The 56,548-nt window shown below is 62.8% G+C and carries 52 protein-coding genes and 6 tRNA genes (1 of these 58 only partly in view); 52 read left to right on the top strand and 6 right to left on the bottom strand.

From position 1 onward, the window contains the following. The 51 genes from glmM to ACVOLO_RS06285 form a co-directional block, all read left to right on the top strand. Nucleotides 1-381, top strand: partial view of a phosphoglucosamine mutase gene (gene glmM, locus ACVOLO_RS06535; RefSeq protein ID WP_481569434.1) — the 3' portion only. Its footprint begins 975 nt before the window's first position; only the last 381 of its 1,356 coding nucleotides appear in the window; its start codon lies off the left edge, out of view; the stop codon is at nt 379-381. Between the two features lie 73 nt (nt 382-454). Continuing rightward, the gene (locus ACVOLO_RS06530) at nt 455-1,393 is read left to right on the top strand and encodes an isopenicillin N synthase family dioxygenase (RefSeq protein ID WP_481569433.1); all 939 of its coding nucleotides are present in this window, start codon (nt 455-457) and stop codon (nt 1,391-1,393) included. A 163-nt stretch (nt 1,394-1,556) separates the two neighbouring features. Continuing rightward, nucleotides 1,557-2,312, top strand: a complete 756-nt coding sequence (gene tpiA / locus ACVOLO_RS06525) for a triose-phosphate isomerase (protein WP_481569432.1) — start codon at nt 1,557-1,559, stop codon at nt 2,310-2,312. A 27-nt stretch (nt 2,313-2,339) separates the two neighbouring features. Further along, the gene (gene secG / locus ACVOLO_RS06520) at nt 2,340-2,771 is read left to right on the top strand and encodes a preprotein translocase subunit SecG (RefSeq protein WP_481569431.1); all 432 of its coding nucleotides are present in this window, start codon (nt 2,340-2,342) and stop codon (nt 2,769-2,771) included. Between the two features lie 49 nt (nt 2,772-2,820). Next, a tRNA-Leu gene (locus tag ACVOLO_RS06515) sits at nt 2,821-2,905 on the top strand. A gap of 111 nt (nt 2,906-3,016) precedes the next feature. Beyond that, a complete protein-coding gene (locus ACVOLO_RS06510) occupies nt 3,017-3,373 on the top strand; it encodes an NADH-quinone oxidoreductase subunit A (RefSeq protein ID WP_481569430.1) in 357 nt (118 codons plus the stop codon). Continuing rightward, entirely contained in the window at nt 3,364-3,918 is a 555-nt protein-coding gene (locus tag ACVOLO_RS06505) for a NuoB/complex I 20 kDa subunit family protein (protein ID WP_017354657.1), read from the top strand. Before ACVOLO_RS06510 ends, ACVOLO_RS06505 begins: the two co-directional genes overlap by 10 nt. A gap of 33 nt (nt 3,919-3,951) precedes the next feature. After that, nucleotides 3,952-4,704 carry an NADH-quinone oxidoreductase subunit C gene (locus ACVOLO_RS06500; RefSeq protein WP_481569429.1) on the top strand — a complete coding sequence of 251 codons (753 nt, stop codon included), beginning with the start codon at nt 3,952-3,954 and terminating at the stop codon, nt 4,702-4,704. An 89-nt stretch (nt 4,705-4,793) separates the two neighbouring features. After that, nucleotides 4,794-6,023 carry an NADH-quinone oxidoreductase subunit D gene (locus ACVOLO_RS06495; RefSeq protein ID WP_481569456.1) on the top strand — a complete coding sequence of 410 codons (1,230 nt, stop codon included), beginning with the start codon at nt 4,794-4,796 and terminating at the stop codon, nt 6,021-6,023. A 91-nt stretch (nt 6,024-6,114) separates the two neighbouring features. Further along, nucleotides 6,115-6,642, top strand: a complete 528-nt coding sequence (gene nuoE / locus ACVOLO_RS06490) for an NADH-quinone oxidoreductase subunit NuoE (protein ID WP_481569428.1) — start codon at nt 6,115-6,117, stop codon at nt 6,640-6,642. A gap of 3 nt (nt 6,643-6,645) precedes the next feature. Then, nucleotides 6,646-7,983 carry an NADH-quinone oxidoreductase subunit NuoF gene (gene nuoF / locus ACVOLO_RS06485; RefSeq protein WP_481569427.1) on the top strand — a complete coding sequence of 446 codons (1,338 nt, stop codon included), beginning with the start codon at nt 6,646-6,648 and terminating at the stop codon, nt 7,981-7,983. Beyond that, nucleotides 7,980-10,214, top strand: a complete 2,235-nt coding sequence (gene nuoG, locus ACVOLO_RS06480; RefSeq protein WP_481569426.1) for an NADH-quinone oxidoreductase subunit NuoG — start codon at nt 7,980-7,982, stop codon at nt 10,212-10,214. Before nuoF ends, nuoG begins: the two co-directional genes overlap by 4 nt. After that, complete coding sequence (gene nuoH, locus ACVOLO_RS06475) at nt 10,211-11,305, top strand: NADH-quinone oxidoreductase subunit NuoH (protein ID WP_481569425.1); 1,095 nt, start codon at nt 10,211-10,213, stop codon at nt 11,303-11,305. The genes nuoG and nuoH overlap by 4 nt, the downstream gene beginning before the upstream one ends. Nucleotides 11,306-11,308: 3 nt before the next feature. Beyond that, nucleotides 11,309-11,797 (top strand): NADH-quinone oxidoreductase subunit NuoI, encoded by a 489-nt coding sequence (nuoI, locus tag ACVOLO_RS06470; protein ID WP_057633763.1) that lies wholly within the window; start codon nt 11,309-11,311, stop codon nt 11,795-11,797. 9 nt (nt 11,798-11,806) lie between these two features. Then, nucleotides 11,807-12,460, top strand: coding sequence for an NADH-quinone oxidoreductase subunit J (locus ACVOLO_RS06465; RefSeq protein WP_481569424.1), 654 nt, complete (start codon nt 11,807-11,809; stop codon nt 12,458-12,460). Then, nucleotides 12,457-12,762 (top strand): NADH-quinone oxidoreductase subunit NuoK, encoded by a 306-nt coding sequence (gene nuoK / locus ACVOLO_RS06460; RefSeq protein WP_057633757.1) that lies wholly within the window; start codon nt 12,457-12,459, stop codon nt 12,760-12,762. Before ACVOLO_RS06465 ends, nuoK begins: the two co-directional genes overlap by 4 nt. Before the next feature lie 6 nt (nt 12,763-12,768). Then, a complete protein-coding gene (nuoL, locus tag ACVOLO_RS06455; protein WP_481569423.1) occupies nt 12,769-14,880 on the top strand; it encodes an NADH-quinone oxidoreductase subunit L in 2,112 nt (703 codons plus the stop codon). Nucleotides 14,881-14,899: 19 nt separating this feature from the next. Continuing rightward, entirely contained in the window at nt 14,900-16,411 is a 1,512-nt protein-coding gene (locus ACVOLO_RS06450) for an NADH-quinone oxidoreductase subunit M (protein ID WP_481569422.1), read from the top strand. Between the two features lie 36 nt (nt 16,412-16,447). After that, a complete protein-coding gene (gene nuoN / locus ACVOLO_RS06445) occupies nt 16,448-17,908 on the top strand; it encodes an NADH-quinone oxidoreductase subunit NuoN (RefSeq protein ID WP_481569421.1) in 1,461 nt (486 codons plus the stop codon). A gap of 201 nt (nt 17,909-18,109) precedes the next feature. Further along, nucleotides 18,110-18,186 (top strand) — tRNA-Met (locus ACVOLO_RS06440). A gap of 201 nt (nt 18,187-18,387) precedes the next feature. Next, complete coding sequence (rimP, locus tag ACVOLO_RS06435; RefSeq protein ID WP_481569420.1) at nt 18,388-18,978, top strand: ribosome maturation factor RimP; 591 nt, start codon at nt 18,388-18,390, stop codon at nt 18,976-18,978. 4 nt (nt 18,979-18,982) lie between these two features. Then, nucleotides 18,983-20,494: a transcription termination factor NusA gene (gene nusA, locus ACVOLO_RS06430; protein ID WP_481569419.1), complete on the top strand. Its 1,512-nt coding sequence runs from the start codon at nt 18,983-18,985 to the stop codon at nt 20,492-20,494. A gap of 95 nt (nt 20,495-20,589) precedes the next feature. Beyond that, nucleotides 20,590-23,229, top strand: a complete 2,640-nt coding sequence (gene infB, locus ACVOLO_RS06425; protein ID WP_481569418.1) for a translation initiation factor IF-2 — start codon at nt 20,590-20,592, stop codon at nt 23,227-23,229. 169 nt (nt 23,230-23,398) lie between these two features. Beyond that, nucleotides 23,399-23,776 (top strand): 30S ribosome-binding factor RbfA, encoded by a 378-nt coding sequence (rbfA, locus tag ACVOLO_RS06420; protein WP_481569417.1) that lies wholly within the window; start codon nt 23,399-23,401, stop codon nt 23,774-23,776. A 111-nt stretch (nt 23,777-23,887) separates the two neighbouring features. Beyond that, on the top strand, nt 23,888-24,799 hold the full coding sequence (gene truB / locus ACVOLO_RS06415) for a tRNA pseudouridine(55) synthase TruB (protein ID WP_481569416.1): 912 nt from the start codon (nt 23,888-23,890) through the stop codon (nt 24,797-24,799). Between the two features lie 172 nt (nt 24,800-24,971). Next, nucleotides 24,972-25,232 (top strand): 30S ribosomal protein S15, encoded by a 261-nt coding sequence (gene rpsO, locus ACVOLO_RS06410; RefSeq protein WP_481569415.1) that lies wholly within the window; start codon nt 24,972-24,974, stop codon nt 25,230-25,232. A 146-nt stretch (nt 25,233-25,378) separates the two neighbouring features. After that, nucleotides 25,379-27,487, top strand: a complete 2,109-nt coding sequence (gene pnp / locus ACVOLO_RS06405; protein WP_481569414.1) for a polyribonucleotide nucleotidyltransferase — start codon at nt 25,379-25,381, stop codon at nt 27,485-27,487. A gap of 312 nt (nt 27,488-27,799) precedes the next feature. After that, on the top strand, nt 27,800-30,268 hold the full coding sequence (locus tag ACVOLO_RS06400; protein ID WP_481569455.1) for a DNA internalization-related competence protein ComEC/Rec2: 2,469 nt from the start codon (nt 27,800-27,802) through the stop codon (nt 30,266-30,268). Beyond that, nucleotides 30,195-30,827 (top strand): MotA/TolQ/ExbB proton channel family protein, encoded by a 633-nt coding sequence (locus tag ACVOLO_RS06395; protein ID WP_481569454.1) that lies wholly within the window; start codon nt 30,195-30,197, stop codon nt 30,825-30,827. Before ACVOLO_RS06400 ends, ACVOLO_RS06395 begins: the two co-directional genes overlap by 74 nt. A gap of 6 nt (nt 30,828-30,833) precedes the next feature. Then, nucleotides 30,834-31,256, top strand: a complete 423-nt coding sequence (locus ACVOLO_RS06390) for an ExbD/TolR family protein (protein WP_481569413.1) — start codon at nt 30,834-30,836, stop codon at nt 31,254-31,256. Then, nucleotides 31,253-33,001 (top strand): lipid A export permease/ATP-binding protein MsbA, encoded by a 1,749-nt coding sequence (msbA, locus tag ACVOLO_RS06385; protein WP_481569412.1) that lies wholly within the window; start codon nt 31,253-31,255, stop codon nt 32,999-33,001. The genes ACVOLO_RS06390 and msbA overlap by 4 nt, the downstream gene beginning before the upstream one ends. Next, entirely contained in the window at nt 33,001-34,023 is a 1,023-nt protein-coding gene (gene lpxK / locus ACVOLO_RS06380) for a tetraacyldisaccharide 4'-kinase (protein ID WP_481569411.1), read from the top strand. The genes msbA and lpxK overlap by 1 nt, the downstream gene beginning before the upstream one ends. A gap of 68 nt (nt 34,024-34,091) precedes the next feature. Then, on the top strand, nt 34,092-34,859 hold the full coding sequence (kdsB, locus tag ACVOLO_RS06375; RefSeq protein ID WP_481569453.1) for a 3-deoxy-manno-octulosonate cytidylyltransferase: 768 nt from the start codon (nt 34,092-34,094) through the stop codon (nt 34,857-34,859). Further along, nucleotides 34,856-35,317, top strand: a complete 462-nt coding sequence (locus ACVOLO_RS06370) for a low molecular weight protein-tyrosine-phosphatase (RefSeq protein ID WP_481569410.1) — start codon at nt 34,856-34,858, stop codon at nt 35,315-35,317. Before kdsB ends, ACVOLO_RS06370 begins: the two co-directional genes overlap by 4 nt. 23 nt (nt 35,318-35,340) lie before the next feature. After that, nucleotides 35,341-36,756 carry a hypothetical protein gene (locus ACVOLO_RS06365; RefSeq protein ID WP_481569409.1) on the top strand — a complete coding sequence of 472 codons (1,416 nt, stop codon included), beginning with the start codon at nt 35,341-35,343 and terminating at the stop codon, nt 36,754-36,756. Continuing rightward, on the top strand, nt 36,753-38,600 hold the full coding sequence (uvrC, locus tag ACVOLO_RS06360; protein ID WP_481569408.1) for an excinuclease ABC subunit UvrC: 1,848 nt from the start codon (nt 36,753-36,755) through the stop codon (nt 38,598-38,600). Before ACVOLO_RS06365 ends, uvrC begins: the two co-directional genes overlap by 4 nt. An 8-nt stretch (nt 38,601-38,608) precedes the next feature. Further along, the gene (pgsA, locus tag ACVOLO_RS06355) at nt 38,609-39,223 is read left to right on the top strand and encodes a CDP-diacylglycerol--glycerol-3-phosphate 3-phosphatidyltransferase (protein WP_481569407.1); all 615 of its coding nucleotides are present in this window, start codon (nt 38,609-38,611) and stop codon (nt 39,221-39,223) included. Between the two features lie 48 nt (nt 39,224-39,271). Next, nucleotides 39,272-39,347 (top strand) — tRNA-Gly (locus tag ACVOLO_RS06350). A 179-nt stretch (nt 39,348-39,526) separates the two neighbouring features. Beyond that, nucleotides 39,527-39,602: transfer RNA gene (locus tag ACVOLO_RS06345), tRNA-Gly, on the top strand. A 75-nt stretch (nt 39,603-39,677) separates the two neighbouring features. After that, a tRNA-Cys gene (locus ACVOLO_RS06340) sits at nt 39,678-39,751 on the top strand. A gap of 304 nt (nt 39,752-40,055) precedes the next feature. Further along, a complete protein-coding gene (gene thrS / locus ACVOLO_RS06335; RefSeq protein WP_481569406.1) occupies nt 40,056-41,960 on the top strand; it encodes a threonine--tRNA ligase in 1,905 nt (634 codons plus the stop codon). 49 nt (nt 41,961-42,009) lie between these two features. Continuing rightward, complete coding sequence (gene infC, locus ACVOLO_RS06330; protein ID WP_172448083.1) at nt 42,010-42,549, top strand: translation initiation factor IF-3; 540 nt, start codon at nt 42,010-42,012, stop codon at nt 42,547-42,549. 281 nt (nt 42,550-42,830) lie between these two features. Beyond that, nucleotides 42,831-43,028, top strand: coding sequence for a 50S ribosomal protein L35 (gene rpmI / locus ACVOLO_RS06325; RefSeq protein ID WP_002811096.1), 198 nt, complete (start codon nt 42,831-42,833; stop codon nt 43,026-43,028). 10 nt (nt 43,029-43,038) lie between these two features. Further along, on the top strand, nt 43,039-43,398 hold the full coding sequence (rplT, locus tag ACVOLO_RS06320) for a 50S ribosomal protein L20 (protein WP_054657697.1): 360 nt from the start codon (nt 43,039-43,041) through the stop codon (nt 43,396-43,398). A gap of 201 nt (nt 43,399-43,599) precedes the next feature. Continuing rightward, the gene (pheS, locus tag ACVOLO_RS06315) at nt 43,600-44,595 is read left to right on the top strand and encodes a phenylalanine--tRNA ligase subunit alpha (protein WP_481569405.1); all 996 of its coding nucleotides are present in this window, start codon (nt 43,600-43,602) and stop codon (nt 44,593-44,595) included. Nucleotides 44,596-44,718: 123 nt separating this feature from the next. Then, nucleotides 44,719-47,100: a phenylalanine--tRNA ligase subunit beta gene (pheT, locus tag ACVOLO_RS06310; protein ID WP_481569404.1), complete on the top strand. Its 2,382-nt coding sequence runs from the start codon at nt 44,719-44,721 to the stop codon at nt 47,098-47,100. A gap of 21 nt (nt 47,101-47,121) precedes the next feature. Then, the gene (locus ACVOLO_RS06305; RefSeq protein ID WP_232147785.1) at nt 47,122-47,421 is read left to right on the top strand and encodes an integration host factor subunit alpha; all 300 of its coding nucleotides are present in this window, start codon (nt 47,122-47,124) and stop codon (nt 47,419-47,421) included. Next, entirely contained in the window at nt 47,402-47,758 is a 357-nt protein-coding gene (locus tag ACVOLO_RS06300) for a MerR family transcriptional regulator (RefSeq protein WP_481569403.1), read from the top strand. Before ACVOLO_RS06305 ends, ACVOLO_RS06300 begins: the two co-directional genes overlap by 20 nt. A gap of 62 nt (nt 47,759-47,820) precedes the next feature. Continuing rightward, nucleotides 47,821-47,897, top strand: a tRNA-Pro gene (locus tag ACVOLO_RS06295). A 419-nt stretch (nt 47,898-48,316) separates the two neighbouring features. After that, nucleotides 48,317-48,850 carry a hypothetical protein gene (locus ACVOLO_RS06290; RefSeq protein WP_481569402.1) on the top strand — a complete coding sequence of 178 codons (534 nt, stop codon included), beginning with the start codon at nt 48,317-48,319 and terminating at the stop codon, nt 48,848-48,850. Between the two features lie 258 nt (nt 48,851-49,108). Then, complete coding sequence (locus ACVOLO_RS06285; protein WP_481569401.1) at nt 49,109-49,846, top strand: N-acetylmuramoyl-L-alanine amidase family protein; 738 nt, start codon at nt 49,109-49,111, stop codon at nt 49,844-49,846. A gap of 1,387 nt (nt 49,847-51,233) precedes the next feature. On the opposite strand, the gene ACVOLO_RS06280 is transcribed toward ACVOLO_RS06285, so the two are convergent. Beyond that, nucleotides 51,234-51,491, bottom strand: coding sequence for a hypothetical protein (locus tag ACVOLO_RS06280; protein ID WP_481569400.1), 258 nt, complete (start codon nt 51,489-51,491; stop codon nt 51,234-51,236). Between the two features lie 484 nt (nt 51,492-51,975). Here ACVOLO_RS06280 and ACVOLO_RS06275 point away from each other — a divergent pair, with 484 nt between their 5' ends. Continuing rightward, complete coding sequence (locus ACVOLO_RS06275) at nt 51,976-52,242, top strand: putative hemolysin (protein WP_481569399.1); 267 nt, start codon at nt 51,976-51,978, stop codon at nt 52,240-52,242. 176 nt (nt 52,243-52,418) lie between these two features. Here the strand turns inward: ACVOLO_RS06275 and ACVOLO_RS06270 are convergent, their stop codons facing one another. From ACVOLO_RS06270 to ACVOLO_RS06250, 5 genes are read right to left on the bottom strand one after another with little or no spacing between them, the layout of a single operon-like run. Then, nucleotides 52,419-53,348, bottom strand: a complete 930-nt coding sequence (locus ACVOLO_RS06270; protein ID WP_481569398.1) for a DMT family transporter — start codon at nt 53,346-53,348, stop codon at nt 52,419-52,421. Continuing rightward, nucleotides 53,342-54,388: a UDP-N-acetylmuramate dehydrogenase gene (gene murB, locus ACVOLO_RS06265; RefSeq protein ID WP_481569397.1), complete on the bottom strand. Its 1,047-nt coding sequence runs from the start codon at nt 54,386-54,388 to the stop codon at nt 53,342-53,344. Before murB ends, ACVOLO_RS06270 begins: the two co-directional genes overlap by 7 nt. After that, nucleotides 54,385-55,440: a quinone-dependent dihydroorotate dehydrogenase gene (locus ACVOLO_RS06260; protein WP_481569396.1), complete on the bottom strand. Its 1,056-nt coding sequence runs from the start codon at nt 55,438-55,440 to the stop codon at nt 54,385-54,387. The genes murB and ACVOLO_RS06260 overlap by 4 nt, the downstream gene beginning before the upstream one ends. A 4-nt stretch (nt 55,441-55,444) precedes the next feature. Further along, a complete protein-coding gene (locus tag ACVOLO_RS06255; protein WP_481569395.1) occupies nt 55,445-56,215 on the bottom strand; it encodes a class I SAM-dependent methyltransferase in 771 nt (256 codons plus the stop codon). Nucleotides 56,216-56,222: 7 nt separating this feature from the next. Then, a complete protein-coding gene (locus tag ACVOLO_RS06250; RefSeq protein ID WP_481569394.1) occupies nt 56,223-56,510 on the bottom strand; it encodes a DUF4190 domain-containing protein in 288 nt (95 codons plus the stop codon). Nucleotides 56,511-56,548: the final 38 nt, after the last annotated feature.

Below are 56,548 nucleotides of genomic sequence, written 5' to 3'. Positions count from 1 at the left end.
GGTGAGGCTTCAGGGCACATTCTGTGCCTGGATCGCGCCACCACCGGCGATGCCATCGTCAGTGCGCTGCAGGTGCTGGAAGTGCTGGGCAATGCCGGCCAGAACCTGCGTCAGGCGGGCGAGGGTCTGGCCATGGTGCCGCAGAAAACCATCAACGTGCGGCTGGAGTCGGGCGCGCGTGAAGTGGTGAAGAGTGCGCCGGTGCAGGAGGCCTTGGCGGCCGCGCAGGCTGCGGTTGCCGGCCGGGGCAGGGCGTTCCTGCGCCCTTCCGGTACCGAGCCGGTGGTGCGTGTCACGGTCGAGGCTGATGATGCCGGGCTGATGGCCTCCACCCTCGATGCCCTGGCCGATGCGGTGCGTTCGGCTGCCGCACAGGTTTGAGCTGGATCATAGGTTGTTGCCGGGGCGTCGGTTTCAATGGCCGGCGCCCCGTTCCCTTCTCTGGAGTAGTTGCATGAGTTCCCGTATTCCCACCCTCGACATCACCCGCTTCGATACCGACCGTGACGCCTTCGTGGCTGAACTGGGTGCCGCGTATCGTCAGTGGGGGTTCGCGGGCATCCGCAACCACGGCATCCCGCAGGCCGACATCGACGCCGCGTATGACGTCTTCAAGGCATTCTTTGCATTGCCGGATGAGGTGAAGAAGCAGTACCACGTGGCGGGCGGTGGTGGTGCTCGTGGCTATACGCCGTTTGGCGTGGAAACCGCCAAGGGCTCCAAGCACTTCGACCTGAAGGAGTTCTGGCATATCGGCCGTGAAATCGCCGATGACTCCAAGTACCGCGAGGTGATGCCGCCGAACCTGTGGCCGAGCGAAGTGCCGGGCTTCAAGGAGCATGGTTACGGCCTGTACCAGAAGCTGGACCGGCTGGGCTCGCGCGTGCTGTCGGCGCTGGCCCTGCACATCGGCCTGCCGCAGGAGTTCTTTGCCGACAAGACCAACAACGGCAACTCGATCCTGCGCCCCATCCATTACCCGCCGATCACCACTGACGACATTCCCAATGTCCGTGCCGGTGCCCATGGCGACATCAACTTCATCACCCTGCTGGTGGGTGCCAGTGCCGCCGGCCTGGAAGTGCAGTCGCATGAAGGTGAGTGGGTACCGTTCACCTCCGATGCCGACACCATCGTGGTCAACATCGGCGACATGCTGCAGCGCCTGACCAACCACGTATACCCGTCCACCATCCATCGCGTGGTCAATCCTCCGGGTGAGCTGGCGCGCCAGCCGCGTTACTCGGTGCCGTTCTTCCTGCACCCGAACCCGGATTTCCTGATCGACGTGCTGCCCTCGTGCATCACCGCGGAAAACCCGAGCCGCTACCCGGAGGCGATCACTGCCCACGGCTTCCTGGAAGAGCGCCTGCGCGAGATCAAGTTGAAGTAAGTGAACGCCCGCCGGGATCTGCCGGCCGGCTGACAAGCGCGCCGTCACGGCCTGGGCTGTGGCGGCGTTTTTGCGTCTTGTCCCGCTATGTCCGTCGATTGTCCTGCTGGTGTCGTCATTTCAGCTATCCTTTGCCCACATTTTTTATTGGGAGTGGCCCTGGATGCGCCGCAAGATCGTTGCTGGTAACTGGAAGCTGCATGGCAGCCGTCAATTCGCCACTGAACTGGTGGGGCAGGTGGCCGCCGGCTTGCCGCTGGAGGGGGTGGATCTGGTGATCCTGCCGCCGTTGCCTTACCTGGGGGATCTGGTCGAGGACTTCGAGGCGACCGCGCTGGCCTTTGGCGCCCAGGATGTCAGCTGCAACGAGAAGGGGGCTTACACCGGGGAGGTGTCGGCGACGATGCTGGTCGATGTCGGCGCGACCTACGGGCTGGTGGGGCATTCCGAGCGGCGGCAGTACCACCACGAAAGCAGCGAGTTGGTGGCGCGCAAGTTTGTGGCGGCGATTCACGCGGGGCTGGTTCCAGTCTTGTGTGTCGGTGAGACGCTGGAGCAGCGCGAAGCCGGCCAGACCGAGCAGGTCATCGCCTCGCAACTGGGTCCGGTGCTGGAGCTGGCTGGCGTTGCGGCCTTCGCCAAGGCCGTGGTGGCCTATGAGCCGGTATGGGCAATTGGTACCGGCCGGACTGCCAGCCCGGAGCAGGCCCAGGCCGTGCACGCCTTCATTCGTGGCGTAGTCGCCGAGCGCGATGCTAGAATCGCTGATTCGTTGCCGCTCCTCTATGGTGGCAGCGTCAAGCCCGACAATGCAGCAGAGCTGTTCTCGCAGCCTGACGTGGATGGCGGGCTGGTAGGTGGCGCTTCACTGGTGGCGGCCGATTTCCTGGCCATCGCGAGGGCAGCCGCCGGTCGCTAACGGGAACTGTCCGGGACGGATTTCAAAATGCTGATGTTGATCCTCAATGTGGTCTATGTGCTGGTGGCGATCGCGATGATTGCGCTGATCCTGATGCAGCGCGGTTCTGGTGCCGCTGCCGGCTCGGGCTTCGGTGCCGGTGCCTCGGGTACGGTGTTTGGCGCGCGCGGTGCCTCCAACTTCCTGTCCAAGTCCACCAAGTGGCTGGCGGTGGTGTTCTTCGGCATCAGTCTGTTCATGGCCTGGTATGCCACGCACGGCGCCCGTCCGTCCGGCGAAGGTCTGGGTGTGATGTCGCAGGCCGTCGCCCCGGTCGCTGCGCCGGCCGTGCCGGCAGGTGAGCTGCAGGCCGCGCCGCCGGCCGCTGCGGTGGGTGAAGTACCGCAGGCAACGGCGCCGGCAGAAAATATTCCTTCGGGAAGTGAAGAAAAGCCCGTCGAAGGCTCGCATAAAAACTGAAGACGGTTACAATACGCGGCGCACTGTTGAAACAGCGGTGCTGACGTAGGCCCAGGTGGCGGAATTGGTAGACGCACTACCTTGAGGTGGTAGCGACGAGAGTCGTAGGGGTTCGAGTCCCCTCTTGGGCACCATGGTTTGTAAGCGGGTACGGGGGCGCAGCAGCGTCCCTCGTGGCAAGTCCCGTCAATCCCCCATGTCCTGTCATCGTCAGGTGTTCAGGGCAGAGGCAAGAGAGAATCGCTGTGCTGGCCGAATATTTGCCGTCCCTGCTGTTTCTGATCGTCGCCACCGGCATCGGCGTGACGCTGATGCTCATCGGTCGGTTCCTCGCTCCCCGTTCGCCGGACTCCGAGAAACTCTCCGCCTACGAGTGTGGCTTCGAGGCGTTCGAAAACGCGCGCATGAAGTTCGACGTGCGTTACTACCTGATCGCCATCCAGTTCATCGTCTTTGACCTGGAAATCATTTTCATCGTGCCTTGGACCCAGGTGTTCATGGAGCTCGGCGCTCGCTCGCTGGTCACCATGGGCCTGTTCGTGGGCATGCTGTTCCTCGGCTTTATCTACGTGTGGAAGAAGGGAGCGCTGGAATGGGAGTGATCCAAACTCTCGACGGCCTGATGAACAATCCGGTCCCGGAAGGGCGGGTTGACGACATTCTCCGTCCCGAAGGCGACAACCCCCTGCTCGAGAAGGGTTATGTGACCACCAGCGTCGATGCGCTGTTGAACTGGGCACGTACTGGCTCGATGTGGCCGATGACCTTCGGTCTGGCCTGCTGTGCGGTGGAAATGATGCACGCCGGTGCGGCGCGCCTGGATCTCGATCGTTATGGCGTGGTGTTCCGTCCCTCGCCGCGTCAGTCCGACGTGATGATCGTGGCCGGCACGCTGGTCAACAAGATGGCCCCGGCGTTGCGCAAGGTCTACGACCAGATGCCTGACCCGAAGTGGGTCATCTCGATGGGCAGCTGCGCCAACGGCGGTGGCTATTACCACTACTCCTATGCAGTGGTGCGTGGCTGTGACCGTGTGGTGCCGGTGGACGTGTACGTCCCGGGCTGCCCGCCGACCGCCGAGGCGCTGGTGTACGGCATTCTTCAGCTGCAGAAGAAGATCTGGCGTACCCAGACCATCGCCCGCTGACCCCCCTTTCAAATCAAGAGCACGCCAGCCCCCATGGCCCAGCAAGCATCTTCACTCATTGACCGACTTCGCGCGCGTTTCGCCGGTGCGCAGGTCTCTGTGGTTGAACCGCGCGGCGAAGTGACGCTGGAGGTTCCGTCGGCTGATTGGCATGTGGTTGCCCTGGCGCTGCGTGACGAGTTCGGCTTCGAGCATGCCACCGACCTGTGCGGTGTCGATTATCTCGGCTACGGCAGCGACGAGTGGGACACTTCCGATGTCTCTTCGCACGGCTTCAGCCGCGGCGTGGAAGGCAGCGGCGCCGGCCGTTTCGCCTGGGGTGAATTCCCCAGCCATGAAGCCGCCGATGGCGCACAGCCCGATGCGCTGCCGAAGCAGCGTTTTGCTGTGGTTGTCCAGCTGCGTTCGTACCAGCACAACCAGCTGCTGCGCATCCGCTGTTTCGCACCCAGTGAAGAGCTGCCGGTCGTGGCCTCGCTGGTTGACGTGTGGCCGGGCTTGAACTGGTTCGAGCGTGAAGCCTTCGACCTGTTTGGTGTGATCTTTGAAGGTCACCCGGACCTGCGTCGCATCCTGACCGACTACGGTTTTGTGGGGCATCCGTTCCGCAAGGATTTCCCGTTGATCGGCAATGTCGAAGTGCGTTACGACGAAGAAAAGAAGCGTGTGGTGTACGAGCCGGTGACTTCGGTCGAACCGCGCGTCGGCGTGCCGCGCGTGATCCGCGATGACGCCCGCTTCCAGACTGCGGAAGGCGAGCGCGCGCAGACGGAGGCAAGCAAGTGAGCGCGCAGGTAAACAAGGAATTCCATCAGGCTTCGCAGGCCTTTGCGAGCAATCCCGCCGAGTCCCGGCAGGAGATCCGCAACTACACCATGAACTTCGGCCCGCAGCATCCGGCCGCGCATGGCGTGCTGCGCCTGATTCTGGAAATGGACGGCGAAACCATCGTCCGCGCCGACCCGCACGTGGGCCTGCTGCATCGCGCGACCGAGAAGCTGGCCGAATCCAAGCCGTTCAACCAGTCGGTTGGCTACATGGACCGCCTGGATTACTGCTCGATGATGTGCAACGAGCACGCCTACGTCCGCGCCATCGAAAACCTGGTGGGTATCGAGGTGCCGGAGCGTGCGCAGTACATCCGCACCCTGTTCGACGAAGTCACCCGCATCCTGAACCATCTGATGTGGCTGGGCTCCAACGGGCTCGACCTGGGTGCGATGGCGGTGATGCTGTACGCCTTCCGCGAGCGCGAAGAGCTGATGGACTGCTACGAAGCAGTCTCCGGTGCACGCATGCACGCGGCGTACTACCGTCCGGGCGGCGTTTACCGTGATCTGCCGGACACGATGCCCAAGTACAAGGAGTCGCGCTGGCACAAGGGCAATGCGCTGAAGCGTTTGAACGCTTCGCGCGAAGGCTCGCTGCTCGACTTCCTGGAGAGCTTCGCCAACGAGTTCCCCAAGCGTGTTGACGAATACGAAACCCTGCTGACCGACAACCGCATCTGGAAGCAGCGTACCGTCGGCATCGGCGTGATCAGCCCGGAACATGCGCTGGCATGGGGCATGACCGGCGTGATGCTGCGCGGCTCGGGTATCGCCTGGGACCTGCGCAAGAAGCAGCCGTACGCCAAGTACGATGCGGTCGATTTCGACATCCCGCTGGGCACCAACGGTGACTGTTACGACCGTTACCTGGTGCGCATCGCCGAGCTGCGTCAGTCCAACCGCATCATCAAGCAGTGCGTGCAGTGGCTGAAGGCCAACCCCGGCCCGGTGATGGTCAAGAACTTCAAGGTCGCTCCGCCGGCTCGCGCCGAGATGAAGGACGACATGGAAGCGCTGATCCACCACTTCAAGCTGTTCAGTGAAGGCTACTGCGTGCCGGCCGGCGAAACCTACGCTGCGGTCGAAGCGCCGAAGGGTGAGTTCGGTTGCTACCTGATGTCCGACGGCGCCAACAAGCCGTTCCGCGTGCACCTGCGTGCACCGGGCTTTGCCCACCTGTCCTCGATCGACTCGATCGTGCGTGGCCACATGCTGGCCGACGTGGTGGCGATGATCGGTACCTACGACCTCGTGTTCGGTGAGGTTGATCGGTAATGCCCGGTCGCTGCACAACGCCCGATGCCTGCGCGGCGACGCTGCTGCAGGCATTGGTTTTCCAGAATTTGGTATTCGTTGAGGTCGGCCGATGAAGGCGACAGGTAATTACGAGGCGGCACGCGACGTCGACCCGATGGTCGTGTTGAATGACAAGACGCGTGCTCACATCGATCATTGGCTGACCAAGTTCCCGCCGGAGCGCAAGCGTTCGGCGGTGTTGCAGGGTCTGCATGCGGCACAGGAGCAGAACCAGGGCTGGCTGAGCGACGAGTTGATTGCTGCCGTGGCCAAGTACCTGGACCTGCCGTTCGTGTGGGCCTACGAGGTTGCCAGCTTCTACTCGATGTTCGAGACCGAGAAGGTGGGCCGCAACAACGTCGCCATCTGCACCAACATCAGCTGCTGGCTCAACGGCGCCGACGACATCGTCCGCCATTGCGAGAAGAAGCTGGGCATCAAGCACGGTGAATCCACCGCGGACGGCCGCGTCTACCTCAAGAAGGAGGAAGAGTGCCTGGCTGGCTGCGCGGGTGCGCCGATGATGGTCATCAACGGTCATTACCACGAGCGCCTGACGCTGGATCAGGTCGACGCGTTGCTGGATGGGCTGGAGTAAGGCATGGCACACCACGAATCCAAGGGGCCGGTCGGTCCGGCGCCACTTCCGCATAACGTGGTTTACACCACGCTGCACTACGACACCCCGTGGTCGTACGAAAACTATCTGAAGACCGGCGGTTACGCGGCGCTGCGCAAGATCATCGAAGAGAAGATCCCGCCGGCTGACGTGATCGAGATGGTCAAGCAGTCCGGCCTGCGTGGCCGTGGCGGTGCGGGCTTCCCGACCGGCCTGAAGTGGTCCTTCATGCCCAAGGGCGACGTGCAGAAGTACATCCTCTGCAACTCGGATGAATCCGAGCCGGGCACCTGCAAGGATCGCGACATCCTGCGTTACAACCCGCACTCGGTGGTGGAGGGCATGGCCATTGCCTGCTACGCCACTGGCTCGACCGTGGGTTACAACTACCTGCGCGGCGAGTTCCACCACGAGCCGTTCGAGCACTTCGAGCAGGCCCTGGCCGATGCCTACAAGCACGGCTGGCTGGGCAAGAACGTGATGGGCAGCGGCGTGGATATCGATATCTACGGTGCGCTGGGCGCTGGCGCCTACATCTGCGGCGAAGAAACCGCGCTGATGGAATCGCTGGAAGGCAAGAAGGGCCAGCCGCGCTACAAGCCGCCGTTCCCGGCCAACTTCGGCCTGTACGGCAAGCCGTCGACGATCAACAACACCGAAACCTACGGCTCGGTGCCGGCGATCATCCGCAACGGCCCGGAGTGGTTCAAGAACCTCAGCCTGACCAACAACGGCGGCCCGAAGTGTTTCTCGGTCTCCGGTTGCGTGACCAAGGGCGGCAATTTTGAAGTGCCGCTGGGCACCCCCTTCGACGATCTGCTGGAAATGGCCGGTGGCCTGCGTCCGGGTCGCAAGTTGAAGGCGGCCATTCCCGGCGGTGTGTCGATGCCGGTGCTGACCGCCGAGCAGCTCAAGGGGCTGCCGATGGACTACGACACCATCCGCGCACTGGGCTCGGGCCTGGGGTCGGGTGCCATCGTGGTGCTGGATGACAGCGTCTGCTGCGTGAAGTTCGCGTGCCGCATCAGCCAGTTCTTCCACAAGGAATCCTGTGGCCAGTGCACCCCGTGCCGCGAAGGTACCGGCTGGATGCATCGCGTGCTGGAACGCATCGTCGCCGGCCAGGCCACGATGGAAGACCTGCACCAGCTCAAGACGGTGGCCGGCCAGATCGAAGGCCACACCATCTGCGCGTTCGGTGAGGCGGCTGCATGGCCGATCCAGGGTTTCCTGCGCCAGTTCTGGGACGAATTCGAGTACTACATCGTCAACGGTCATTCGATGGTTGACGGCAAGAAGGTGGAGGCTGCTGCCGCATGAGCGCGCAACCGATAAATCCCAACGTGCCGCCGGATCACGTCTCGATCGAGATTGATGGCCAGGCATTGGTCGTGCCCAAGGGCTCGATGATCATCCAGGCTGCCGACAAGGCCGGCATTCCGATCCCGCGCTTCTGCTACCACGAGAAGCTGCCGATCGCCGCCAACTGCCGCATGTGCCTGGTTGACGTTGAAAAGTCGCCCAAGCCGTCGCCGGCCTGCGCAACGCCGGTCATGGATGGCATGAAGATCCAGACCCGCAACGAGAAGGCGCTCAAGTACCAGCGTTCGGTGATGGAGTTCCTGCTCATCAACCACCCGTTGGACTGCCCGATCTGCGACCAGGGCGGCGAGTGCGAGCTGCAGGACGTATCGCTGGGCTACGGCCGTTCGGTCAGCCGCTTCAACGAGCGCAAGCGCGTTGTCGTGGACGAGGACATGGGGCCGCTGGTCGCCACCGAGATGACCCGTTGCATCCAGTGCACCCGTTGCGTGCGTTTCACCGCTGAAGTTGCGGGCACCTACGAGCTGGGTGGCATGTACCGTGGTGAGAACCTGCAGATCGGCACCTACGACGGCAAGCCGCTGACCACCGAGCTGTCCGGCAACGTCATCGACGTGTGCCCAGTCGGCGCGCTGACCAACAAGGTGTTCCAGTTCAAGGCACGCCCGTGGGAACTGACCGCGCGTGAATCGCTGGGTTACCACGACGCGATGGGCTCGAACCTGTTCCTGCACGTGCGTCGCGGCGAAGTGCTGCGCGTGGTGCCGCGTGACAATGAGCTGGTCAACGAGTGCTGGCTGTCCGACCGTGACCGTTACTCGCATCAGGGCCTGTACGCTGCCGACCGCGCGACCAAGCCGCTGCAGAAGGTCAACGGCGAGTGGAAGGAAGTGAGCTGGGCTGAAGGTCTGGCCGCCGCCCGCGAAGTTCTTGAAGCCAACCGTGGCGACGACCTCGGCGTGCTGGTGCACCCGTCCACCTCGAACGAGGAGGGCGCGCTGCTGTCGCGTCTGGCCGCTGCGCTGGGCTCGAACAATATCGACCACCGCATCAACAACCGTGATTTCTCCGATGCGCCGGTTGCCGAGGTGTTTGGCACCTCGCTGGCGGCCATCGAAGCTGCGGATCGCATCGTCGTGCTGGGTAGCAATATCCGCCACGAACTGCCGCTGTTGCATGCCCGTCTGCGCAAGGCGCAGGCCACGAACGGCGCGCAGATCTTCGCGGTCAACCCGGTTGACTTCGACTTCGCGTTCAAGCTGGCCGGCAAGCAGATCGTCGCCCCGTCGCGCTTTGCTGAAGCACTGGGCAACGCACAGCTGGTCGATGCGGTGAAGGCTGGCAGCAACACCGTCATCATCGTCGGTGCCATTGCTGAAAATCATCCGCAGGCCGCTGCGATCCGTTCGGCTGCCAGTGCGTTTGCCGAGGCTACCGGCGCCAAGCTGTGCCGCATTCCGCAGGGTGCCAACGCCGTGGGTCTGTCGCGCGTCGGCGTGCTGCCGGCCGGCAAGGATGTCAATGCGATGCTGGCGCAGCCGCGCAAGGCTTACGTGCTGTATGGCATCGAGCCGGGCCTGGATTTCGCCGACACCGCCGCCGCCCGCAAGGCGCTGGCCGGATCGAAGGTGGTGGCATTCAGCCAGTTCGCCTGCGCTTCGACCCGCGATGTGGCTGACCTGATTCTGCCGATTGGCGCGCTGCCGGAAATCGACGCGACGCTGACCAATCTCGATGGCCGCGAGCAGACCACGCGTGCCGGCGGCAAGTTGCAGGGCGAGGCCCGCGAGGGCTGGCGCGTGCTGCGTGCCCTGGGCGGTGACATGCAGTTGGCTGGCTTCGGTTTCACCGATCTGGCAGGCCTGCGTGCAGGTCTGCAGCCGGTTGCAGTGAAGGTTGCTGCTTCGGCACAGCCGCAGCTGGTTGGCGAAGGCCTGGAAGTGGCTTCGACGCCGGCGATCTACCGTACCGACGCCGTGGTGCGTCGTGCGCAGGCACTGCAGTCGCATCCGCTGAACAATGATCCGCGCATTGTGCTCAACACCGAAGATGCCGCGCGTCTGCAGTTGAGCGAAGGCCAGATGGCCAAGGTCGGCACCGATGCCGGTCGTGCCACGCTGCCGGTGGTGGTTGACGCGCGCGTCGCCGCCGGGACGGTTTGGATTGAATCGGGCCACGGCGCAACCGCGCCGCTGGGTGCCGCTCGTGTAACGGTGGTGGCTGCATGAACGAGTTGCTGTTGAACGCGATCGATCCGCTGTATCAGTGGTTCATGTCGCTGGGTGATATCGGCATCGTGCTGTGGACGGTGCTGAAGATTCTGACCATCGCCATGCCGGTGATCATCTCGGTTGCGTTCTATGTGTTGTGGGAGCGCAAGCTGATCGGCTGGATGCACGTCCGTCACGGGCCGATGTATGTGGGCCTGGGCGGTCTGCTGCAGGCGTTCGCCGACGTCACCAAGCTGCTGTTCAAGGAAATCATCGCCCCGGCCAGTGCGCACAAGGCGATGTACATCATCGCGCCGCTGATCGTGCTGGCGCCGTCGTTCGCGGCGTGGGCAGTGGTTCCGTTCGATTACAAGCTGGTGTTGTCCAACGCCAACGTCGGCCTGCTGTACCTGCTGGCGATGACCTCGCTGGGCGTTTACGGCGTGATCCTGGCTGGTTGGGCGTCCAACTCCAAGTACGCCTTCCTCGGCGCGATGCGTTCGGCCGCGCAGGTGGTCAGCTACGAAATCGCGATGGGCTTCGCACTGGTCGGCGTCATGATCGCCGCCGGCAGCCTGAACCTGACCGAGATCGTGCTGGCGCAGAAGGGCAACTCGGGTCTGTTCGACTGGTTCCTGCTGCCGCTGTTCCCGCTGTTCGTCGTGTACTGGGTGTCCGGCGTCGCCGAAACCAACCGCGCGCCGTTCGACGTGGTGGAAGGCGAATCGGAAATCGTTGCTGGCCACATGGTCGAGTACTCCGGCGGCGCATTCGCACTGTTCTTCCTGGCCGAATACGCCAACATGATCCTGGTCAGCTTCCTGATCGCGATCTTCTTCCTTGGCGGTTGGCTGAGCCCGATCCAGGGCTGGGTCACGGCGGATATCTCGCCGTGGATCAACTGGGTGTGGACCGGCGGCTGGCCGTGGCTGCTGCTCAAGGTGCTGTTCTTCGCCAGTGCGTACATCTGGTTCCGTGCCAGCTTCCCGCGTTTCCGTTACGACCAGATCATGCGTCTGGGCTGGAAGGTGTTCATCCCGCTGACCATTTTCTGGATCGCGGTGACGGCACTGATGGTGTTCTACGGCGTGATCCAGAAGGGCGTTTGATTCATGAATAAGATCACCCACTATTTCAAAAGCCTGCTGCTCCTGGAGCTGCTCGGCGGCTTGTGGCTGACGCTGAAGTACGCGTTCAAGCCCAAGTACACCGTGCTGTATCCGATGGAGAAGTTCCCGCAGTCGCCGCGTTTCCGTGGCCTGCACGCACTGCGCCGTTATCCCAACGGTGAAGAGCGCTGCATTGCCTGCAAGCTGTGCGAAGCGGTGTGCCCGGCGCTGGCCATCACCATCGATTCGGCCAAGCGCGAAGACGGTACCCGCCGAACCACGCGTTACGAGATCGATCTGTTCAAGTGCATCTTCTGCGGTTTCTGTGAAGAGAGCTGCCCGGTGGACTCGATCGTGGAGACCCACATTCTTGAATACCACTTCGAGAAGCGTGGCGAGAACATCATCACCAAGCCGCAGCTGCTGGCCATTGGCGACCGGCTTGAAGCCGAAATCGCCGAGCGCCGCGCCGCCGACGCCGCTTTCCGCTGAGGTCTTGAGATGGATTGGGTAAACATTGCTTTCTGGTTCTTCTCGGTCATCGCAGGCATTTCTGCTGCGTCCGTGATCAGCGTGCGCAACCCGGTGTATGCCGTGTTGTGCCTGATCCTGACCTTCTTCTCGGTCGCCTGCGTGTGGCTGCTGGTGGGGGCCGAGTTCCTCGGTGTCACCCTGGTGCTGGTGTACGTCGGCGCGGTGATGGTGTTGTTCCTGTTCGTGGTGATGATGCTGGACATCGATACCACCAACCTGCGTGAAGGCTGGGTGCGTTACCTGCCGGTTGGCCTGGTGGTCGCGGTGGTGATGCTGGTGCAGATGCTGACGCTGATCGGCATCAAGGCGCGCACCGCACCGTTCCCGGTGGACAACGCCGCGGCGATTGCCGCTGATACGTCCAACGTCACCTGGCTGGCTCGCAGCCTGTTCACCGAATACCTGCTGCCGTTCGAATTTGCGGCCGTGATCCTGACCGTGGCCGTGGTGGCAGCTGTGATGCTGACCCTGCGCCGTCGCCAGGGCCTGAAGACGCAGAACCCGACCGAGCAGACCATGGTCAAGGCCAAGGATCGCCTGCGCATCGTCAAGATGGCGGCCGAGAAGCCGGTCGTGCAGTCGGAAACAAAAACCGATGGTGGCGAGGAGGCCAAGCCATGATTTCCCTGGGCCATATGCTCGCGCTGGGCGCGGTGATGTTCTGCATCTCCGTCGCCGGCATCTTCCTCAACCGGAAGAACATCATTGTGCTGCTGATGTCGATTGAACTGATGCTGCTGTCGGTGAACATCAACTTCATCGCCTTCTCGCGTCAGCTCGGTGATACCGCCGGACAGCTGTTCGTGTTCTTCATCCTGACCGTGGCCGCGGCAGAAGCTGCAATCGGCCTTGCGATCCTGGTGACCTTGTTCCGTACCCGCCACACCATCAACGTGGGCGAAGTCGATTCGTTGAAGGGCTGATCCGAGATGGAAATCACTCTCTCCAAGAGTCTGTTGATTGTGGCGGTGCTTGCACCGCTGCTCGGCAGCATCATCGCCGGCCTCTTCGGACGCCAGGTCGGGCGCAAGGGCGCCCAGTACGTCACCATTCTCGGTGTGGCGGTCAGCTTCGCGCTTTCGGCGCAGGTGCTGTACCAGCTGCTGTGGGGTGGGGCGCAACCGTTCAACGAAAACCTCTACACCTTCTTCGAGGTTGGCCAGTACTCGGCCCACGTCGGCTTCATGATCGACCGCATGACGGCGATGATGATGGTGGTGGTGACCTTCGTGTCGCTGCTGGTGCACATCTACTCCATCGGCTACATGGCCGAGGACGACGGTTACCAGCGCTTCTTCAGCTACATCTCGCTGTTCACCTTCTCCATGCTCACGCTGGTGATGAGCAACAACTTCCTGCAGCTGTTCTTCGGCTGGGAAGCGGTGGGCGTGGTGTCGTACCTGTTGATCGGTTTCTATTTCAAGAAGCCCAGCGCCATCTTCGCCAACATGAAGGCCTTCCTGGTCAACCGTGTCGGTGACTTCGGTTTCCTGCTCGGTATCGGCGGCATCCTGTGGGCCTTTGGTTCGCTGGATTACGCCACCGTGTTCGCCAATGCCAGCACCGTGCTGGGTTCGGACGCGACCGGCCACGCCATGGTGCAGTTGATCGGCGACCACCAGTGGAGCATCGCCACCGTCATCTGCATCTGTCTGTTCATCGGTGCGATGGGCAAGTCGGCCCAGGTGCCGTTGCACGTGTGGCTGCCCGACTCGATGGAAGGCCCGACGCCGATCTCGGCGCTGATCCACGCCGCGACGATGGTGACCGCCGGTATCTTCATGGTGACCCGCATGTCGCCGCTGTTTGAGCTGTCGCAGGCATCGCTGGACTTCATCCTGTTCATCGGTGCTACCACGGCCTTCTTCACTGGCTTGATCGGTATCGTGCAGAACGACATCAAGCGCGTGGTTGCCTACTCGACGCTGTCGCAGCTGGGTTACATGACCGTTGCGCTGGGTGTGTCGGCTTACTCCGGTGCCGTGTTCCACCTGATGACCCACGCGTTCTTCAAGGCGCTGCTGTTCCTGGGTGCCGGTTCGGTGATCATCGGCATGCATCACGAACAAAACATGATGAAGATGGGCGGCCTGCGCAAGTACATGCCGATCACCCACATCACCATGTGGATCGGTACGTTGGCGCTGGTCGGTACGCCGTTCTTCTCGGGCTTCTATTCGAAGGACACCATCATCGAAGCGGCCGCGCTGCATGCGCACGCTGCCGATGCCGGCTGGGTGGCTACCTACGGTTACTGGGCGGTGCTGGGGGGTGTCATCGTGACCAGCTTCTACAGCTTCCGCCTGCTGTTCCTGACCTTCTTCGGCAAGGAACGCTTCCGCGATGCGCATGACGACCACGGTCATCACGGCCATGGCCACGACGATCACCACGGTCACGGCGCACATGAGCCGCATGAATCGCCGTGGGTGGTGACGCTGCCGCTGATCCTGCTGGCCATTCCGTCAGTGCTGATCGGTTTCTTCACCATCGGCCCGATGCTGTTTGGTACGGGTTGGGACGGTCACGCCGCCGCGGCGGGTGTGCCGGGCCAGGCCATGTCGTTCTTCACCGGCATCGTTGATTTCTACGATCCGGCCCGCGACACCATTGCCGCTGTGGGCAAGGAGTTCTGGCACGGTTCGGTAGCCTATGCGGTACACGGCATGCAGATGCCGGCGTTCTGGCTGACGGTTGCAGGTTTCGTGCTGGCCTGGGCGTTCTACGTCTGGAAGCCGGAACTGGCAGGCAAGGCCCGCAAGAACCTTGCGCCGGTGGTTTCGGTGCTGGAAAACAAGTACGGCTTCGACAAGCTCTGGATCGACGGCTTCGCCGGCGGCGGTGTGCAGCTCGGCAAGGCCGCCCGTGCGGTGGACAGCACGGTCGTCGATGGGGTGGTGGTGAACGGTACGGCCCGCGTGGTCGAGCTGGCTGCCAACCTGCTGCGCCGCACCCAATCCGGTTTCCTCTACCACTACGCCTTCGTGATGATCATCGGCCTGATTGCCCTGCTGGGCCTGCTGATGCATTTCTGGCGTTGACCTGTACGGAATAGAAGACGTGTCGAACTGGCCTCTACTTAGTATTCTCATCTGGCTGCCGATCATCGGCGGTGCGTTGATCCTCGCCTTGCGCAACGCCCAGGCCGCCCGTTGGGCGTCCTTGGCAGTAGCACTGCTCACCTTTGTGCTGAGCCTTGGTCTGCTGAGCGGCTACGACCGCAATGCCGCCGAGATCATGCAGTTCGTCGAACAGCATCCTTGGATTCCGGCGTTCAACATCGGCTACAACCTGGCCGTCGACGGCATCGCCATCGCCCTGATCCTGTTGACCACGCTGATCGGCGTGCTTGCATTGGTCGGTGCATGGGGCGTGGTGGACAAGCGCGTCAATCAGTACGTCGCCGCGTTCCTGATCCTGGAAGGCGTCACGGTCGGTATTTTCGCCGCCACCGATGCGATGCTGTTCTACGTGTTCTTCGAGGCCATGCTGATCCCGATGTTCCTGATCATCGGTGTCTGGGGCGGCCCGCGTCGCATCTATGCGGCCATGAAGTTCTTCCTGTACACCTTCCTCGGCTCGGTGCTGATGCTGGTGGCACTGGTTTACCTGTACATCAAGGGCGGTAGCTTCCAGCTGGCTGACCTGTATCAGCTGCAGCTTTCGGCCAAGGAGCAGACGTGGATCTTCTTCGCGTTCCTGATTGCCTTCGCGGTCAAGGTGCCGATGTTCCCGGTGCACACCTGGCTGCCGGACGCGCACGTTGAAGCGCCAACCGCAGGTTCGGTGATCCTGGCGGCCATTGCGCTGAAGATTGGTGGTTACGGCTTCCTGCGCTTCAACCTGCCGATCGTGCCGGACGCGAGCAGCGAGTGGGCGTGGCTGGTGATCGCGCTGTCGCTGGTCGCGGTGATCTACGTTGGCCTGGTGGCCATGGTGCAGGACGACATGAAGAAGCTGATTGCTTATTCGTCGGTCGCGCACATGGGCTTCGTCACCCTGGGTACGTTCACTGCGCTTTGGCTGGTGCGTGAAGCCGGCAATGCCGACGCAGCACGTCTTGGCCTGCAGGGCGCGATGGTGCAGATGATTTCGCACGGTTTCGTGTCTGGCGCCATGTTCTCCTGCGTCGGCGTGTTGTACGACCGCATGCACAGCCGCCGCATTGCCGATTACGGCGGCGTGGTCAACGTGATGCCGTGGTTTGCCGCCTTCGCACTGCTGTTCTTCATGGCCAACTCGGGCCTGCCGGGCACCAGTGGTTTCGTCGGTGAATTCATGATTGTGCTGGCTGCATTCCAGTGGAATCCGCTGGTCGCGCTCGGCGCGGCCACCACCCTGATCATCAGTGCCGCGTATTCGCTGTGGCTGTACAAGCGCGTGTTCTTCGGCGAGGTGGGCAACGCCCATGTGGCCGAGTTGAAGGACATCAACGGTCGTGAGTGGCTGGTGTTGGGTGTGTTTGCCATCGGTACGCTGGCCCTGGGCCTGTATCCGAAGCCGTTGACGGACCTGATGGAGCCGTCCATCGCCAAGCTGGCGATGCAGATCGCATCGAGCAAGCTGCTGTAAGCGGCCCGTCGAGAGTATTGATTCCAGGATTTGATGATGACAACGCCGACGCTTCTGCCGTTGACCACCGCTGACCTCCCGCCGTTGCTGCCAGAAATGGTGGTTATTGGTGGCGCCTTCGCATTGCTGATCCTTGATCTGTTCATCAGCGACCGGCACAAGGTCTGGACCCATTTCATCTCGGTAGCCATCCTCGCTGTCGCCTTCGTGATGCTGCTTGGCGGCGTGGGCGGGCAGGGCGAGGTATTCCATGGCATGTTCATCCGCGACAATGCCGCGGACATCATGAAGACCGTGGTGGTGCTGGTCAGTGGCCTGAGCCTTGTCTATGGCTGGAGCTATCTGCGCGAGCGCAACCTGTTCCAGGGCGAGATCCCGGTGCTGGTTCTGTTCGCCACCGCCGGCATGATGATCCTGGTCTCGGCCGGCAGCCTGCTGATGGTGTACCTGGGCCTGGAACTGCTGGCGCTGTGCTCCTATGCGCTGGTGGCCAGCAACCGTGAGAACAAGCTGGCGACGGAAGCTGGCATGAAGTACATCGTGCTGGGCTCGTTGGCTTCGGGCCTGCTGCTGTACGGCATGTCGCTGATTTATGGTGCTACCGGCTCGTTGCACCTGGATGCCATCCATGGCGCCATTGCGCACTCCGATGAGCGTGTGCTGCTGTTGACCGGCGCGGTGTTCATGATCGCCGGTGTGGCTTTCAAGCTGGGCGCGGCACCGTTCCATATGTGGCTGCCTGACGTGTATCAGGGAGCGCCGGCTCCCATTGCGTTGTTCATCAGCTCGGCACCGAAGCTGGCGGCTTTCGGCATGGCGTACCGTCTGCTGGAAGTGGGTGTTGGCCCGTTGTCGACCGAGCTGCAGTATGTGCTAGCCGGCCTGGCCGCACTGTCACTGATCGTCGGCAACCTGATGGCCATTGCGCAGACCAACCTCAAGCGCATGCTGGCCTACTCGACCGTGTCGCATATCGGCTTCCTGCTGATGGGCATTGCCGGTGGCGGCGAGCAGGGCTATTCGGCGGCGATGTTCTACGCCGTGGCGTACGCCATCATGTCCACCGCGGCATTCGGCGCGATCATCGCCCTGTCACGTGCAGGCTTTGAAGCCGAGAACATCGAAGACTTCAAGGGCTTGAACGCCCGTAGTCCGTGGATGGCTGGCCTGGTGCTGTGCATCATGGCGTCCCTGGCAGGCATTCCTCCGTTCCTAGGCTTCTGGACCAAGCTGGCAGTGCTGGGCGCGGCGGTCAACGGCGGCTTGCTCTGGCTGGCGCTGCTGGGCGTGATCTGCGCGGTGATCGGTTGCTTCTACTACCTGCGCGTCATCAAGGTCATGTACTTCGATGAGCCGGTCGGGGAGGCGCTGCCGCGCAACAACGACCGTATCCTGGGGATCGTGCTGGGCGTGAACTCGATTCTGCTTCTGGTGTTGCCGCTGGGTCTGGGGCCGATTCTGGAGTGGATGCGCAACGCTTTTGCACATTTGTCATAAAAAACGATACAAACTCGCGTGAATCGTGTAATATTCACCTCCTGAGTTGACGACATGACCGGCCAGCCGGTCATCTCGGAATCGCCCAAAGGGCGATTCACCCGGAAGAGGTTCTTCCGGAGATTTCTCCCAAAAAGAGAAATCGGTGAAGTAAATAAAGCTTGCAGTTTCCGCTTAATTACTTCATAATTCCGCTTCTGCTGCGGGGTGGAGCAGTCTGGCAGCTCGTCGGGCTCATAACCCGAAGGTCGCAGGTTCAAATCCTGCCCCCGCTACCAGCTTCGGCCTTTATTGTCAGTCATGCTGATAAGGGCCAGAGTCTGGGCTCGCAAGAACGTTTGCTTCCGTTCTTGTAACCGGAATCCAAGTCACCGGATTCATGCCGGACAAAGGGCCCTGATGGGCCCTTTGTTGTTTCCGCAATACGGAAAATCCCGACTGGGTAACGCCGGTCCTCATTTATCGAAACAAGGCAGGCTGTGAGCGACAAAGCTACTGAAATCGCGAATCTGCTGGGCCCCACCGTGGATGCGTTGGGGCTTGATTTGCTGGGCGTCGAGTATCTGCCGGCCCCCGGCGGTGCCACGCTGCGTCTCTATATTGATGTGCCGCTTGCCGAACAGCCTGAGCGCATGGTCAATGTCGACGATTGCGAGCGGGTGAGCCGGGAAGTGTCTGCGCAACTGGATGTGGAAGATCCGATCAGCGGCAATTACACGCTGGAAGTGTCTTCCCCGGGTGTGGATCGCCCGTTGTTCACGCTGGAGCACTTCGAGCAGCACCTGGGCCAGTCGGCCAAGGTGGGCTTGACGCTGCCGCAGGAGAACCGCCGCCGGTTGCAAGGTGAGATTGCCGAAGTCGATGCCGCCAAGGGCACTGTGACGTTTGTCGTTGATGGCAAGCCGTTCGTGGCTTCGTTCGACAATATCGACAAGGCCCGCATCATTCCGGACTGGGCCGCTCTTGGCCTGGCGCCGACCAAACCGACTGGTCCGGCACCCAAGCAGGGTGGCAAGGCCAAGAATAAATCCAACAACGAAACGGCGGCCAAAAAGCCGCGCGCGGAGTGAGCCGATGAGCAAGGAACTGTTGCTGGTAGTTGACGCGGTCGCCAACGAAAAAGGCGTGCCGCGTGAAGTAATTTTTGATGCGATCGAAGCGGCACTCGCCTCTGCGGCGAAGAAGCGCTACCCCGATCAGGACGTGCTCGCGCGCGTGTCGATCAACCAGAAAGATGGCAGCTATGAAACTTTCCGTCGCTGGGAAGTGGTGGCTGACGACGTGGTGATGGAGTCGCCGGACCGCCAGATCCGCATGATGGACGCGATCGAAGAGGCCGACGGCGTCGAGATTGGCGATTACATCGAAGAGCAGATCGAGAACCCGGATTTCGGCCGCATCGCCGCGCAGGCTGCCAAGCAGGTGATCGTGCAGCGCGTACGTGAAGCCGAACGTCAGCAGGTTGTTGATGCGTGGAAGGACCGCGTGGGTGAGCTGGTGACGGGCGTGGTCAAGCGCGCCGAGCGCGGCAACATCTATGTGGACCTGGGCGGCAACGCCGAAGCGTTCATTCCGAAGGACAAGGGTATTCCGCGCGACGTGCTGCGTGCCGGTGACCGCGTGCGTGGTTACCTGGCCGAGGTGCGCTCGGAGCCGCGCGGCCCGCAGCTGTTCATCAGCCGTGCTGCACCGGAATTCATGATTGAACTGTTCAAGCTCGAAGTGCCGGAAGTCGGCCAGGGCCTGGTCGAGATCAAGGCCTGTGCACGTGACCCGGGTGACCGCGCCAAGATCGCCGTGCTGGCCCATGACAGCCGCACCGATCCGATCGGCGCCTGCATCGGCATGCGCGGTTCGCGCGTCCAGGCTGTATCCAACGAGCTCAATGGCGAGCGCGTGGACATCGTGCTGTGGAACGAGAGCCCGGCCAACTTCGTCATCAATGCGATGGCCCCGGCGGAAGTGCAGTCGATCATCGTGGATGAAGACCGTCACTCGATGGACCTGGCCGTGGCGGAAGATCGTCTGGCGCAGGCCATCGGCAAGGGCGGCCAGAACGTGCGCCTGGCCAGCCGTTTGACGGGTTGGCAGCTGAATGTGATGACCCAGGACCAGGTGACCGCCAAGTCCGAGGCCGAGCAGACCGTTGCCCGCCAGTTGTTCATGGACAAGCTGGAAGTGGACGAAGAAATCGCCGGCATCCTGGTGTCCGAAGGTTTCGGTACGGTGGAAGAAATTGCCTACGTGCCGGTCGGCGAGCTGCTGGCGGTGGAAGGCTTCGACGAGGACATCGTCGAGGAACTCCGCGCCCGTGCTCGCGATGCACTGTTGAATGAAGCGCTGGCGGTGGAGGAGGGGGCCGAGAATGGCCTGCCGTCCGACGACCTGCTGGCCCTGAAGGGCATGGATGAAGCAACTGCGTACGCACTGGCTGGCAATGGTGTGCGTACGAGCGAGGATCTGTCGGATCTGGCTGCCGACGAGATTCTGGAGTTCGGCATCGAGGGTATGGATCTTGAGCGCGCCGCGGCGCTGGTCCTGGCAGCCCGCGCCGAGGAGATCGCCCGCCTGGAGCGCGGCGAATGAGCCAGCGATGAACAGTGCCCTGAGCCGCTCAGGGCGTAGACTCCGCGCTGCCTTCGTCCGTATCGAGGGGGCGCCAACAAGATCATAGGATCCGAATGTCGCAGCAAACCACCATCCGCAAGCTCGCCGAACTGGTCAACACGCCGGTCGAGAAACTGCTGGAACAGCTGGCCCAGGCCGGCATGAAATTCAGCGGTCCCGATCAGATCGTGACCAGTACCGAGAAAGTGAAGCTGCTGGGTTTCCTCCGCCGTTCCCACGGCAAGGAAGAACAGCCTGCCGACGAGGCTGAAGCCGCGCCGAAGAAGATCACCCTGGCCCGCCGCAAGCACCAGGAAGTGACGGTCAACGCGGGTCGCAGCAAGACCACGGTCAATGTCGAGGTGCGCCAGAAGCGTACCTACGTGAAGCCGGAAGGTGGCAAGGCTGCGATGACGCCGGACGAAGAGCGCGCGGATATCCTGCGCAAGCTCGAAGAGTCGCGTCAGCGCAATCTGGACGAACAGCGCATGCTGGCCGAGAAGGACCGTGCGCGCGATGCGGAGATCATCGCCCGCCAGAAGGCTGCTGAAGAGGCCGAGCGTCAGCGTGAAGAGGCTGAGCGCAAGGCCGCTGAAGAGGCCATCAAGGCGGAAGAGGCTGCCAAGGCCGTTCCGGCCAAGCAGGAAGAAGCTGCGCCGGTCCGGGCCGTGCGTCCGGCACCTGCTGCCCGTGCGCCGGCACCGGCGCCGGCCCGCGATGAGCGCGGCGGCAATGCCAAGCCGGGCAACAAGTCGCGTGGTTCCGATGGGGATGGCGGCAACCGTTTTGGTGGCCAGCTGCACCTGTCGGCGTCGGATCGCGCGCGCCGTGGCAGTGGCAACAACACCAATTCCCGTGGCCGCCCCGGAGCGCGGGCGCCGCAGGGCCGTCGTGGCAACGACCAGTCGCGCGGCAGCAGTGGTGCGCATGGTTTCGAGCGTCCGACGGCGCCGGTGGTGCGTGAAATCGCCATCGGTGAAACCATCACCGTGGCCGATCTGGCGCAGAAGCTGGCCCTGAAGGGCGGCGAGGTGGTCAAGGCGCTGTTCAAGATGGGCGTGATGGCGACCATCACCCAGTCCATCGACCATGACACCGCCGTGCTGGTGACCGAAGAACTCGGCCACAAGGCGGTGCGTGCTGACAACAACGATGCCGAAGATGCACTGCTGGCGATCAATGATGCCAACCAGGGCGATGCGGTTGCGCGTCCGCCGGTGGTCACCATCATGGGCCACGTCGATCACGGCAAGACCTCGCTGCTGGATTACATCCGCCGCACCAAGGTCGCCAATGGCGAAGCCGGTGGCATTACCCAGCACATCGGTGCGTATCACGTTGAAACGCCCAAGGGCGTGATCAGCTTCCTGGATACCCCGGGCCATGCCGCGTTCACCTCGATGCGTGCCCGTGGCGCGCAGCTGACCGACATCGTGGTGGTCGTTGTGGCCGCGGACGATGGCGTGATGCCGCAGACCAAGGAAGCCATCAAGCACGCGCGTGCGGCCAAGGCGCCGATCGTCGTGGCGATCAACAAGATCGACAAGTCCTCGGCGGACCCGATGCGGGTCAAGAACGAGTTGCTGGCCGAGGAAGTCGTGGCCGAAGATTTCGGCGGCGACACGCAGATGGTGGAAATCTCCGCCAAGACGGGTCTGGGCATCGACGACCTGCTGGACGCGATTTCGATCCAGGCCGAACTGCTGGAGCTGAAGGCCGTTGCTGAAGGCCGTGCCTCCGGTGTGGTCATTGAATCGGCGCTGGACAAGGGCCGCGGCCCGGTTGCGACGGTGCTGGTGCAGCAGGGCATGCTCAAGAAGGGCGACTACCTGGTGTGCGGCATCCAGTACGGCCGCGTGCGCGCACTGTTTGACGAAACCGGCCGCCAGGTGGCGGAAGCGGGCCCGTCGATCCCGGTGCAGGTGCTGGGTCTGTCCGGCGTGCCGGAAGCGGGCGATGACTTTGTCGTCGTCGAAGACGAGCGCCTGGCCAAGGACGTTGCACAGCAGCGTGAAACCAAGCGTCGCGAGTCGCGCCTGGTGGCCACGGCGGGCAGCCGCATGGAAGACATCATGGCGCAGCTGGGCAAGGGCGAAGGCCAGCAGGTGTTGAACCTGCTGATCAAGGCCGACGTCCAGGGTTCGGTGCAGGCACTGAGCCAGTCGCTGGTGGGTCTGTCCAACGACGACATCCGCATCAACGTGATCCACTCCGGCGTGGGCGGTATCACCGAGTCCGATGCCAATTCGGCAGCGGCCTCCAAGGCCACCGTCATCGGCTTCAACGTGCGTGCGGATGCTTCAGCACGCCGCATCATTGAATCCAACGGCGTGGATCTGCGTTACTTCTCGATCATCTATGACGTGATCGACCAGGTGAAGCAGGTGGCCTCCGGTCTGCTGGGCGTGGAGATCCGCGAAGAGATCATCGGCATCGCCGAGGTCCGCGACGTCTTCCGCAGCTCGAAGCTGGGCGCCATCGCCGGCTGCATGGTGGTCGAAGGCGTGGTCAAGCGGAACAAGCCGATCCGCGTGCTGCGCGACAGCGTGGTGGTGTTCGAGGGCGAACTGGAATCGCTGCGCCGCTTCAAGGAGAACGTCGAGGAAGTTCGCAACGGTACCGAGTGCGGTATCGGCGTGAAGGCCTACAACGACGTGAAGGCGGGCGACCAGATCGAGTGCTTCGAGCGCATCGAAGTGCCGCGCACGCTCTAAGTGCCGGGATTGGGGAGTCGGGAATCGGGATTCGTGAGGCGGGTCCCGGTGAGCGGAACCTCTACCGGCTGGGGTGGGAACCGGAAGTTGGGTCCGTGAACGTGGACCCCGCCGCCGGTTCTTCTCCGGTTTCACCGAAATTCACTACTCAATTGCTGATACTTACCTGATGCCTAAGACCTTCCATCGTACTGACCGAGTTTCCGCGCAGATCCGTCGTGATCTGGGCACGCTGGTGCATGCCGCCGTGCGTGAGCATGGGCTGCCATCGGTCAGTGTTTCGGATGTGGAGGTCACCCGTGACATGGCCCATGCCAAGGTGTTTGTCACGGCGTTGATGCCGGAGCGTTCGGCCGAGGCCGTCAAGGGCCTGCGTGAGTTGTCGGTCGAGCTGCGCATGTCGCTGGCGCGGGCCATGAAGTTGCGGCATGTGCCGGAACTGCATTTCCATTACGACGACTCCGTCGACCGTGGCGAGCGCATCGACAACCTGTTGCGCGACCTGGCCCCGCCGCCGGAAAAGAAGTCCGAAGCCGACGAAGAATGAAGCAGCAGCCCGCGAGGGCTGTTGTCATATCTGCCTGCGGATAAGCCGCAGGTTGTTTCCAGTTTCCGCCAGGCGTGAGGTGTTTCCGCTTCGGCCCGAGAATGGTGTCTCATGCGTCCCCGTATTCAATTCCGCCGCCTGGACGGCATTGTCCTGCTCGACAAGCCGGCCGGCATGAGTTCGAACACCGCGCTGCAGGTGGCTCGTCGCCTGTTCCGGGCCGAGAAGGGCGGCCATACCGGAAGCCTTGATCCACTGGCCACCGGCCTGCTGCCGCTGTGCTTTGGCGAGGCGACCAAGATTGCCGGCCTGTTGCTGGGGTCAGCCAAGGCCTATGACGCCGAAGTGATGTTGGGAAAGACGACCGACACCGATGATGCGGATGGCGTGGTGCTGCGCGAGCGCAACGTGCCGGCCATCGGCCGGGAGCAGTTGGAGGCCGCGCTGGCCGGCCTGACCGGGCATATTCAGCAGCGGGCGCCGATTTACTCGGCGCTCAAGCAGGGCGGCGAACCGCTGTATGCGAAGGCGCGTCGCGGGGAAGCCATTGAGGCGCCACAGCGTGAAGTGCATGTGCAGTGCATCGAAATTCTCGCGCATGAAGGCAGCCGTCTGGCGTTGCGGGTGACCTGCGGCTCCGGTACCTATATCCGGAGCATTGCCCGCGACCTGGGCGAAGTGCTGGGGTGCGGCGCGCATATCACCGCGCTGCGCCGGTTGTGGGTGGAGCCGTTCCTGACGCCCCGCATGATTGGGCTGGATGCGCTGCGCGAGGTGGCTGAACAGGGGGGCGAGAGCGCCCTGCAGGAATGGCTGCTGCCGATCAGTGAAGGCCTGAGCGGTTTTGGGTGGGTGGAGCTTGATCCGGGCCAGGCCACCCGCTTCTGCCTGGGGCAACGCCTGCGCAACCCGGAATGGCCCGAGGGGCTGGTTGGCGTATTCGCAATGGACGGCTTGCCGCTTGGCTTGGGGCAAGTGGAAGCCGGGGGGCGGTTGAGCCCGCAGCGGCGCTTCAATCTCTGAACGGGTAAGGGGCCGGCAGCAATCGCTCCTTGTGGCAAATGGTTGAGGTCGTTACAATTTTGCGGCCCTTGAACGGGCACTGTCCTGCCGTCGGCGGGCGGTTATTTCAAACGGCGAGCTGCGCGGTGCGTTTTGAACGTTCCTGCCGGCCACGCATCAAAGAGAAAAAACAATGTCGATCGACACCCAGAAAGTTATTGAGAACAACGCCCGCGGCGCCAACGACACCGGCTCCCCGGAAGTCCAGGTTGCCCTGCTGACCGCACGCATCGAACTGCTGTCCGGCCACTTCAAGGAGCACAAGAAGGATCACCACAGCCGTCGTGGTCTGCTGCAGATGGTCAACCGCCGCCGCAGCCTGCTTGACTACCTGAAGAAGAAGGACGTCGAGCGTTACAAGGCTCTGATCGAAAAGCTCGGCCTGCGCCGCTAATAGATTCCCCGCCGCGGCGCAGCGATGCGCCGCGGTTTTGTTTTTAGAGCTTCATATCGCAGTAGATCGGCCGGAACCGCCCGGCCAACCCTTGCCAGCATGGGCTGGCAACGGTCCATCTGAAGAAAGCATTTCAAGGATCCCCCGTGGCAAAAATCACCAAAACCTTCCAGTACGGCAAACACACCGTCACGCTTGAAACCGGCGAAATCGCCCGTCAGGCCGGCGGCGCTGTCATCGTCAAGATGGACGACACCGTGTTGCTGGTCACTGCCGTCGCCGCCAAGAGCGCGCGCGAAGGCCAGGACTTCTTTCCGCTGACCGTCGACTACCAGGAGAAGTTCTACGCCGGTGGCCGTATCCCGGGTGGCTTCTTCAAGCGTGAAGGCCGTGCGACCGAGAAGGAGACGCTGATCTCGCGTCTGATCGATCGTCCGATCCGTCCGCTGTTCCCGGAAGACTACAAGAACGAAGTCCAGATCATCGCCACGGTGATGTCGCTGAACCCGGAAGTGGACGGCGATATCGCCGCGCTGATCGGTGCTTCGGCCGCCCTGTCGCTGGCCGGCACCCCGTTCAAGGGCCCGATCGGCGCTGCCAAGGTCGGTTACAAGGACGGTGAGTACATCCTCAACCCGACCGTTTCCGAGCTGAAGGAATCGCAGCTGGAGCTGGTGGTCGCAGGTACCGCCAATGCCGTGCTGATGGTGGAATCCGAAGCCGCGCTGCTGTCCGAGGACGTGATGCTGGGCGCCGTGACCTTCGGTCACCGCGAGATGCAGAAGGTCATCAACGCGATCAACGAACTGACCGTTGAAGCCGGCACCAAGCCGAGCGACTGGGTGGCCCCGGCCAAGAACACCGCGCTGATCAGCGCCGTGCAGGAAGCCGTTGGCAACCAGCTGGCTGAAGCCTTCCAGGTGCGTGACAAGCTGCAGCGCCGCGACGCCATCTCGGCGATCAAGAAGGACGTGGCCGAGTCGTTGGCTGGCCGCGTCGCCGCTGAAGGCTGGAACCCGGCCGAGCTGTCCAAGGAATTCGGCGAGCTGGAATACAGCACCATGCGCAACTCGGTGCTGGACACCAAGGTCCGCATCGACGGCCGTGCGCTGGACACCGTCCGCCCGATCGCCGTGAAGACCGGCGTGCTGCCGCGTACCCATGGCTCGGCGCTGTTTACCCGCGGTGAAACGCAGGCCATCGTCACCATCACCCTGGGCACCGCCCGTGATGGCCAGGTGATCGATGCGGTCGCCGGTGAGTACAAGGAAAACTTCCTGTTCCATTACAACTTCCCCCCGTTCTCGGTGGGTGAGTGCGGCCGCATGATGGGCCCGAAGCGTCGCGAGATCGGCCACGGCCGTCTGGCCAAGCGCGGCGTGCTGGCAGTGATGCCGTCGCTGGAAGCCTTCCCGTACACCATTCGTGTTGTCTCGGAAATCACCGAGTCGAACGGCTCCTCGTCGATGGCTTCGGTCTGCGGTTCGTCGCTGGCCCTGATGGACGCCGGCGTTCCGGTCAAGTCGCCGGTTGCCGGTATCGCCATGGGCCTGGTCAAGGAAGGCGAGCGTTTCGTCGTCCTGTCCGACATCCTGGGTGACGAAGATCACCTGGGCGACATGGACTTCAAGGTGGCCGGTACCGCTGAGGGCATCTCCGCCCTGCAGATGGACATCAAGATCGAAGGCATCACCGAAGAGATCATGAAGCAGGCTCTGCAGCAGGCCAAGGCTGGCCGTCTGCACATCCTGGGCGAAATGGCGCACGGCCTGACCGCCCCGCGTTCGGAGCTGTCCGATTACGCGCCGCGCCTGCTGACCATCAAGATCCACCCGGACAAGATCCGCGAAGTGATCGGCAAGGGTGGTTCCACCATCCAGGCCATCACCAAGGAAACCGGCACCCAGATCGACATCCAGGACGATGGCACCATCACCATCGCTTCGGTGAACAATGCCGCTGCGCAGGCTGCCAAGGCCCGCATCGAGCAGATCACCTCGGACGTCGAGCCGGGCCGCATCTACGAAGGCAAGGTCGCCAAGATCATGGACTTCGGTGCGTTCGTCACCATCCTGCCGGGCAAGGACGGCCTGGTGCACGTTTCGCAGATCTCCAGCGAGCGCGTCGAGAAAGTCGGCGACAAGCTGAAGGAAGGCGATGTGGTCAAGGTCAAGGTGCTGGAAGTCGACAAGCAGGGCCGTATCCGCCTGTCGATGAAGGCCGTGGAAGAAGGCGAGGGCACCCCGGCCGAATAAGGCTGCGGTGTTCCGCTGAAGAAAAACGGGCCTTCGGGCCCGTTTTTTGTTCTGTGAGTTGAAAATTTGGACGCCGACGGCCGGCCGTGGCGGGGCCCGGTCATGTGGTGGCTGGTGGAGCCGTCGCCCGGCATGGCGTGGCGCTGCAACGGAAGCGGCTGAACACGGTGTTGCCCGACCGGCACGGGACTTTGCCGCCGATGGTGCCGGGGCAGTTGCTGGCCAAGCATTTCCTGGGAACGGGAGATGCCAGGCATGGTGAACCATCGAATTGAAGGCGGGGGCGCGGGCTTCCTGACCGCGGCAGCGAATATGCCGGTGCTCGGCAAGGCTGCGGCGATGAGTTTTCTGCTGGGTATCTGCGTGGTGATCGGTGCACCGATATTGCTGCCGATGCCGGTATGCGGGTTGATCGCGGTGTTGGGCGCCGTGCTGTGGTGGCGTGGACGGAGGCTGCGGCTGCTGGGCGCTGTCCTGGCAGGAGTGGGTTGGGCGGGGCTGCATGCGGGTTGGGTGCTGGCGGCGCAACTGCCCTTCGCTGCGGAGGGGCGGGAATTCACGATCAGCGGCCGGGTGGCCAGCCTGCCTGAGCACGAGACGCGGCGCACACGCTTCCAGCTACAGGTGGATGACGCAGAGGCTGCCGCCTTTCTGCAGGGCCGGCGACTGCAGTTGTCGTGGTATGACGATTTCGGCGCTACCTTTCCGGGGCCGCGTATGCAGTTGCATGCGGGCCAGCGTTGGCAAATGCAGGTGCGCTTGCGTGTGCCGCGAGGGTTGTCCAATCCGGGAGGCTTCGATGCCGAGCGGCACGCGCTCGCGCAGCGGATCAGTGCCACGGGCCTGGTGCGAACGCCGGACACGGCGCGTCTGCTGGACGCCCCTTCCGGGCTGGCTGCCTGGCGGCAACGTATGGCATCGCGCATTGCAGCCGCGGTGCCAACGGCTTCCTCGCGTTATGTGCAGGCACTGGCGCTGGGTGACACACGTGGCCTTACCGACCTGGACTGGCAGCGGCTGCGCGCCACCGGGCTGACACATCTGATCGCGATTTCCGGCTTTCATGTGGGCATGGTGGCCGTCTGTGGCGCGTGGCTGATCGGCGGCATCTGGCGTTTGTTGCCATGGGTCGGGCGACGCTGGCCAAGGCCGCAGGCTGCCGCCGCAGGCGCGTTCGTCGCGGCGCTGGTGTATGCGGCGGTAGCGGGCTTTGCGCTGCCGACGGTGCGTACCGTGTTGATGGTGGCAGTGATCGTGCTGGCCCGTTTGCTGCGCCGGCCGGTGGATGTTCTGGGATCACTGGGGTTGGCCGCGTTGGCGGTGTTGCTGGTCGATCCGTTGTCGATGTTGAGTGCGGGGTTCTGGCTGAGTTTCGCCGGCGTTGCGTGGCTGGCCTGGTGCCTGCCGGAGCGTACCCACTGGCTGCGTGGTTTCCTCTCTGCCCAGCGGGTTGCGACGCTGGGTTTGTTGCCGCTGAGCGCGATGTTGTTCGGCCAGGCGTCGCTGATTGGGCCGCTGGCCAATTTGGTGGCCATCCCTTGGTGGAGCCTGGTCGTGGTCCCGCTTGCCGTGCTCGGTACCGCACTGGAGGCGGTGTGGTCCGGGAGCGGTACGCTGGTGTGGCGCGCGTCGGCAGGGTGCTTTGATCTCAGTTGGCCGTTGTTCGAGTTCCTTGCAGACAGTCGCTTCTCGTTATGGTGGTTGCCGGAGCCGGCATGGTTTGCGCTGCCACTGGCAACGCTGGGAGCGGTGTGGATGCTATTGCCGGCCGGGGTGCCGGCAAAACCTCTGGCCTTGCTGCTGTGGCTCCCGCTGTTGATGCCCGGGCGCGAGTTGCCTGCCAGCGGGGAGTTCGAGCTGGTGATGCTGGATGTCGGGCAGGGGCTGGCAGTGCTGGTGCGCACGCGGCACCACGTGTTGCTGTACGACGCCGGTCCGGCGGTGCGTGATGGCTTTGATGCGGGGGAGCGGGTTGTGGTGCCGGCCCTGCGCGCCTTGGGCGTGGCGCGGCTGGACCGGGCGGTGCTCAGCCATGGCGACCATGATCACGCCGGTGGCATGGGGGCGGTACAGGCAACATTGCCGGTCGCCGATCTGCAGGCGCCGCCGGGGCTGGATTGGCAGGACGCGTCGGCCTGCCTGGCCGGGCGCGCCTGGGAGTGGGACGGCGTGCATTTCGAGTTTCTGCATCCCACCGAGGGCTTCCCGTATCTGCGCAATGAATCCAGTTGCGTGCTGAAAGTGGCGAGTCGGCATGGTTCAGCGCTGCTGGCCGGCGATGTGGGTGAGGTGATCGAGCGCGGGTTGATCCGGCGGGCGCGTCCCGGGCTCCAGGCGGAGGTGGTCGTGGTGCCGCATCACGGTAGCGGCAACGCCTCCAGCCCGGGCTTCGTGCGCGCCGTCGGTGCGCGGCTGGCGTTGGTATCGGCAGGCCATGGGAACCGCTTCGCGCATCCACGGCCCGAAGTGGTCGCGCGTTGGCAGAATGCCGGCGCTGAAGTGCTGGGCACGGCCGGCAGTGGTGCGGTGAGGGTCTGGTTCGGCCCTGATGGCTTGCAACTGCGTGAGCGCAGGATGGCGCGTTCACGCTGGTGGGATGCCGCGGAGCGGGCGCGGGCGGCTGCTATCCTATCGGGGATCGAACAGACGGCCATGGTGCCGGAGGGGTTGGAACGTGTGGGAACTGGTCAAGGCCGGCGGTTGGCCGATGCTGCCGTTGTTGCTGTTGGGGGTGCTGGCTTTGGCGATCGTCCTGGAGCGTTTCTGGAGCCTGCGCCGTAACGAGGTGCTGCCGCCGGGGCTGGGGCAGGAGGTTCGCAACTGGGCTGCGCGCGGCAAGCTCGATGCCTCGCATATTGAATCCTTGCGCGCGAACTCCCCGCTCGGCGCGCTGCTGGCCGCGGCGCTGGAAGCCCGCAACCGCCCGCGTGACCAGATCCGCGAGCGCATCGAAGATACCGGCCGCCACCTGGTGCATCGGATGGGGCGGTTTTTGAATGCGCTGGGCACCATTGCCTCGGCCGGCCCGTTGCTGGGCCTGCTGGGTACGGTGGTCGGCATGATCCAGATGTTCATGGGCATCCTCGACCACGGCGTGGGTGACGTGAATCAGCTGGCCGGTGGTATCGGCAAGGCGTTGGTGTGTACCGCCACCGGCATGATCGTGGCGATCCCGGCATTGATGTTCCACCGCCATTTCCGTAGCCGCATCGACGGCTATGTGATCGAGATGGAGCAGGAAGCCACCGCATTGCTGGATTCGCTGGACGGCCGCGCCGCGGTGCTGGCCACAACCCCCGCGCCGGCCGCATCGCGTGCGCCGGCTACGGCGAAGGTCTGAGCCACGATGCGCATCCGCGATAGCCGCAGCCAGGACGAACCGCATATCGATCTGGTCCCGTTGATCGATGTGATCCTGGTGTTGATCATCTTCTTCGTGGTGACCACCACGTTTGATGCGCGCTCGACCCTGCAGGTGCAGTTGCCGACCGCCAGTGACCAGAAGAACACCTCGCCACCGCGCTCGCTGAGCGTGTTGGTCAATGCCGATGGGCGTTACTTCATCAATGACCAGGAAGTGCTGCGCACCGACGTGGAGGCGCTCAAGCAGACCATCGCACAGGTGGCCGGTGACGACCGTCAGCAAACGGTCCTGTTGCGCGCCGATGCACGCACGCCGTATCAGGCCGTGGTGACCGCGCAGGATGCGCTGGGTCAACTGGGTTTCCGCCGCATTGCCATTGCCACCGCGCCGGAGGCGAAGTCATGAGCGATACCAAGGAGACGGCCTGGCAGACCTATAAACGGTTGTTGAGTTTCGCCAAGCCGTACCGGGTGTTGTTGCTGGTAGCCGGCCTGGGCATGCTGATCGAAGCGGCGGCAGGCATGGGTTTTCTGGGGTTGATGAGCCCGATCACCAATAACCTGGTGAATCCCGAGGACATCAATCCCTGGATGCCGCTGGCCATCATCGGCCTGTTTTTTGTGCGTGGTGCCGCCGGCTACCTGACCGACATGGGCATGGGCAAGGCGGCGCGCAGCATTGCCCGCGACCTGCGCGTGCGGGTGCTGGGCAAGTACCTGCGCCTTCCAGGGCAGCGCTTTGACAACGAGCCGGTGCCGTCGATGCTGGTACGGCTGGGTTCGGACAGCGACCAGGTGGCCCAGGCCGCCATTGATGCGATGAAGGTGGTGCTGCAGCAATCGCTGCAGGCGCTGGGTTCGCTGGCGATGATGTTCTATTACAGCTGGCAGGTAACGCTGGCCATCTTCGTGTTGGCGCCGCCGCTGGCCTGGGTGATGAACAAGGTCGCCAAGCGCTACCGCCGCATCAGCCACCGCATCCAGGAGAGCAGTGCGGAGCTGCTGCAGGCGGCCGACCAGACCCTGTCCAGCCAGCAGGAAGTGAAGATCTACGGTGCCCAGCCGCGCGAGATGGAACGCTATTCGGGGCTGGCCAATACCAACCTGCGGCTGGCGATGAAGGTGGAATCCACGCGCAGCATTTCCTCGGGCATGGTGCAGTTGATTGGTGCCGTGGGCTTGGCTGCGTTGTTGTTCATCGCCGGCCATGAAGCCGCTGCCGGGCGCCTGACGGTGGGTGATTTCGTCGCGATGCTGATGGCGATGCTGACCATCATTCCCGCCCTCAAGCAGCTGACCAATGTGCAGAACATGACCCAGCGCGGCATCGCGTCGGCGCAGCGTCTGTTCGCTGTCTTGGATGCCGAGGACGAGCCGGATCCCGGCACGGTGCCGTTGGCACGGGCAAAGGGTGAGCTGGAATTCCGCAATGTCACCGCGCGTTATCCCGGCCAGGCAAAGCCGGCGTTGCAGGACATCAGCTTTGTCGCCCAGCCCGGCACGGTGACTGCCATCGTTGGCCGCTCCGGAAGCGGAAAATCGACGCTGATCAAGCTGATCCCGCGCTTCTACGAAATCGAAGCCGGGCAGATTCTGCTGGACGGCCACCCGTTGCAGGATTACACGCTTGCCGACCTGCGTCGGCAGATTGCGCTGGTAGGGCAGCAGGTCACGCTGTTCAACGGCAGCGTCGCCGAGAACGTTGCCTACGGTGAGCTGCGCGAACGTAGCCCGGAACAACTGGACCGCGCCATTGCCGGTGCCAATGCGCTGGAGTTCGTCGCGCAGATGCCTGACGGCGTGGACACCCAGGTGGGGGCCAAGGGAGGCAGGCTTTCCGGTGGACAGCGCCAGCGTCTTGCCATTGCACGGGCGATGCTCAAGGACGCGCCGATATTGATCCTGGACGAAGCAACCGCCGCGCTGGACAACGAGTCCGAGCGGCTGGTGCAGGATGCATTGCAGAAACTGATGCCCGACCGCACCACCCTGGTCATCGCCCATCGCCTGTCCACCATTGAGCACGCTGACCAGGTGCTGGTGATGGACCAGGGGCGCATCGTCGAACGTGGCACGCACCTGCAGTTGCTGGCCCTGGGGGGCTTGTACGAGCACCTGTACCGCATGCAGTTCCGCGAGGGCCAGGACTGATGGAAAAACGAGGTCCGCAGACGCCGGCCTATTGGTATGACGACGCGCCGGTGCCGTTGTTCGCCCGGTTGCTGGCGCCGCTCTATGCCGGCGTTTCCGGCTTGCGCCGGCGCCTGTACCGGCGCGGCTGGTTGCGCAGCCGGCAGGTAGCGGTGCCGGTGATCGTGGTCGGCAACATTACTGCGGGTGGCACCGGCAAAACCCCGCTGACGATCGAGCTGGTCAACCGCCTGCGCGAAGCGGGCTGGAAGCCGGGCGTTGCCAGCCGGGGGTATGGTCGCGATGAAGCCGGCACCGCACGCTGGGTCACGCCGGAGCTGGCCGTCGAGCTCAGCGGCGATGAGCCTGCCTTGATCGCCTGGAAGACAGGCGCGCCCGTGCGCGTGGATGGTGATCGCGTGGCTGCCGCCAACGCCTTGATCAAGGCCGGTTGCGATGTGGTGGTCTGCGACGATGGTCTGCAGCATTACCGCCTGGCGCGTGACATCGAGATCGAGGTGGTCGATGCGGTGCGCCGCTATGGCAATGGCCGGATGATTCCTGCCGGTCCGTTGCGTGAGCCGGTGGAGCGCGCGCGTGACTGCGACTTCCGCGTGGTCAACCTGGGGCAGGCCAGCGACGCGGATGAAGTGGTGGCCGCTGCCGGTTTTGGCGAGTGGTCCATGCGCCTGCGCATTACCACTGCACGTCCGTTGAGCGGAGGGCGCGAGAAATCACTGCAGTCCTTTGCCGGCCAGCGTGTGCATGCGGTGGCGGGAATCGCCCACCCGCAGCGTTTTTTCCAGATGCTGCGCGCACGCGGCATCGGTGTGGTGCCGCATGCCTTTGCCGACCACCATCGCTACGTGGCATCGGACCTGTCATTCGGCAGTGAGCTGCCCGTGTTGATGACCGAGAAAGATGCGGTGAAGTGCCGCAGCTTTGCCAACCGCTGGCACTACGCCGTGCCGCTGCAGGCCGAGCTGCCGGCTGCATTCTGGATTGCGCTGCTTGATCGACTGGGCAAGCTGGCGCGTGCGTGACCTGCCTCCTGCGGGGGCTTGATTGAGCAGCGGCACGGTCGTTGCTGGAAGGAGTTGAGATGAGTGTGATCCCCGAGTTTGTCGTGGCCATTCCGGCCCGGTATGCGTCCACGCGGCTTCCGGGCAAGCCCTTGGCCTTGCTGGCTGGCGAGCCGATGGTGTTGCATGTGGCGCGCCGCGCCCTGGCGGCGGGCGCCGGTGAAGTCTGGGTGGCGACCGACGATGCGCGTATCGCCGATGCGGTTGCCGGGCTGGAGGGTATCCACGTGGCGATGACCGACCCTGCGCACGCCTCGGGGACCGACCGCCTGGCCGAATGTGCCCGCCAGGCCGGTTGGGCCGACGATGTGATCGTGGTGAATCTGCAGGGTGACGAGCCGTTTGCGCCGGCCGATGGCATTCGTGCCGTTGCCGGTGTGCTGGCCGACAGTGGCGCGCCGATGTCGACGCTGGCCACGCCGGTGGAGGACGCGCAAACGCTGTTCGACCCGAATGTGGTCAAGCTGGTGCGCAACGTGCACGGCGATGCCCTGTACTTCAGCCGCGCGCCGATTCCCTGGCATCGCGATGCGTTCGCGCACTCGCGCGACACGCTCCCGGCCAGCCACTGGCTGCGGCATATCGGCATCTATGGGTATCGGGCCGGGTTCCTGCAGCAGTTCGCGGCCATGCCGCCGGGCATGCTGGAGCAGGTCGAATCGCTGGAACAGCTGCGGGTGCTGGAGGCGGGCCATCGCATCGCCGTGGCGCTGTCACCGGCGCCGTTCCCCCCGGGCATCGACACGCCCGAAGATCTCGAGCGGGCCGAGGCCTTGATGCGGAGAGGATTGCAATGAAGTTGCTGGTGATCTGCCTGGGCAACATCTGCCGCTCACCGATGGGCGAAGGGGCGTTGCGGGCACGCTTGGCGGAAGCAGGTCTGGCCGGCCGGGTTCAGGTGGATTCGGCCGGGACTTCCGGTTGGCATGTGGGGGCGCCGCCGGATCGGCGTGCGGTGGCCTGCGCGGCGGGGCATGGGGTGGATATCTCCGGGCTGCGCGGGCGCGCCCTGGTTGCCGATGATTTCCTGCATTTCGACCATATCTTCTGCGCCGACCACGACAACCTGAGCGAAGCCCTTAAACTCGCCCCCGCCCAGGCCCGCGACCGGGCAGCCTTGTGGCTGCCGTGGGCAGGTGTCAGTGGCAGTGCGGTGATCCCCGATCCCTATTACGGTGACGAGGCGGACTTCGAGCGCAGCTGGGCGCTGGTGGACGCCGCGGCGCGTGCCACCGTGCAGCGTCTGTTCCCCTGAGCCCACTGCGGCATAATCCCGACATGAACGAAAAACGCGTGATGGAACTGCCCAAGTCCGGTATCTGGCTCAACGCCGCGCCCACAACCCTGCAGGCGTTGCGCGGCCGCCCGGTGGTGCTGGCCTTCGTCAACGGCGCTTCGATCTGGAGCATGCAGCGTGTCGCTGAGGTGACGCGTTGGCAGGCGCGCAACCCCGGTCGTCTGCATCTGGTCGTGATGCAGGTGCCGCGCTTTGAGTTTGAACGTGAGCCGCAGCAGGCGCTGAAGTTATTGCGCCGTCAGGGCGTGAGCGCGCCGATCATGCTTGATGCGCAATGGGATGGCTGGCGGCAGTTCGACGTCCAGTCGTGGCCGACACTGGTCCTGCTGGACGCGCAGGGCGTCGAGCGGGAGCGCCTGGTGGGGGCAGCCGGTGATCTGGAGCGTGCGCTCAACGGGCTCTGTGAAGGCCAGCAACGCCCGCTGGACGAAGCCGATTCTGGTAGCCGGGAGATCAACGCCGAGCCGCGCCTGCCGCTGTCGTTTCCCGGCGGTCTGGTGGTCACCCCCGAGCGCCTGTACGTCGCGGATACCGGCCATCACCGCATTCTTGAGTGCAATCACGCCGGCCGTGTGCTGCGGCAGTTTGGCCTGGGGAGCGCGGACCTGGTGAATGGCGGTCTCGGTGAGGCTGCTTTCAATCGGCCGCAGGGGCTGGTGCTGGCACGTGACGTTCTGTATGTCGCCGACACCGGCAACCATGCGCTGCGCCGCATCCATCTGCAGAGCGGGCAGGTGGATACGCTCTGTGGCAACGGCCGCGCGGGTGATCCCCGGGCGGGTGTGTTGAATCAGCCCTGGGATAGCGCGCTTAACCACCCGGTTGATGTGGCGGTGGCGGACAACCAGATCTTGATCGCCATGGCCGGCGACAACCATATCTGGAGTTACGACCTTGGCAGCCGCGAGCTGCGTTGGCGCTCCGGTGCAGGTCCGGTGGAAGTGCGTGATGGCAGTGGGCACCTGGCAGCATTCGCGCAGCCGACAAGCCTGGTGGCGGTGCAGCAGACGTTGTATGTCTGCGATTCGCTGGGGTCGGCAATCCGCTCGGTGCAGCTACGCGGTGATCTGGTGCAGACCCTGGTCGGGCAGGGGCCGTGGGAGTCGGGCAATGTCGATGGCCCGCGCCTGCATGCACGCCTGCAGTACCCGCTGGCCATCGCCATGGGCCCGGATTCGCCAATGCTGTGGATTGCCGATGCGGGCAATGGCTCGCTGCGCACGCTGCGCTTGGGCGGCGGTGATCTCTCCACCGTCAACCTGCCACGTCGCCTGCACGGCCCCAGTGCCTTGTCGGTGGCCGCAGGTGCCATCTGGATTGCTGAAACCGATGCGCATGCCGTGCTGCGGTTTGATCCGCTCAGCGGCGAGCTGGTCGATGTGCCGATTGAAGGATGAACGAAGAAGTATCCCCTGCATTTGATGGCAAGGCATTCGCTGCGGCACTGAGCACGGCGCCAGGTGTCTACCGGATGTACGCCGCTGACGACACCCTGCTGTATGTCGGCAAGGCAGGTGCGCTGCGCAAGCGCGTGGGTAGCTACTTCAACGGTTCGCCCAAAAGCACCCGCATCATGATGATGTTGTCGCAGGTGGCGCGGATGGATGTGACCGTCACCCGCACCGAGGCCGAAGCGCTGTTGCTGGAAAACCAGCTGATCAAGTCGCTTGCGCCGCGCTACAACGTCTCGTTGCGCGATGACAAAACCTATCCGCAGGTATTGCTGACCCGTGAGCAGTGGCCACGGATCGCATTGCACCGTGGGCCGCGTGCCATTCCTGGCCGCTACTTCGGGCCGTATCCGGGCGTGAGTGCGGTGCGCGAAACCCTGAACCTGATGCACAAGTTGTTCAAGCTGCGCAGTTGTGAGGACAGTGTGTTCCGCAATCGCTCACGGCCGTGCCTGCAGTACCAGATCGGTCGCTGCAGCGCGCCGTGCGTGGCGTTGGTGGAGCAGGCCGAGTACGACGAATCCGTGCGGCGTGCGTCGATGTTCCTGGAAGGCAAGAGCGACCAGTTGGCAGGTGAACTGATGGCGTCGATGCAGTTGGCCAGTGACGCGCTGGAGTTCGAGCGTGCGGCGCGCCTGCGGGATCTTGTTGCCTCGCTGCGCAGCATGCAGAACCGCCAGTACGTGGACGGGCGTGCCGCCGATCTGGATGTGCTGGCCTGTGCGACGCGGGGCGGCAGCGCCTGCGTGATGCTGTTGGCGTTCCGCGATGGTCGCAATCTGGGGACACGCGCGTTCTTTCCGCGGACCAATGGCGAAGACAGTGCCGAAGAAGTGTTGGCGGCCTTTGTGTCGCAGTACTACGTTGAGCACGCGCCGCCGCCGGAGGTGTTGCTGGACCGGCAGATCCCCGATGCGGAAATGATCGAGGCCGCCTTGAGTGCCGCGGCCGAGCGCCGGGTGGCGCTGAAGTGGAACGTGCGGGGCGAGCGCGCGGGGTACGTCGAGCTGGCCAGTCGCAACGCGCAGATCACGCTGGTTGCGGAGATGGACAGCCAGGGCGCACAGCACGCGCGCAGCGAGGCGTTGCGCGATTTGCTGGGCCTGCCTGAGCCGGTCAAGCGCGTGGAATGTTTCGACATCAGCCACACCATGGGCGAGGCCACCGTAGCCTCCTGCGTGGTGTTTGATGCGGCCGGGCCGGTGCGCGGACAATATCGGCGTTACAACATCAGCGGTATCGAACCGGGCGACGACTACGCGGCCATGCGCCAAGCGATTGATCGGCGTTTCCGGCGTGCAGTGGAAGAAAGTGGCGTACTGCCCGAGGTGCTGTTGATCGATGGCGGCGCGGGCCAGTTGGCGCAGGCGCAGGCAGCGCTGGCTGACCTGGGCGTGGAAGGCGTGATGCTGGTGGGTGTGGCCAAGGGCGTGGAGCGCCGCGCTGGACACGAAGCTTTGGTGTTGCCGGATGGGCGTGAGCTGCGGCCTGGCGCGGCATCACCGGCACTGCAGTTCATCCAGCAGGTGCGTGATGAAGCGCATCGGTTTGCCATCACCGGCCATCGTGGGCGGCGGCAGAAGGCGCGCATGACGAGCCGGCTGGAGGATATTTCCGGTATTGGCCCGCGCCGGCGCGCGAGCCTGCTCAAGCACTTTGGCGGCATGGCGGGGCTGAAAGCCGCCGGAGAGGCCGAGATTGCCAAGGTGGAAGGGATCAATGACGCCCTGGCCGCGCGCATCTACGCTAACCTTCATGGTCTGTCGGTGCCCGATTCGGCAGCGGAGTAATGCGTTCAATGAAATTGACTATTCCCACCTGGCTGACGTTGTTGCGGATCGTGATGATTCCGGTCCTGGTGGTGGTGTTTTACCTGCCCTATGCCTGGACCAACTTCGCATCAGCGGCAATCTTCGGCCTGGCGGCGATCACCGATTGGCTGGATGGCTGGGTGGCGCGGCGCTATGAACAGCATTCGGCATTCGGCGCGTTTCTGGACCCGGTCGCGGACAAGCTGATGGTTGCCGTGGCGCTGTTCCTGATCGTGCAGGGGCATCCCACGCCGTGGATGGCGTTCTGGGCGGCGGTGATCGTGGGGCGTGAAATTGCCGTGTCAGCGCTGCGCGAATGGATGGCCGAAATCGGCCAGCGGGCGAAGGTGCGCGTGGCGATGATTGGCAAGGTCAAGACCACGGCACAAATGGTGGCCTTGCTGTGTCTGCTGTACTCGGTCTCGCCCAAGATTCCCTTCACCGCCATCTGGTTGGGTGCGCCGATTTTCCACATCGGTGACTGGATGTTGGCCATCGCCGCATTGCTGACGTTGATCTCCGGTGTGCAGTACATGGTGGCTGCATGGCCAAGCCTGCGCGAAGAAGAAAAGGCCGCGCGCGAACGTGCCAGAAAAAGTTGAAAGGGCTGTTGACAGGTAGCCGATTGCCTGTAGAATTTCGCCTCCCAAGCGGGAATAGCTCAGTTGGTAGAGCGCAACCTTGCCAAGGTTGAGGTCGCGAGTTCGAGTCTCGTTTCCCGCTCCAATTCAATTCAGAGGCCGCCGGTATTCATGGCGTCCTGGAACGGCGGTTGGCTGGTTTGTCCGGGTTGGCTTCGGATGATCCGCCAGGGGAGCTGGAAGCAGCTTCCGGGTGATGTGAAGAAAATTGTTAAAAATGCTGGCGCGTTGCTTCATGAGTCTGTAGAATGCGCCGCATCCCAAGCGGGAATAGCTCAGTTGGTAGAGCGCAACCTTGCCAAGGTTGAGGTCGCGAGTTCGAGTCTCGTTTCCCGCTCCAAATTCTGAAAAGGCCCCGTAAAACGGGGTTTTTTCATATCGGAAAAGCATTTCTGGTAGTCAGTTTTCAAAGTTTGGCCTGGTAGCAGAGTGGTTATGCAGCGGATTGCAAATCCGCGTACGCCGGTTCGATTCCGACCCAGGCCTCCATTTGAAGCCCTGAGAAATCAGGGCTTTTCTTTTGCCTGTTTTTTGCCGCGCAGGTCGTGGGGTGCTGGTCAGAACGTCTGGCCGGCGGGCGGTCATTGCTTGCCGATTGCGTTAGAATCCAGCCAGCCCTCTACTGACAGGTGGCCCGCGCGAAGCGCCGGTCGAGTGTGTGACATGAGCACTACCATTTCCCACTGCTGATATCCCGCCACAGCCCTGTACAGGCGCCGTTGTGGCGCTTTTTTATTGTCCCGATGTTCTTTCCTGCCATGCCCAAAGCGGCAATGGTTTCTGGTGAATTCCCATGATCAACATCACTCTCCCGGACGGCAGCGTCCGTCAATTTGAAAATCCGGTCAGCGTCATGGACGTGGCTCAATCCATTGGTGCGGGGCTGGCCAAGGCCACCATCGCCGGCGTCGTGGATGGCGTGCAGGTTGATGCCAGCGACGTGATCGATCGTGATGCGTCGCTGCGCATCATTACCGCCAAGGACGAGGAGGGCGTCGAGATCATCCGCCACTCGTGCGCGCACCTGGTTGGGCATGCGGTCAAACAGTTGTATCCGGATGCCAAGATGGTCATCGGCCCGGTGATCGCCGAGGGTTTCTACTACGACATCTACTCCGAGCGTCCGTTCACGCCTGATGACATGGCCGCGATCGAAAAGCGCATGGGCGAGCTGATTGCGCAGGACTACGACGTCATCAAGAAGATGACGCCGCGCGCGGAAGTGGTTGAAATCTTCAAGGCCCGTGGCGAGGACTACAAGCTGCGCCTGATCGAAGACATGTCCGACGACATCACTGCGATGGGCATGTACTACCACCAGGAATACGTGGACATGTGTCGCGGCCCGCACGTGCCGAACACACGCTTCCTGAAGTCTTTCAAGCTGACGCGCATCTCCGGTGCGTACTGGCGCGGCGACGCCAAGAACGAGCAGTTGCAGCGCGTTTATGGCACGGCCTGGGCCGACAAAAAGCAGCTCGAGGCCTATATCAAGCGCATCGAGGAAGCCGAGATGCGCGATCACCGCCGCATCGGCAAGCAGCAGGATCTGTTCCATCTGCAGGAAGAGGCGCCCGGCCTGGTGTTCTGGCACCCGAAGGGCTGGTCGATCTGGCAGGTCGTCGAACAGTACATGCGCAAGGTCTATCGCGACAGCGGTTACGGCGAAGTGCGCTGCCCGCAGATTCTGGATGTGAGCCTGTGGAAGCAGTCCGGCCACTGGGACAATTACCAGGACAACATGTTCTTCACCGAGTCGGAGAAGCGCACGTACGCGGTCAAGCCGATGAACTGCCCGGGCCACGTCCAGGTCTTCAATCAAGGCCTGCACAGCTATCGCGACCTGCCCATCCGCTATGGCGAGTTTGGTTCTTGCCATCGCAACGAACCGTCCGGCGCGCTGCACGGCATCCTGCGCGTGCGTGGCTTCACGCAGGACGACGGCCACGTGTTCTGCACCGAAGCGCAGATCGAATCGGAAGTGACGGCATTCCACCAGCAGGCGCTGGCGGTGTACCAGCACTTTGGTTTTGAAGAGATTCAGATCAAGATCGCGCTGCGTCCGGAATCGCGCCTGGGTGATGATTCCACCTGGGACAAGGCAGAAGGTGCGTTGCGCTCTGCGCTGACCAGCTGCGGCGTGGAATGGCAGGAACTGCCGGGCGAGGGGGCTTTCTACGGCCCGAAGATCGAGTACCACCTGAAGGATGCGATCGGTCGTACCTGGCAGTTGGGCACCATGCAGGTCGATTTCATGATGCCCGGCCGCCTTGGCGCCGAGTATGTGGATGAAAACAGCCAGAAGAAGCATCCGGTCATGCTGCACCGGGCCATCGTCGGCTCGATGGAGCGTTTCCTGGGCATCCTGATCGAGCACCACGCCGGCCAGTTCCCGGCCTGGCTGGCGCCTGTTCAGGTGGTGGTGGCCAACATCACCGACGCGCAGGCCGAGTACGTTGAACAGGTTCGCAAAACCCTTGCGAATCAAGGCTTCCGGGTAGAGGCCGATTTGCGCAACGAAAAGATCGGCTATAAGATTCGCGAGCATACCCTGCAGCGGGTGCCGTATCTGCTGGTCGTGGGCGACCGCGAGAGGGACAATGGCGCCGTGGCAGTGCGTACGCTGTCGGGCGAAGATCTGGGCTCAATGCCGGTCCAGGCGTTCGTCGAGCGGCTGCAGGCCGAATTGAAGCAGTAAGCTAGAGCCCCGGCCCCAGCGGATATCCGTCGGGGCCGGTTCGATTCCACTGGGAGATTGCAATATCAGTACCCCTGACAACAAACAGAACCGCAAAAATCAGGAAATCCGGGTGCCGCGCGTCCGCGTGATCGGCAGTGACGGAGAAATGATTGGCGTGTTGTCGCGCGACGAAGCGCTGTCGATGGCCGAGGATGAAGGCCTCGACCTGGTCGAGATCCAGCCGCAGGCCGACCCGCCTGTATGCAAGATCATGGACTTCGGCAAGTTCAAGTTCGAAGCGCAGAAGAAGGCCAACGAGGCCAAGAAGAAGACCAAGCAGGTCGAGATCAAGGAAGTCAAGTTCCGTCCGGTCACGGACGAGGGCGACTACCAGATCAAGCTGCGCAAGATGCGCGGTTTTCTGGAAGATGGCGACAAGATCAAGGTCAACATCCGCTTCCGTGGCCGTGAAATGAGCCACCAGGAACTGGGTCGTGAAATGGCCAACCGGATCGAGGCGGATCTGGGCGAGGACATCGTGATCGAGTCCCGTCCGCGCCTGGAAGGCCGGCAGATGGTCATGATGATCGCGCCAAAGAAGAAGTAAGCCGCTGGCCCTCGGGTCATCGTTTTGCTGAACAGGGAGGGCCTTGGCTCTCCCTGTTTGCATGCCTGTTCAGCTGTCCTGGCATCAGTCCGCCTGCAGTTTGCAAGTGACTGGCGTGCAAGGCATAATGGGCGGCCCGGTTCGCCGGGTTTGTTGTTTGCTTCACCCTAGGACCTGCCTGCCTCCAGTGGGAGCGCGGGCTTTTGACAGACAAGGGCAAGGATGGAAAGCGTGGGTCAGCCCACCGCCCAGTCAGTAAAGAGACCATCAAGGACATAGCAATGCCCAAGATCAAGACCAACCGGGCGGCGGCCAAGCGTTTCCGCAAGACCGCCTCCGGCAAGTACAAGTGCGGCCACGCCAACCGTAGCCACATCCTCACCAAGAAGGCGACCAAGCGGAAGCGTAACCTGCGTCAGACGAATCACGTCCGCGCAGAAGACGCAGGCCGTCTGGACCGTATGCTTCCCTACCTCTGAGGACTGAACCATGGCACGAGTAAAGCGTGGTGTGCAGGCGCGCCGCCGCCACAAGAAAGTATTGGATCTGGCAAAGGGCTATTACAACGCCCGTCGCAAGGTCTTCCGCGTTGCCAAGCAGGCAGTCATCAAGGCACAGCAGTACGCCTACATTGGCCGTAAGCAGAAGAAGCGCAATTTCCGTTCGCTGTGGATCACCCGCATCAATGCGGCTGCCCGCATCAACGGCCTGAGCTACAGCCGTTTCATGAACGGCCTGCTGAAGGCTGGTATCACCCTGGATCGTAAGGTTCTGGCTGATATCGCCGTGCACGACGCAGCCGGTTTTGCCGCTCTGGCAGAAAAGGCCAAGGGCGCACTGGCGGCATAAGTACTTTCTGCAGCAGTTGTAGCGTTCACGCGCAGCGGCTGTGGTGAGACAATGCATGGGGAAGGGCGCAAGTCCTTCCCCATTATTTTTTGTATTGGTTGCCGCTGCCCTGGGGCTGCGCGGCGATCAGGCATTGGTGGCGGCGGGGGTCGGCCCGGCGCATACCGCGTAGGCATGCCGGCCAGAGGTTTCGTCGATCCCATGAGTGACATCCAATCCCTGACCGCGCAGGCGCTGGCCGATGTGGCCGCGGCGCAGAGCCCGGAAGCGCTTGAGAACCTGCGCGTTTCACTGTTGGGCAAGAGTGGCAGTATCACTGCCCAGCTCAAGCAGCTTGGCGCATTGCCGGCTGAGGAGCGCAAGGCGGCGGGCGAGGCGATCAACATCGCCCGCGACGCGGTGTCCTCGGCCTTGGGTGAGCGCAAGGCGCTGCTGGAAAATGCCGCGCTGGATGCGCGTCTGGCCTCTGAAAGCATCGATGTCACCCTGCCGGGCCGTGATGGTGAACGTGGCGGCCTGCACCCGGTCACGCGCACGCTGGAGCGCATCACCGAGATCTTCGGCCGCTTGGGTTACGAGCTGTCCGAGGGCCCGGAAGTCGAAGACGACTGGCACAACTTCGAGGCGCTGAACTTCCCGCCGCACCACCCGGCGCGCGCCATGCACGACACCTTCTACTTCGGCGACGGCCGCCTGCTGCGCACGCATACCTCTGGTGTGCAGGTGCGTTACATGGGCGACCACAAGCCGCCGCTGCGCATGATCGCGGCCGGTAAGGTGTACCGCAGCGACAGCGACCAGACCCACTCGCCGATGTTCCATCAGGTTGAAGGCCTGCTGGTGGACGAGCACTCGACCTTCGCTGACCTCAAGGGCACCTTGTCCGAGTTCGTGCGTGCCTTCTTCGAGCGCGATTTCGAAATGCGTTTCCGCCCGAGTTATTTCCCGTTCGTGGAGCCGGGTGCGGAAGTGGACATCGCCTGGCAGCAGCCTGATGGCAGCACCCGCTGGCTGGAAGTGCTGGGCTGCGGCATGGTCCACCCGAACGTGTTGAAATCGGTCGGCATCGACCCGGAGCGCTACACCGGCTTCGCCTTCGGCCTGGGTGTGGAGCGCTTCGCGATGCTGCGTTACGGCGTCAACGACCTGCGCGCGTTCTTCGAGAACGACGTTCGCTTTCTCAAGCAGTTCGCCTGATCGAAGCACCGTAGTGCCGGGCCATGCTCGGCAGCTTTTGAACGTTGATCAACCCCGGGCGCAACGCGCTGGGTATCAACAAGAAACCGCAACGGGAGGCGCGCCTCCCCCCAAGGTAAAGACATGAAATTCTCTGAAAGCTGGCTGCGCAGTCACGTACCGACCACCGCTTCGCGTGATGAACTCATTGCCGTGTTGACCGCCATCGGCCTGGAGGTCGAGGAAGTCACTGCGCTGGGCGCTGGCCTGGACAACGTGGTGGTGGCGCGCATCGTTGAAGCCGAGCGCCATCCGGAAGCTGATCGCTTGCAGATCTGCAAGGTCGACGCGGGCCAGGCCGAACTGCTGCAGATCGTCTGCGGCGCGCCGAACGCTCGCCCGGGCCTGGTCGCGCCACTGGCGATGGTGGGTGCGCAGATTGGCGAGTTGAAGATCAAGCCGGCCAAGCTGCGCGGCGTGGAATCCAACGGCATGCTGTGTTCGGCCAAGGAGCTGGGCCTGGACAGCGACGCCTCCGGCCTGCTGGAGCTGCCTGACGATGCGCCGGTCGGGACTGCCCTGGTCGATTACCTCGGCCTTCCAGATGCAAGCATCGAGATCAAACTCACCCCGAACCGCGCAGACTGCTTCAGCGTGCGTGGTATCGCCTTCGACGTGGCTGCAGCTACTCGCAGCGAAGTAAAGCCGTTTGCCGCTGACGCCGTGCCGGCCGTCGGTACGCGCGAACTGGCCATCCAGCTCGACGCGGGTGCGGAAGCGCCGCGTTACCTGGGGCGAGTGATCGAAGGCGTCAATGCCGCCGCGTCCACGCCGCTGTGGATGGCCGAGCGCCTGCGTCGCAGCGGCGTGCGCCCAGTGTCGCTGTTGGTGGACATCACCCAGTACGTGATGCTGGAAATCGGGCAGCCAATGCACGCCTACGATCTGGAAACGCTGAAGGGATCGATTGCCGTGCGCCGTTCGCGCGCCGGTGAAACGCTCAAGCTACTGGATGGCCGCGACGCCGCGCTGGACGACAGCTTCCTGGTGGTGACCGATGCCGACCGTCCGGTTGGCCTGGCCGGCCTGATGGGCGGCTTCGATACCCGCGTCACCGATGCGACCACCAAGGTGTTCCTGGAGGCTGCGCACTTTGCACCCGCCGCGATCATGGGCCGTGGCCGCAAGCTGGGCCTGCACACCGATGCCGGCCACCGTTTCGAGCGTGGTGTGGACCCGCAGTTGCCGCGCATCGCCATCGAATACGCAACCAAGTTGGTGCTGGACCTGGCTGGCGGCACACCGGCGCCGGTCACTGAAGCCGTGCGTGAGGCTGACCTGCCGCTCGCCGCCCGCATTCACCTGCGCCGCGCCCGCATCCTGCGTGTGCTGGGTATCCAGATCGAAGACGCCGAAGTCGAGCGCATCCTGCGCGCACTTGGGATGAAGGTTGAAGCCGTCGCTGACGGTTGGACGGTGACCGGCCCAAGCAGTCGTTTCGATATCGCCATCGAAGAAGACCTGATCGAAGAGCTGGCCCGCATCCACGGCTACGAGCAGATTCCGACCACGCTGCCCGGTGGTGCCGCGCGCATCGCCATGCCGAGCGAGACGCGTCTGGATCAGCTGTCCGTGCGCCGTCAACTGGTTGCGCGCGACATGCTGGAAACAATCAACTTCGCCTTTGTCGATGCGCAGCTGCTTGCACAATGGCGCCAGGACGAAGGGCTTGTGCCACTGGCAAATCCACTGTCGGCCGAGCTGGCGGTGATGCGCCCGATGCTGTTGCCGGGTTTGGTTGCAACCCTGGGCCGCAACGTGGCACGTCAGGCTGGGCGCGTGCGCTTGTTCGAGATTGGCCGCGTGTTCGCAGCGCAGGCCGGCGAGGGCAAGCCTGCGCCGCGCGAAACGGTACGGATTGCAGCTACCGTGTGCGGTGATGCCGCTGCACTGCAGTGGGGGGAGAAGGCCCGCAAAGTGGACTTCCACGATCTGAAGGGTGACCTGGAATCGTTGGCTGCCGCTTCGGGCGCGGTGTTGGAGTTCCGTGCGTCACAGCGCGCCTACGCCCATCCGGCGCGTTCGGCCGACATCTGGCGTGACGGGCAGTGCATCGGCTGGATCGGCCAGCTGCATCCACGGCTCGCCAAGGCAATGGAAATCGACGTGGATGTGCTCGGTTTCGAGCTGGATCTGGCGCCGCTGGTGGCGCGCACCCTGCCGCGTTCGAGCGAGCTGTCGCGGTTCCCGGGCGTGCGGCGCGACCTGGCGGTGGCCGTTGCTGAATCAGTCAGCTGGGCCGACCTGGCCGGGACCATTCGCCAGGCCGGTGGCGAGTTGCTTCGCGAGGTGGTGCTGTTTGATCGTTACGTCGGCCAAGGCGTGGAACCGAGTTTCAAGAGCTTGGCTATGGGCTTGATTCTGCAGGACAAAACGCGCACTCTCACGGATCGCGACATCGAGCCCGTAGTGGCTGAAGTGGTCGCTGCAATTGATCGCGGGCACGGCGCGAAGATCCGTGGCTGAGGCAGGACACAGGGAGCTGGCATGGCATTGACAAAGGCGGAGATGGCGGATCGTCTGTTCGACGAAGTCGGTCTGAACAAGCGTGAGGCCAAGGAGTTTGTCGACGCGTTCTTCGATGTGCTGCGCGATGCATTGCAACAGGGGCGTCAGGTAAAGCTGTCCGGTTTTGGCAATTTCGACCTGCGGCGCAAGAACCAGCGCCCTGGCCGCAACCCCAAGACCGGCGAGGAAATTCCGATTTCCGCCCGCACGGTGGTGACCTTCCGTCCGGGCCAGAAGCTCAAGGAAAGGGTAGAGGCATATGCTGGATCCGGGCAGTAACCGCGAACTTCCGCCGATTCCGGCCAAGCGCTACTTCACCATTGGTGAGGTCAGTGAGTTGTGCGACGTCAAGCCGCATGTACTGCGCTATTGGGAAACCGAGTTTCCCAGCCTTGAGCCGGCCAAGCGCCGTGGCAACCGTCGTTACTACCAGCGGCATGATGTGCTGATGGTGCGGCAGATCCGCGGGCTGCTGTACGAACAGGGCTACACCATCGGCGGTGCGCGGCTTCGGCTTGAAGGCGATGGCGCCAAGCAGGAATCGGCACTGAGCAACCAGATCATCAAGCAAGTGCGGATGGAACTGGAAGAAGTGCTGCAATTGCTGCGTCGCTGATCCATTTTTGATTCAAAGCCGGTATAATTGCCGGCTCGCCGCAAGGCGAAGCAGTAAACGTTCGGGGCGTAGCGCAGCCTGGTAGCGCATCTGCCTGGGGGGCAGAGGGTCGTCGGTTCGAATCCGGCCGTCCCGACCAATTACTGCAGTACGAACAAGGGCTTGCGCTTCATTGCGCAGGCCCTTTTTCGTTGTGCGGCCTGTTGCCGTCTTATATGCATACGATCCCCGGTTTCCAGATGTTCCCGGGCCAATCCGTGGGCAGCCATCAAGGGGCCTGCCCCTGGCTTGGTTGAAGGATTGCCGCGACGGGTTCCGCATCTTCAATGTGTTCGACCGTCGTATTGCCGATGAACTGCGGCGGCATGGTCTGGTGGTTGTCGATATGTCCCGCACAGGTGCCATTGAGTGGGCACGCCACATTCGGAATGCGTTCGGGATCAATTGCGCTGTTCCCTGATTCGAGCACCTAGTGTGTCACGACGCCTTAACTAAGCCAGACATAGCATCAAATCGCTGGGAGGGTGAAAGGGGGGTATTTTACATAAGGACTTGTCTATGCGAAAAATCTATCGATCTGCCCTGCTGATTACGTTGATCAGTCAAGGCTTCTGTCTTCCAATGGCTGCCGCCATTGCTGCACCATCCGATATCGTTCACGCCAGCGGCAAGCCAATCGAAGGCTTGAGCAAAAGTGAGCGAGCTGAAATAGAAAGAATGCTGGATGGAGTACTTGCCGAGGCCGCGGCAAAATTCGAACTAATTGACGGCCAGACAGGCTTCGATATAAGAACCAAGCTTATACCTCGCCGATACACAATTGTCATTGAGATGGGAGCCAGGGCAATACCAGCGCATACCGGCTCTGAACTAGCGGACCAGCAGGATAAGCTCGACGTAATTGTGCGCGAAACGTTGCGTGATGAGATTTCAGTCGACGCTGTCGAATTTCGATATAGCGGTCGTAATATATTCGATATCCTGCCAGATGATGTTCCGGTGTTTCAGCCACCCAAGAGCGTATCGGGCATATCTACCACCACGCCAGCGATAGTTTCTCTCGCAGGCGAGCATGGCCTCTATTTCCACTAGCAATACAACGACTGGAGGGCTCAATGCGACCCATCCAACGGCATCGCGGAAGATTTCATTACTCCGTACTTTGCTCGTGATCTTGCGACCCGGCTGAGTGGACAAGGTATTACGATTAAAAAAGCACGTACCAACGAGTCAACGATCCATACTCCTAGCGGGGAGCAATGGTGGAAGGCGGGCTCGCGTTACTATTTGGAGTCGATATTGCCTGCGCAAACTGATGTCTGGCATTAACTTCCAAACGCCACGCATAATTTGCGCGAACGCGACGAGGATATCCGCAGTCGTCCTCTCTATGCTAATTACATTGGTGCTGATTACGCAGTACACCTTCACATCGATGGAGATGATAATGCAAGTACTCGAGGTACCCGTGCATACGTCCAGACGGGGCGAATGGGCGCCGACTACAAACTTGCTGCTAGTATTTTATGCAGTGTGAGGCGGACTATTCGTAGCACTCCGGGATTCGAATCATGGAGCATAAGCTCTACTCCGCATCAATCGGATAAGGGAGAAACCCGGCTTGCAACTATGCCCGCCGTAATCGTTGAATTAGGATTTCACACAAATCTCCAGGATGCTCAAGCCCTCCACGATGATGACTTCCGCAACGCCGCTGTGAAAGGAATAGAGCGCGGCGTCAGCGACTATCACGCAGGTGTTGATTGCAAGGATTTTCGCATTACCAGTATCCCGTCCTTTTCAGCCACCACGGGCTCGCCGATGGACATGTTGGTGCATTTTGAAGGAAATCCACATTTTCCTGTGACGCTCCAAACTCGCAATATTACTTGCTCAGAAGGCTGGAGTTGCAGTCCAAACTACAAAGCGTATAGCTCAAAACAAGAGTCCTCAATCAAAATAACGTTCGTCTGCACAGGCCCTACGACCAATGCTGGAACGTTCAAGTACGCAGCTTGGCTCACCGATGCAAGCGGAATCAAAACCCCCGAAGTCGAGTACACCTATAGCTGTACTGCGAGTAGCTGACTTAGTAATTCTCCTAAAGGTGTCGCATCCGACGAATGCCGCCTGGGCAAGGGCTCGGGCGGCTGAGTTGGACGGGTAGGCCCGGCAGCTGGGGCACAGTAACGGCAGTTGGCGGCAGCGGGCTCGGGCCAGGGCAACCGCAAGCCGGCTACGGCTTCGGGCCGGCGACGGCCTGATCAAGGCGACGTGGTACGAGGAGGCGGGCGAGTAGGATACTGGTCTTCATTCACTCGCAAATTGAGCTGCAATCCATGTCAAGCACTGTTGCTGATATCGCCTACCTCCGGCTTTAGGAAACCGCCAACGAACCGAAAGATGCTGACGGATTTGAGGCGTTGCTTGCGCTACTCGAAAAACTTGGCTCCCCGACCGGGCTTACTGGCGTTAACCCATCCGTTAAGGTACGGAGTGGCGACGGTGGGGCGGCTTATCAGGAGGAACTGGTGAACGGAGACCGTCGGCCATAACTGTTAAGTGAGGCCGGTTTAACTGTTGAATCGGCTCTATTAACTGGGAGGTTGTTCAGGAAACTCTAGGTCGTCCGCGTCAGTAGCAGAGGCTTGGCGGAAGGGACAGCTCCCCGGCCTCGACGTCTTACTCGTGCTGCCAGGGGCCGTCTGCCGATCGATGGTCTGAACATGGTGCTTGCAATTGACCTGCTGCTGGGCGGAGTAATAGAGCTCGTTGGGCTGGGGGCATAAGTTGCATCCTATTGGCGCGTAACCCATAGATGTTCATAGGCCTGTTGTAGCTTGTTTCGCATGCCGCGATTACCCCTGATTCTTTAGTGATTCCAATGGGTTGGCTCGATCAGTGCTGCTGTCTGGGGCCGAGGGTCGTCGGTTCGAATCCGGCCGTCCCGACCAATTACTGCAGTACGAAAAAGGGCTTGCGCTTCATTGCGCAGGCCCTTTTTCGTTGTGCGGCCTGTTGCGGCCTTATATGCATACGACGCCCGGTTTCCAGATGTTCCCTGGCCAATCCGAGGGCAGCCATCGAGATGCATGCCCTCTGGCTTGGTTGAAGGATTACCGCGACGGGTTCCGCATCTTCAATGTGTTCGATCGTCGGTCGCCATCTGCTGGATCATCGAAGTGAGTTTGAATCTGCCTGGATGCAGGTTGTCCGCATGTTGTCGCCACCCAACAAGGTCCATGCGTGCAGATGTAATGCGGGCTGGTATTCGTCATGTCCAATCGCATCGCCGCTTGTGTCCAAGTTCTGCGCAGAGTCAGGCAGGCCGCAGAAGGCTGCAGGGCATCAATGAATCGGGCTTCGGTTGAATCGGGGATGTTCGAGATATCTGCCGGTGCGCTGTACACATTTGGAATGCGTTGAGTTCGCCGAAGTCGATGTGTTCGACTTCGGCGATTTCTACGTCAAGTGATCAGGGGGTTTCACACAATGCCAGTCCGTTGAAAACCCATTGTCCAGCGACTTTTCCGGAACTGGACTCTTCAAACTGGGTAACGGTTCCGCCCATCACCGTGCACCTGTCTTGTGCTTGCGTGAATGCGTCGTTGTAAGCCTCACCATATGTCATCCCGACACCACTGGCCGCGATGGGAGTGACAGCTGCAACGGCAGCACCGGCAACTCCCAAAAATCCAATCGTTCCTACAAATCTAATCCATGTGTTGCGCATGTGGAACTCCTCACTTGGTTTGGGTGGGGGAGTTGAATCAAAGCACAATTATTGGCGGCATGCAGATATTGAGGTCAGGGCGGGAGCCCGGGCAGAGCTTTGGCAGGAGGCGAGCACGCGGTCATTTCAGTGGGCCTGCTCGCCTGTGTGGTCAGAATCAAAGCTGCGGCTGCGCGGTGGAAGCGGTATGAAGCAGCGCACTGTGCCTTGCCTTTATGTACCCCAAGGACGCGCTAATACTTGCCGTGGTCCCTTGGGGCGCTGTCCTGTTCCTCATTTCCTGATGATCCCAATTGGCTGGCCCTGGTAGGGTCAATGGAGCCGAGGGTCGTCGGTTCGAATCCGGCCGTTCTGGCCCATTTCTGCAGTACGAACAAGGGCTTGCGCTTCATTGCGCGGGCCGTTGGTGTTTCACGGCTATGCGATTTGGTCTCTGCTAGCGTCGCGGCTGTCGCCTGCATGCCAGGCATTCAAGAGATCGAGCATGAAGTCGTGGGTATGCGGTGCTGTTGTCGTTGCTTCCGGGGTTCTGGCCGGCTGTGCTGCCAAGGACGCGAGCGTTGAGGCTGGCCCTCAGCGGATTGGCACGGCCAACCCTGCTTCGGAGCATTGCGTCGCCACCAAGGGTGGGAAGCTGGAGATCGTCAAGGACAAGGACGGCGGCGAGATCGGGATCTGCCATCTGCCCGACGGGTCGAAGGTTGAGGAGTGGGAACTGTTCCGTCGCGACAATCCGAAGCCGGCGAGTTGAATGCTGGGGCTGGCTTCGGTTCAGCGGTGCATCACCTGCGTGCATGGGCACGCAGTGAGGGGCAGTGTGTCGGCTTGATGCGCTGGAGGGTTGCCCGGCAGTGTTGACTGCGGTACCGGGCAGGGCACTGTCAGCGTGCAAGCGGGTACTCGGCTTGCTCTGGCGCAATGCCCGGCTTATTCGCCGGGTTTGGCGGCGGCAGTGGGTGACTGAGTGGCTGCCCGGCGGGCCAGTACCGCTTCGCGATGGGCAATGTAGGCATTGGAACCGAGAATGATCAGCGCGCCCAGCACGGTCCAGCGGTCGAGTACCTCGTCGAACAACAGCCAGCCCAGCGTCACCACCAGTGGCAGCTGGGTGAAGCTGATCGGGGTCAGCGCGGATACTTCGCCAAGTTTCAGGGCGCGCGTCCAGAACAGCTGGCCTACCGTGCCCAGCACGCCGGTGGCCAGCAGCCACAACCAGCCGGTCATCGATGGCCAGACCCACACGAACAGGGCCGGCACCAGTGACAGTGGCACCCAGAACACATAGGTGTAGAACACCACCGTGTCGGGGCCGTCGATGCGGGTGAGCTGTTTGATCTGGATGGCGACCAGCGCGCTGAGCATGGCGGCGGCCACCGCAACCAGGCTGCCGGCGTGGAAGCCCTCGACGCCCGGGCGCACGATCACCAGCACGCCGATGAAGCCAGCGATCACCGCGGCCCAGCGGCGGATGCGGACCTTCTCGCCCAGCCACAGCACTGCGGCAATGGTGACGAACAGCGGCGTGGAGTACGACAGCGAGATGGCCTGCGACAGCGGCAGGTGGCCGATGGCCCAGAAGCCGCAGAGCATCGACGCCAGGCCAATGGCGCTGCGCAGGAAGTAGCGGGGCAACTGCTGGGTACGCAAGGAGCCGTGGCCTGGGCGAAGCAGGAATGGCAGCAATGCCAGCAGGCCGAATGCGTTGCGGAAGAACGCGACTTCCTGCGTCGGCACATGCCCGGTGGCGTAACGGATGGCGATGGCCATCAGGCCGAACGCCATCGCGCTGGCGAACATCAGCATCGCCGCCCGCAACGGAGCAGGGATGGGGCGAGCTGCTGCGCCGGTACTCACCATTGCGCGCCGATCAGCCGTGGCTCCGGTTCGATGGGCACGCCGAACGTCTCCAGCACCGAGGCCGAGACGCGGCGGGCAAAGGCCAGCAGTTCGGCGCCGCTGGCCGTACCGTGGTTGACCAATACCAGCGCGTGGTTGGGCGAGATGCCGGCATCGCCGTCACGCTGGCCCTTCCAGCCACAGGCTTCGATCATCCAGGCAGCGGAGATCTTGCGGTTGCCGTCGTGGGTGCCGGGAAACACCGGCAGCTCGGGGAAGCGCTGCAGCAGCACTTCGACCTGTTCGAGCGGCAGCACCGGGTTCTTGAAGAAGCTGCCGGCGTTGCCCAGTACATCGGGATCGGGCAGCTTGCGGCGGCGAATGGCGATGACCGCATTGGCGACGTCGGCGGCGACCGGCAAGTCGATGCCCATGGCCTTGAGCTCGTCGCTGATGCCGGTGTAGCCCAAGCGCAGTTCGTGCAGCAGTGGCAGGCGGAACTCGACGGCGGTGATCAGGTAGCGGTCGGCTTCCTGCTTGAACAGGCTGTCGCGGTAACCGAACTGGCAGGCTTCCTGATCCAGCCGTACCCATTGCTGGTCCTGGCTGTCCCAGGCTTCGACGGTCTGGATGAAGTCGCCCACCTGTGCGCCATAGGCGCCGATGTTCTGGATGGGCGCGGCGCCCACGGAGCCGGGGATCAGGGCCAGGTTTTCCAGCCCTGACAGGCCTTCGCCCAGGGACCAGACAACCAGCTCATGCCAGATGACGCCGGCGCCGGCGCGCACGATGGCGTGATCGGCACGGTGTTCGAGGATGGTGATGTCGCCGTTGGCGAACGTCAGCACCGTGCCCTCGGGGTCGGCGGCGAGCAGTACGTTGCTGCCGCTGCCCAGTACCAGCAGCGGGCCGTTGCCGACAATGGTGGCCAGCACTTCGGGAAGCGCTGCCGGGTCGTTCACCTGCAGCAGGCGGGGAGCATGCGCGGTGACGTGGAAGGTATTGAGGTGCTGCAGCGAAGCGTTTTCGAGGAGCGACCAGGTGGGGGAAGTGGTCGTCATAGCGGTGCGACAGCGCCTCCCGAAGGGGATTCGCGGCGGCGGCGGATTGCATCGACGCAATCGCCGATAAGGCCGGCGCCCTGGAAGATCAGGCCGCTGTAGCACTGCACCAATGATGCGCCGGCGGCCATTTTGGCCACGGCGTCGGCACCGGAACTGATGCCACCCACGCCGATCAACGGCACCGACTCGGGCAGGCGCGCGCGCAGGCGACGCAGCACCAGGGTGGACTGCCCCAGCAGAGGCTTGCCGGACAAACCGCCTGTTTCCTTGGCCAGTGGATCGGTCTCAACCGACGGGCGGCCAATGGTGGTGTTGGTGGCGATGACGCCATCGACGCTGAGTTCGCCCAGGACCCGGGCAGCGGCATCGATATCGCGGTCGCTCAGGTCAGGCGCCACCTTGACCAGCATCGGCACACGACGGCCGTGCTGGCTGGCCAGGCGTTCCTGTGCATCACGCAGCCCGGTGATGAGGTGCCGCAGCGCCTGTTCTTCCTGCAGCTCGCGCAGGCCGGCGGTGTTGGGCGAGGAAATATTGACCGTGATGTAGTCGGCCAACGGATAAACCTTTTCCATGCAGATCAGGTAGTCGGACAGCGCATCCTCATTGGCGGTGTCCTTGTTCTTGCCGATGTTGATGCCAAGCGGGCCCGGGCGGTTGCGCACGCGCTCGACGTTTTTCACCAGCACATCCACGCCCAGGTTGTTGAAGCCCATGCGGTTGATGATGGCGCCATGCCCGGGCAGCCGGAACAGACGCGGCTTTGGGTTCCCCTCCTGCGGGCGCGGGGTGATGGTGCCGATTTCAACGAAGCCAAAGCCCAGTGCGAACAGCGCTTCGATGTGCTCCCCGTTCTTGTCCAGGCCAGCGGCCAGGCCAACGGGGTTGGGGAAATTCAAGCCATAGACGGTAGTCGGCAGCGGCTTGGCGCGGCTTGCGATCAGCGGCGAGGTGCCGGTGCGCCAGGCCAGGTCCAGCGCGGACAGCGCCAGGCCATGCGCGCGTTCGGCGTCGAAGGCAAACAGGAAGGGGCGGGCAATGGAATACATAAGCTCAGTTCAACGTGCCGATGAAGGCGCGGGTTTGGTACTCGAAGGCGACCTGGCCGTTGACGGCGCAGGTATCGAACAACTGCTGCAGTGCGGCCAGCATGGGAAGGTGACGCGGATGCCCGGCTTGCGGCGCATACGAGGAGGACAACAGACGGCCGCGCAGGCTTTCCAGATCCAGGTGCTGCACGTTCGGGAAGCGCGCGATGCCGCGCAGGCCGTCGCCGAACCAGGCACGCATTTCGTCATCACTCTGGTAACGCTCGGCGACCTCGGTGTAGTCGGTGCCGTAATCGAGCAGCAAGCGCTCGTAGCCCAGAAGGAAGGGTGAGGTATCCAGCAGGCGGGAATTCCAGAACACCAGGGCCATGCCGCCGGGTTGCAGAATGCGGACCCATTCGTGGCGCACCGCGTCGGTGTCGAACCAATGGAAGGCCTGTGCTGCGGCAACCAGGCCAACGCTGTTGTCTGCCAGTGTGGTGGCTTCGGCGGTGCCGTCGACCACCCTGAACTGCGGATAGCGGCTGCCAAGCCAATGGGCTGCGGCATCGCGCATGGGGCCATTGGGCTCCACGGCAACCAGCGGATGACCGGCGCCCAGGAACAGCTCGCTGGAGATGCCCGTACCCGCGCCGATGTCGGCTACCAAGGCCTGGCCGGGGACGCCGATGTCGTGATGCAACCACGTCAGCAGTGCCGGCGGATAACCCGGGCGGTAGCGGACGTAGTCCGCCACGCGGCTGCTGAAGCGTTCGGTCGAATCAGGGCGGCTCATGCGGACCTCACGAATTCAAGGCTGCAATCCAGGCCAGGCCACCGAAGAACAGAATGAAAAACAGAATGCCGATGATCCACATCGCCACGGACAGCCAGCCCAGGATCAACCCGGCAATCGCCAGGCCGTCACCGTCAAGTTGGCCGCTGCTGCGACGGATCTCGCCGCGCGCCAGGTGGCCAAAAATAATGGCGCCAATGCTGCCCAGGAACGGCAACAGGGTCCAGCCAAGGATGCCGCCGACGAGGCTGATCACGGCGTAGGTGCTGGTCTGACGCGGAGCGGGAATGCTCATCGGTGAACCTCCATTTCAGATATGGAGACGGACGGGGC

The organism is Stenotrophomonas sp. STEN056, from assembly GCF_056759635.1.
Note: the sequence above shows the minus strand (reverse complement) of the source record. Positions and strands in the feature narration are given on the sequence as shown.

Excerpts from the sequence above, each read along its gene's own strand:
- ACVOLO_RS06530 (WP_481569433.1), top strand. The coding sequence starts at position 455 with ATGAGTTCCCGTATTCCCACCCTCGACATCACCCGCTTCGATACCGAC.
- tpiA (WP_481569432.1), top strand. The coding sequence starts at position 1,557 with ATGCGCCGCAAGATCGTTGCTGGTAACTGGAAGCTGCATGGCAGCCGT.
- secG (WP_481569431.1), top strand. The coding sequence starts at position 2,340 with ATGCTGATGTTGATCCTCAATGTGGTCTATGTGCTGGTGGCGATCGCG.
- ACVOLO_RS06505 (WP_017354657.1), top strand. The coding sequence starts at position 3,364 with ATGGGAGTGATCCAAACTCTCGACGGCCTGATGAACAATCCGGTCCCG.
- ACVOLO_RS06500 (WP_481569429.1), top strand. The coding sequence starts at position 3,952 with ATGGCCCAGCAAGCATCTTCACTCATTGACCGACTTCGCGCGCGTTTC.
- ACVOLO_RS06495 (WP_481569456.1), top strand. The coding sequence starts at position 4,794 with ATGAACTTCGGCCCGCAGCATCCGGCCGCGCATGGCGTGCTGCGCCTG.
- nuoE (WP_481569428.1), top strand. The coding sequence starts at position 6,115 with ATGAAGGCGACAGGTAATTACGAGGCGGCACGCGACGTCGACCCGATG.
- nuoF (WP_481569427.1), top strand. The coding sequence starts at position 6,646 with ATGGCACACCACGAATCCAAGGGGCCGGTCGGTCCGGCGCCACTTCCG.
- nuoG (WP_481569426.1), top strand. The coding sequence starts at position 7,980 with ATGAGCGCGCAACCGATAAATCCCAACGTGCCGCCGGATCACGTCTCG.
- nuoH (WP_481569425.1), top strand. The coding sequence starts at position 10,211 with ATGAACGAGTTGCTGTTGAACGCGATCGATCCGCTGTATCAGTGGTTC.
- nuoI (WP_057633763.1), top strand. The coding sequence starts at position 11,309 with ATGAATAAGATCACCCACTATTTCAAAAGCCTGCTGCTCCTGGAGCTG.
- ACVOLO_RS06465 (WP_481569424.1), top strand. The coding sequence starts at position 11,807 with ATGGATTGGGTAAACATTGCTTTCTGGTTCTTCTCGGTCATCGCAGGC.
- nuoK (WP_057633757.1), top strand. The coding sequence starts at position 12,457 with ATGATTTCCCTGGGCCATATGCTCGCGCTGGGCGCGGTGATGTTCTGC.
- nuoL (WP_481569423.1), top strand. The coding sequence starts at position 12,769 with ATGGAAATCACTCTCTCCAAGAGTCTGTTGATTGTGGCGGTGCTTGCA.
- nuoN (WP_481569421.1), top strand. The coding sequence starts at position 16,448 with ATGACAACGCCGACGCTTCTGCCGTTGACCACCGCTGACCTCCCGCCG.
- nusA (WP_481569419.1), top strand. The coding sequence starts at position 18,983 with ATGAGCAAGGAACTGTTGCTGGTAGTTGACGCGGTCGCCAACGAAAAA.
- infB (WP_481569418.1), top strand. The coding sequence starts at position 20,590 with ATGTCGCAGCAAACCACCATCCGCAAGCTCGCCGAACTGGTCAACACG.
- rbfA (WP_481569417.1), top strand. The coding sequence starts at position 23,399 with ATGCCTAAGACCTTCCATCGTACTGACCGAGTTTCCGCGCAGATCCGT.
- truB (WP_481569416.1), top strand. The coding sequence starts at position 23,888 with ATGCGTCCCCGTATTCAATTCCGCCGCCTGGACGGCATTGTCCTGCTC.
- rpsO (WP_481569415.1), top strand. The coding sequence starts at position 24,972 with ATGTCGATCGACACCCAGAAAGTTATTGAGAACAACGCCCGCGGCGCC.
- ACVOLO_RS06400 (WP_481569455.1), top strand. The coding sequence starts at position 27,800 with ATGCCGGTGCTCGGCAAGGCTGCGGCGATGAGTTTTCTGCTGGGTATC.
- ACVOLO_RS06395 (WP_481569454.1), top strand. The coding sequence starts at position 30,195 with ATGCTGCCGTTGTTGCTGTTGGGGGTGCTGGCTTTGGCGATCGTCCTG.
- ACVOLO_RS06390 (WP_481569413.1), top strand. The coding sequence starts at position 30,834 with ATGCGCATCCGCGATAGCCGCAGCCAGGACGAACCGCATATCGATCTG.
- msbA (WP_481569412.1), top strand. The coding sequence starts at position 31,253 with ATGAGCGATACCAAGGAGACGGCCTGGCAGACCTATAAACGGTTGTTG.
- lpxK (WP_481569411.1), top strand. The coding sequence starts at position 33,001 with ATGGAAAAACGAGGTCCGCAGACGCCGGCCTATTGGTATGACGACGCG.
- ACVOLO_RS06370 (WP_481569410.1), top strand. The coding sequence starts at position 34,856 with ATGAAGTTGCTGGTGATCTGCCTGGGCAACATCTGCCGCTCACCGATG.
- ACVOLO_RS06365 (WP_481569409.1), top strand. The coding sequence starts at position 35,341 with ATGAACGAAAAACGCGTGATGGAACTGCCCAAGTCCGGTATCTGGCTC.
- uvrC (WP_481569408.1), top strand. The coding sequence starts at position 36,753 with ATGAACGAAGAAGTATCCCCTGCATTTGATGGCAAGGCATTCGCTGCG.
- pgsA (WP_481569407.1), top strand. The coding sequence starts at position 38,609 with ATGAAATTGACTATTCCCACCTGGCTGACGTTGTTGCGGATCGTGATG.
- thrS (WP_481569406.1), top strand. The coding sequence starts at position 40,056 with ATGATCAACATCACTCTCCCGGACGGCAGCGTCCGTCAATTTGAAAAT.
- rpmI (WP_002811096.1), top strand. The coding sequence starts at position 42,831 with ATGCCCAAGATCAAGACCAACCGGGCGGCGGCCAAGCGTTTCCGCAAG.
- rplT (WP_054657697.1), top strand. The coding sequence starts at position 43,039 with ATGGCACGAGTAAAGCGTGGTGTGCAGGCGCGCCGCCGCCACAAGAAA.
- pheS (WP_481569405.1), top strand. The coding sequence starts at position 43,600 with ATGAGTGACATCCAATCCCTGACCGCGCAGGCGCTGGCCGATGTGGCC.
- pheT (WP_481569404.1), top strand. The coding sequence starts at position 44,719 with ATGAAATTCTCTGAAAGCTGGCTGCGCAGTCACGTACCGACCACCGCT.
- ACVOLO_RS06305 (WP_232147785.1), top strand. The coding sequence starts at position 47,122 with ATGGCATTGACAAAGGCGGAGATGGCGGATCGTCTGTTCGACGAAGTC.
- ACVOLO_RS06300 (WP_481569403.1), top strand. The coding sequence starts at position 47,402 with ATGCTGGATCCGGGCAGTAACCGCGAACTTCCGCCGATTCCGGCCAAG.
- ACVOLO_RS06290 (WP_481569402.1), top strand. The coding sequence starts at position 48,317 with ATGCGAAAAATCTATCGATCTGCCCTGCTGATTACGTTGATCAGTCAA.
- ACVOLO_RS06280 (WP_481569400.1), bottom strand. The coding sequence starts at position 51,491 with ATGCGCAACACATGGATTAGATTTGTAGGAACGATTGGATTTTTGGGA.
- ACVOLO_RS06275 (WP_481569399.1), top strand. The coding sequence starts at position 51,976 with ATGAAGTCGTGGGTATGCGGTGCTGTTGTCGTTGCTTCCGGGGTTCTG.
- ACVOLO_RS06270 (WP_481569398.1), bottom strand. The coding sequence starts at position 53,348 with ATGGTGAGTACCGGCGCAGCAGCTCGCCCCATCCCTGCTCCGTTGCGG.
- murB (WP_481569397.1), bottom strand. The coding sequence starts at position 54,388 with ATGACGACCACTTCCCCCACCTGGTCGCTCCTCGAAAACGCTTCGCTG.
- ACVOLO_RS06260 (WP_481569396.1), bottom strand. The coding sequence starts at position 55,440 with ATGTATTCCATTGCCCGCCCCTTCCTGTTTGCCTTCGACGCCGAACGC.
- ACVOLO_RS06255 (WP_481569395.1), bottom strand. The coding sequence starts at position 56,215 with ATGAGCCGCCCTGATTCGACCGAACGCTTCAGCAGCCGCGTGGCGGAC.
- ACVOLO_RS06250 (WP_481569394.1), bottom strand. The coding sequence starts at position 56,510 with ATGAGCATTCCCGCTCCGCGTCAGACCAGCACCTACGCCGTGATCAGC.